The sequence below is a fragment of the Methylocaldum szegediense genome, from assembly GCF_949769195.1.
GTDB lineage: Bacteria > Pseudomonadota > Gammaproteobacteria > Methylococcales > Methylococcaceae > Methylocaldum > Methylocaldum szegediense.
Window position 1 is genome coordinate 3,562,800 of sequence record NZ_OX458333.1, and the last position, 57,671, is coordinate 3,620,470.

A 57,671-nucleotide genomic window follows, 5' to 3' on the forward strand; every position below is an offset into this window, starting at 1 on the left:
ATTCGGAGTTCTCTCTCTCATCCATCATGACGTACAACTGTTGGCCGAGGAAATCGTCGGCCATTTTTACCTCAATCCAGCCAGTCGATATCCGCGAATCTTTATCGATCTCGCTGGACAACTTACGGATACGAGGCTTTGGATCCTTGCCGGTTTCGCATTTGCCTACAGCGGTTTGCGGTTTATCGAGGCTTATGGATTATGGCGAAGACGGCGCTGGGCGGAATGGTTCGCAGTGGTGAGCGGCGCGCTTTATATTCCGATCGAGCTCTTTGAGCTGTTGGCCGGGCTCTCGTGGATTAAGGTTTTGACTTTCGCCGTCAATGTAGGGATTGTGTCTTATGTAGGCCTTACACTGTGGCGCTCGCAGAAGAACAATCTGAGTGTGCCGGCGTAGGCGGCTTGGACTGCGGAATAGCGAGTGGATGTTCAAGGATGCAGGATACGGATCGTGGAGCGGGTGATGGGAATCGAACCCACATTGCAGGCTTGGGAAGCCCGAGTTCTACCATTGAACTACACCCGCCCAATTCCGTCGGAGATGGACGCATTTCTCCCCGAAGGGATGCATCCATCCCCTCGGGGGTTAGTTGACAGACCTATCTCGCGATAGGCCACCACGCGGAAGTCTGCACCCTTTCGGGTCGGGGCGATCATTTCATCCCCTATCCGGTCCATTACAGACCGGTCTTCGCTTTTTCCGCGATCCTTTACCCACACAGGCATCAGCAGGCCTTACGGGCTGCTTAGTCCTGTTGCCAGGACGCCTGTATGGGCTTACCACGTTCCGTTAAAGTAGCAAGAGTCGTTAGGGTTCCGCCTTTCCGCCGGTGGTGTTGTTTGTCAGCGTGCCCTTACCAAGCAGAAGAGCAACCTCACCACATCCCATTTTGGGCAAGCCTGTCAGTCGCCTTTGGCTTGTTCAGCTTAACGACGTTTAACAGCGGTTCGCGTATGCTAACCCTTAGGCTCTGCCTAGCGCCTCAACCAGGTTGCGACTCCCAGTATCACACTAGACTCCTCACGGAGTTAGTGTACCCCGTAAGGTGGCTACGTTGTCAGTACGCTTAGCACGAGGTCGTTACCAACCCCGCACCGTAGTTAGGCTACCGGTGGCTGAACACCGGGTCTTGTCAAATCCTGTGATTTGCAAGACAACTACTTAAACGGCTTTCGCCGCGTTGTCGATAAAAGGCCTACTTCAGAACCAGAGACATCTTAAAGAACTCTTAAGTTGTGGCTCTGCCACCAGGATTGATTAGGCGTGCTGGTGGAACTTCGGCTGTTTCCCTCATTATAACGTTGTGAGGAGGCCAGCTACCGACGCGACTCGTGTCGCACGCTTGGGAAGCTGAGGTTCTACCATTGAACTACACCCGCGAATCGCCTCAATTTTACGCATTTTTACGAGTCTTGATCAATCTTTTTGGACCCTTTGGTGGTCTATAGAACGGAAAGTATGGTGCATGCGGGGGCCGGTTCGATTCTCTCGCATGCTGCGGTTAGATCACCAAAAATTTGGGACGGAACATGGGACAAGAGATAGCGAGAGCCCGGTTCTCCGATGCCGATTTCGATGTTTTTCGCCAGCGCTTGCTAGAGGAAACGGCGTTGCTCGATCGCTATGTCCGCAGGGGCATGTGTTCGTCACGGGGGCCGATCACCGGGTTCGAGCTGGAATCGTGGCTGGTCGATTCCGAGATGAATCCCGCGCCGGTCAACGCCGCGTTTCTGGAACGTTTCGGTGACGCGCAGGCCTGCCCGGAACTCGCTAAGTTCAATGTGGAATTTAACAGCGAGCCGCAGGTCCTTAGCGGGTCTGTACTTTCGTTGCTTCATCTCGAATTGGCCGACCTCTGGCGAAAGGCTAGTTCGGCAGCAGAATCTCTGGGCGTCGCTCTAGTGGCGATCGGAATACTGCCGACGGTGCCGGCGGCGGTACTCAATCTGAGCAATATTTCCGAACTGAACCGGTTTCGGGCGCTGAACGAGCAGATTTTATCGGCACGCCGTCAGGAGCCGTTGAAGCTCGACATTTCCGGCCATCAGCATCTCGCGGTCAAACACCAGGATGTGATGCTGGAATCGGCGGCGACATCGTTTCAGATTCACCTCCAGGTTCCGCTTGAGAGGGTCAGGGATTATTTCAATACCGCCGTTCTGGTTTCTGCACCGCTAGTGGCGGTTTCTGCCAATTCTCCCTTCCTGTTCGGAAAGGATCTCTGGGCCGAAACCCGAATACCCTTGTTCGAGCAAGCGGTCGATGTCGGGGGCTTCCGCGAGGCTAGTCAGGGGCCCTTGCATCGGGTCGGTTTCGGCAGCGGTTATGCCCGGCGTGTGATTACGGAGATCTTCGAGGAGAATTTCGAGCATTATCCGGTTTTATTGCCGATTCTGTCGGAAACACCGCCTGATCGATTCGCCCATTTGCGTCTGCACAACGGCACCATTTGGCGCTGGAATCGCCCCCTGGTGGGTTTCGATCCTGATGGCTGTCCGCACATTCGAGTCGAACATCGAGTCATTCCGGCAGGCCCTAGCATTGTGGATATGATCGCCAACGCGGCATTCTTTTACGGTCTGATGGAAGCGCTTGCGAACGAGCCCGGCGAGCCGTTGATTCCGTTCGCTCAAGCCAAGGATAATTTTTACCAGTCGGCTCGATACGGCTTGGGGGCGCATGTGGTTTGGCGTGGCGGGGTAAAGCTGCCGATCAAGTCATGGCTGCTATATGAACTGCTGCCAAAAGCGGAAACCGGCTTGAGACGATTGGCGTTGGCGGAAGCGGATATCGCTCGTTTCTTAAGTATTATTGAGCAGCGGATCGTGTCCGGCCAGACCGGCAGCGAATGGCAACGTCGCTTCATAGCGAAACATCCCGGGGAATTTTCGACCATGACTCGCGAGTATCTGACTTGCCAGAAGAGCGGGGAGCCGGTTCATCGGTGGCCGCTCTGATGGACGCTCCATTCTTGACCCAATTGGATCATGTTCCGCAAGGCTTGACCGAGATAAGTGCGGAGTCCCTGCATACGATACTGCCGGGATCCACGCTCATTCACCTTCCGGGCCGTCAGGAAAGACCCTTGTTCGTGTCCGTGTTGCTTCACGGCAACGAACCTACCGGCCTCTATGCATTGCAGAACCTGCTCCGAAGATATTCGAGCCAGGCTTTGCCGCGCGCGCTCTCAATTTTCGTCGGCAATGTCAGTGCCGCGCGGGAAGGCGTGCGGAGGCTGGAAGGACAGGTGGACTACAATCGCGTTTGGCCCGGAACCACGCATCCTGCCTGTCCGGAAACCGCCATGATGCAGGCTATAGTGGACGAAATGGACCGTCGATGCGTTTTTGCGAGTATCGATGTGCATAACAACACGGGAATAAACCCACATTACGCTTGCATCAACCGTCTGGATCATCGGTTTTTCCGGCTGGCTTCCATGTTCAGTCGGCTGGTGATCTATTTCACCTACCCCAAAGGCACCCAAACGTCAGCTTTCGCCCGGTTATGTCCGGCGGTCACCTTGGAGTGCGGCAAACCCGGCCAAAGACATGGCAGCGAACATGTATTCGAATATTTGGATGCCTGTCTGCATTTGACCGACATATCGGATCACCCGGTTGCACCGCAGGACCTGGATTTTTATCACACGGTCGTTCAAGTCACCGTGCGTGACGACGTGTCCTTCGATTTTGGTTCCCAGGATGCGGACCTGAGCCTGAACGAGGATTTGGATCATCTCAATTTCACGGAATTGAGCGGTGGTACGGCGTTGGGAACGATCAAAGACGGTTCGTCCGCATTTCCCCTTGTCGCTCGCGACGAATCCGGCGGGGATGTCACGGCGGACTATTTCGAAATTCGCGAGGGACGGTTGGTGCTGAAAAGGGCGGTGATGCCGTCTATGCTGACACTGGACAAGCGGGTGATCCGGCAGGACTGCCTGTGTTATTTGATGGAGCGAAAAACGCTCAGACCTCGATGGTGAACGGTCTCCGAATCTCTTGTATCGTACGCTGTTACGAGGTTGCCACCGTGTCGCAAAATATGTACGGCAGATACAGCTTCGTGATAACAGAGCGTAGTATCCGGCAAAAAAACATTACGACTACAGCAATAAGATTCGGAGGAGAGGCATAATGATAGGCGGTATCGTCGCGGTATTGATCGCATATTGGTTTTATCGCAGCGCGGAAGATCGGGGTCTTCCGGTTTTTCATTGGGCGTTCGCGGGGCTCTTGGCGTTCTATATTCCCAATTTCGCTTGGAGCCTGCTCGTCGCCAAGCCATGGGTGGCGTCACTCCACGCGCAGCAGCCCACGCTCACGACCGGCCTGATCAACCTCTCGTCAGTCATACTCGGTCTCTTGTGCGCGGTGTTGGTTCGGTATTTCGTTTTGCTCAAGGCAGCCAAGGCACAGCAATAGCCGGAAACAAAAACGCCCCGCAGGCTTGTGCCCGCGGGGCGTTTGGCATTTAAGCAGGAACTTCCGGGACTTACAGGTTGGCGGCGTTCTTGCTCAGATACTCGGCGACGCCGTCGGGGCTGGCACTCATGCCGGATTTGCCCTTGTTCCAGCCGGCCGGGCACACTTCACCGTGCTCTTCGAAGAACTGGAGCGCGTCGACCATGCGGATGAGTTCATCCATGTTCCGGCCCAGCGGCAAGTCGTTGATGACCTGGTGACGGACGATGCCGTTCCGGTCGATCAGGAAGGTACCGCGATAAGCCACGGCAGCGCCTTCCACTTCCACGTCATAGGCCTTGGCGATTGCGTGACTGACGTCCGCCACCAAGGTGTACCGTACCGGTCCGATGCCGCCTTTCTCCACCGGCGTGTTCCGCCAGGCGTTGTGGGTGAACTGGGAGTCGATGGAAACCGCGATGACTTCGACGCCCCGCTGTTTGAATTGGTCGATACGGTGGTCGAGCGCGATCAATTCGGTCGGGCAGACGAAAGTGAAATCCAGCGGATAAAAGACGATGGCGGCATACTTGCCTTTAGTTTCCTTCGAGAACCAGTAATTATCGACGATCGTACCATCGCCTAGAACAGCGGCCGCTTGAAAGTCCGGGGCGGGTTTACCGACTAATACGCTCATCAAACGTCTCCTTTAATAATCGTGTCAGGTTTAGATGGACTGGCCGTGAGCCACGGAACGCGGTTCAGTAGCTTCGACGGCTTCGGTCATCCGTTGAAATGACGGCCGAAAAACAAAAATCAAGAGCCACCGATTCTACACAAAACTAGTCAGAAATTCTTCTCGCGATTCGTGTTCAAGACAGTCGGAAAAGCCTTCACGCTTGGGCCGCCGCTTGTTGTTCAACAGGAGATACAGTGTTTGTTTGTTCGAAACAGCGGCCGGGATGCGGTCGGCGAGTCAGAAGAACAGTCCGGATTCGGGAGAGGACGCCGAGGCATAGCGGCGGCGCGGCATGCGGCCGGCGAGAAACGCTTCGCGACCAGCTTCCACGGCTTTTTTCATTGCTTCGGCCATTAATACGGGATTTTTCGCTTCAGCGATGGCGGTATTCATCAACACGCCGTCACAGCCGAGTTCCATGGCGACTGCGGCGTCCGAGGCCGTGCCCACGCCCGCATCCACCAGAATGGGAACCTTGGCGTTCTCGACGATGGTCAGAATGTTGTAAGGGTTGCGTATGCCGAGCCCGGAACCGATCGGCGCGGCGAGCGGCATCACGGCGACGCAGCCGAGTTCCTCGAGCCGTTTGGCCACTACCGGGTCGTCGTTGGTGTAAACCATGACCTGGAAACCCTCTTTGACCAGGATTTCGGCGGCAGCCAAGGTGCCGGTGACGTCCGGATACAGTGTCTTGGGATCGCCCAGGACTTCGAGCTTGACTAGGTTGTGGCCGTCTAAAAGCTCGCGTGCGAGCCGGCAGGTACGTACCGCGTCATCCACGGTGTAACAGCCAGCCGTGTTGGGCAGCAGGGTGTAGCGATCCGGCGGAACCGCATCGAGCAGATTCGGCTGACCGGGATCTTGTCCGATGTTACTGCGGCGTATCGCGATCGTGACGATCTCGGCTCCGGATGCTTCCACGCAGCGGCGGGTTTCGTCCAGATCCTTGTACTTCCCTGTCCCGATCAGGAGCCTTGAACGGTAGGTGCGGCCGGCGATGACCAGGGGATCGGCCTGTCCGCCGCCGATGGCGTGTACGATTTCTATTTTATCGTCCATAGCGAGTCGGTAATCTTCATAGTGTCCGTGGGGCACGATTTCGCGGTTCACTTCCACGGCGATGCGTTTGCCGGTCAGCTTCAACTCGGTAATGAGGTCGGCCAGCGTCGCTCCATCGGCTATGACACGCGGTTCGCCGTTGACAAAAATGCGCATGGGTCAAGCACTCGATCGGGTCAGTCCTGCGGTTGTCCTCTGGCGGCTATGCTGGCGCCGCCTGGCCACGCCTTGGGCCAGACGTTGCAGCAGAGACTTGCTGTCGTCCCAGCCGAGACAAGGATCGGTGATGCTCAGGCCGTATTCCAGAGGTTTGTGTGGTTCGAGTTTCTGATTACCGGCTTTCAAATGGCTTTCGATCATGACGCCAAAAATACGGTAATCCCCGGCCTCGAGCTGCGCCACCACATCCATGCCCACGCTCAATTGGCGCAAATAGTCCTTCATGCAGTTGGCATGACTGAAATCGATCATGATGTTGGGCGGCAAGCCTGCCTTTTCTAGGGCTTTAGCCGTGGCATCTACGCTTGCGGCATCGTAGTTCGGCTCCTTTCCCCCACGCAAGATGATGTGGCTGTCCTCGTTGCCGGTGGTCGAAAAAATGGCCGAATGGCCCGCCTTGGTCAGCGACAAAAAATGATGTGGACGTCTGGCCGCACCGATGGCGTCGATCGCGACTTTGATACCGCCGTCAGTGCCATTTTTGAAACCGACGGGGCAGGAAAGCCCTGAAGCCAATTCGCGGTGCACTTGGCTCTCTGTGGTACGCGCTCCGATGGCACCCCAGGCGATGAGGTCTGATACGTATTGCGGCGTGATGAGGTCGAGATATTCGGTCGCGGCCGGCATGCCCATCTGATTGAGATTGAGCAGCAGTTCACGGGCCAGTCGGAGCCCTTTATTGATATTGAAGCTCTCGTCCAGGCATGGGTCGTTGATCAAGCCTTTCCAGCCGATTGTCGTCCGAGGTTTCTCGAAATAGACCCGCATCACGATCACCAGGTCGTCGGCCAATTCCCGCTTCACTTCCAGCAAACGACTGGCGTACTCCAGGGCGGCTTTGGGGTCGTGAATCGAGCATGGGCCGATGACGACGAGCAGGCGGTCGTCCTCGCCGGCGAGAATACGGTGAATTTCCCGGCGCGCTTGCAAGGTCGTAAGCGCGGCATCCTGTGTAATGGGAAATTCTTCGTGGACTTGTATCGGCGGAATCACTTCCTTGATTTCGCAAATGCGTAGGTCATCCGTGTTGTATTCGTTGTGCATTCCCGCCATGATTTCCGAAAGCTTTTTCATCGCCTTGTCTTACCGCAGAAATCGTCTTGTTTGCCTGACATAGAAGCGCATTAAATAAAAAGTTAGGTATTGTACTCGTCCGAGTAGTGTGGTTCTACCCGATGAGGCGTTCTCCTTAAAAAAAGAAACAACCATCGATGCCGCGCAGGTTCAGTTCAACCGGGCAGAAAAACCGAGATTCTGCCCAAGAGAAGAGGGCCGTCGTTCGATTCCATCGATTCCACGGAAAAAGCGTACAGCAAGCCAGTTTCATTTCCGTGACGGATTTCCGCGCGAATGACGAGATCGGATTCGATTTCGTCCAGGCGATCGACGGCAAGTTCCAGTTCGCGGATGGACGCGAGATAGCCTGGCTTCGCCGGACCGTTTGGTGGTCCGGCCAAGAGACTTCCGTGGATCGCAACCGCCTGACCGGCGTATTCGACGCCGCACAGGGCGCTTAGCCCTTCATCGCGGCGCAGCGGATGATCCGGCCGCCGGTGGCTGGTTGCCAAAGCGACGATGCGGGTTTCGTCCCAGTCGAGCACACCGTCTAGTAGGCACATCGCTCCGGTATGCGGGAGCAAAGCCGTGAGTTCGCTTTGACTTAGGCGCATGGCGTCAGTTCGACCCGCAAGTGTCCAAAACTCAGCTTGACGGATTCGCAGCGGGCCAGGGCGGCCAATAGCGGCAGGCTTCGGGCCGCTGGATTGCCGAGGCGCAAGGCTTCGAGACCCGGATCTTGCATACGTGCGGCATCGTCCGAGTCGGCGTCCGCGAAATCGATTGCTAGTTCCGCAAGTTTGAGCTCCGATGGGGCAGGGGCAAGCAACAGCGACGCAGCGAACGGTGCCAGCAACGGACGAGCCCGGAGAATCGGCTGCAGCGGCGGAAAATCATAGGCAACCAGCAGGCCCCGGGTTCCTTCGATCAAAGTCTGTCCGGCCGTTTCCAAAAGTCCCATGGCGAAAGAGTCGTCGAAGCACGACAGGCTGGTGGATGCCTTCCGCGAGCCGGTCGCGATGCCCCAGTAGCCAGACGCCGCGTTGTGCACGGAGTTGTGGAACTGGGTTGGCGATATCAACCGTTCGGGGGTTGCCAGTTCTTCGAAAATCCGATGAATGGTTTCGACTTCGCCTCCGGAGGACGAAAAGACCGTCGCTACTTCAGTCGCGTTCATGTCTGGCGGAAGCGCTTGTTCCGCGGCGTCAATCGCAAGCCGCGTGACAGCGGTGCTCCTTCGGCGCTCCGCGGTAGGCAACCGTCTGGCTTGGAGCCGCGGCAGCTCGCCGCCCGTGTATGCTCGCCGCCCCGCCAAGATTTCGCGGCTTTCGTTCCAGCACGGCAGACCAGGGCCGATGATACCTACGCCTTCGACGAATACTCGAATCATGAGCGTTTCCCGAGAACTAGGCTGGCGTTGTTTCCGCCAAAACCGAAGGCGTTGCTGAGAACGGTTCGCACCTGCCGTCGCAGTTCCTCGGTCGCGATCCAGGAAGCGATTTCCGGATCGACCCGTTCGGTGTTCAGGCTGCGCGGCACGAAGCTTTCGCGCAGGCTCAGGCAACTCACGACGACGTTCACGATCCCCGCCGCTCCTAGCGTATGGCCGGTCCAGCCCTTGATTGAACTGCATGGGACTCTGGCGCCAAGAATGCGGAATACGGCCTTGTCCTCGGCGGTGTCGTTGGCCTTTGTGGCGGTGCCGTGCAGATTGATATAGTCGATCGCTTCGCGCTCCATGCCGGCGCGATCCATGGCTTGGGCCATGGCTTCGGCGGCACCGAGTCCGTCCGGATGCGGCGAAGACATGTGATAAGCATCGGTACTTTCGCCGTAGCCGAGCAGTGCGATGTCGCCGTCGCAGCGATCCGGCTTTTCCAGTAGGGCGAAGCCGGCCGCTTCCCCGATGGAAATGCCATTGCGTTCTGCATCGGCAGGCCGGCACGGAGTGGAGGAAACCAGTTCGAGTGCAGTGAAGCCATAAAGGGTGGTAAAGCAGAGACTGTCGACGCCTCCGACGACCGCCGCATCGCACAGCCCGGTTTGAATCAGGCGTGCGGCACTCGCGAAAACCTTACTACTGGATGAACAGGCTGTGGAGATGACGGAAGCAGGGCCATGCAAATCGAGATAGCGTCGGGTGAAATCGCCGACGGAAAAGGTGTTCTGGGTTTGCCGGTAGCGGAAATCGGGCGGCAGCGCGCCGGTTTCCGGATCGCGCCGGCGATAAGCGGATTCAGTTTCCAGGATACCGGACGTGCTGGTGCCTAGGATCACCGCGATTCTTTCCGGCCCGTATCGCCGACGGGCGCTTTTCACGGCGTCGATAAATCCGTCCTGTTCCAGGCCGATTCGGGCGAGGCGATTGTTGCGGCAATCATAATCGCTCAAGCGTCCTTTGATCGGTTCGTCCTCGATTCCCTCGACCCGTCCGATATAGGTATCCAGTTCGGCTCCCGGAAAATCGCAATAGCGGAGGCCGCTGCGCTGTTCCCGAAGCGCCGCTAAGGTCGCGGACAACCCTCTGCCCAGGCTGCTGGTCAGGGTGAACGCGGAAAGAATCAAAGGCTGCATCGAGTCGGTTTGGAGAAAGATAGCGTCAGATTGAGACGTGAGAATCAAATATTATGCCGAAGACAAATTCCGCCTGGCCAGCATTGCCGCGAAAAGAACCGAGAGAGCCGCACCCATGGCCACGGTGCTACCGATGGCCTTGAGGAGGCCGACCTTTGACGTGGCCAGAATGCCGAAGGCGGTTACTGCGCTGAAGCTGCAAATGAGCAACGACAGGAGGGTTCGGTTGCGCTCCTCAGGTGTTCGGCAGGGTTTGTTGAAGAACAAGGCCTGATCCATGCCCAGCCCCATCACCAGGAGCAAGGACACGAGGTGATAGAGCGACAGCCCGCCGTGGAGTCGCATCAACACGGCCGCGGTTACGAATGCCGCCGCGGCCATGGGGGTCAAGACCCGCAGCATGCCGCTTACGGAGCGAAGCCCCAAAGACAGCAAGATCACGATGGCAATGAGACTCGCACCGAGCAGGTGTACGGCTTCGCGCCGGTAATCCCGGAGCAGGCGGCTCGAAGCCTCGCGAAGATCGAGATAGATCAGGTTCCCGTCCCCCGCGATCGCCGCCTGCAGCGCCGCAGGATCGGTTACCCCGACGAGCGGAACCAGGGCAACCCAGAGCTCGCTGTGTCGGAAGAGAAGCGACTCGACTTTGAGTCGGAACGACGTCCCGGCAAAGCTCGTTTCGGTTAGCAGCGGCGCCTGTTTCGCCCGCGAGACATCCGCTAGAAAAGGTTCGAACGCATCGGGCTTGAAAGACGTCTTCCGCAGGGTTTCGTTTAGAGTCCGTCGCAGAGTCTCGGTTTCCGGCAAGGCTGACTGTCTCAAGCTTTGCGTTTCTCGGCTGGGCAGGTAGAGCGCCGCCATGTCGAAACCGGTCATCGTTCCGTTTTCGACCAACGGCTGCAGAATATCTCTCAGACGCTCGCTCCGGCGCAAGGCAGTCTCATCGGTGTCACCGGTCACGACGATGAGCTGGCGAAGATCCGGCGCGCCGAGATCGCGACGCAGAGCTTCATCCAACACTTTGCGCGACTCGGGCACTGGGCTTAGAGTCTCGATGTCGTCATTCCATAACGGCGTGCCAGAACTGGCGATCGAAGCGACCGCGGCCAGAATCAGCAAGGGTGGAACCAGACGGAACCGCCGCAGCTGATCGAGCAGTTCATCCGCATGCAGCCCTCTGACCACTCGCTCGGATAAATTGATGTGGTCGGGCATGAGCGCCGGCATAATCCAGCGGCAGGTCAGCCCGGCGGCCAATAGCCCTGTCGCCGCGAAAATGCCCAACTGGGAAAGACCCTCGAATCCGGAAAACAGCATCGCGCTAAAGCCGGCGACGTTCGTGAGTATCCCGAGCCGAAGCGTCGGCCAGATCAGCTGCACCGTCCGGCGGCTGCTCTCTCCGCGCCGAATGTGGGTGAACAGGTGATTGGGATAGTCGGCGGCGACGCCGATCAGGGTCGCGCCGAAACCCAGCGTAATGCCGTGTATCCCGCCGAACCATAGGCTTACCGTGCAGGTGCCGGCCAGCGCTCCGGTCGCCAACGGCACCAGCCCGAGCAGGATCGCTCGCAGCGAGCGGTAAATCGCAGCGAGCAGCAGCGTGATGGCCACGGAATTGAGCAGAGACAGCCGCACCGCGTCCTCCGTGATCATGGCGTTGGCTTCTACCGAAAATGCGCCCGGCCCGCTCAAGATCAGCTTGATCGGACGAGTTCCTTTGACCGCGGCGAAACTCTCCCGAATCGAGGCCACCGCCTTGGCTTGGGCATCCAGGTCGAAGGCGGGCGCCTTCGTCTCCGCGATGAGCAGCGCCCGGCGGCCGTCCGGCGAAAACCAGACGCTCCGGCGCAGCGGCGGGCCTGAGGATGTCATCCAGATCCGTAAGACTTCGAAGAATTCGCCGGTCGGGTCGCGAGGCAGGAATTCTTTTCCGAGCAAGCCGGCCGGCGATGCGAGTTCCGCGAGACGTGCGTCCAGCGCCTGTCTTAACCCTTCCGGGCTGAACCGCTGCTCGGTGACCTTGGGGCTCAAGAGATAGCGGTTTTCGAATAGAAAAGTCCGGTCGGTGGCCGAAAGCCCCTGGGTTCCGTTGTCGACCCGCACGAACGCGTCGTTCTGCCGCAGCCGCCCCGCCAATTGTTGGCTGACCTCTGCGAGATCGGATTCGTCGCTTCCTTCGAGAGCCATAAGTAAAAGGCGGGAAGCCACGCCATGACGTAGCTGCTCGATCAGAATCTGCTCCGCGGTTCCGGCCTTTTTCGGCAGAAAATGGGTGAGGTCGGTGGACACCGGCGTGCGGAACAACGCGACCCATGCGCCGACTCCCATGAGGACCAGCCAGACGACGACTGGGAGGCGCTCCCTCATGGCTGATGCTCGATGATCATGATGGAAATGTCGCCTCCGGTTTCCTCGATTTCGACGCGATCTATGCGGTCGCCGCTGCCTCGAACGCGAACGAACCGAACCAGCTTGGCCATGTCGGGCTCTATGGGCACCAGGGCAAGCAGCCAATTGCGTTCCGAGCCGCCGAAACTAACTTTGTAAAACCGGTTCAAGGTCTCGATGTCGCCCGCCAGCGGCGCTCGGATGCCTTCCACGAAAGCCCAGATGGCGGGCTGGGATGCGAGTGAAAGCGTTTGCTTGATGCCTTTGCCGGGATTTTCGATAGTGAGTGAATCGCCGTCCACCGTATAGCGCTCCTCGAACGGAGACAGCACGTGTTTTTCGAGAAATGCCGGCGCACGATAGCTCAGCGTGCCACTCAGACGCATGGGCTCTTTAAGGAGCGCTATAGTCTTGATTTCGATAAAACGCTTCTCGCCGCCTTCGACCTGGGATAGAGCGGCCATCAGCGCATCAACATCCCAGCGCTCGGCCGCGGTGGCTAGCGTGGTTGTGAAAAGCAAACCCCATAGAATTCCGAGCCATTGCAAGATTTGCCGTATACCGGAGGTCGGGCGGCAAGGCTCGTCCGTTGTCATTTTAGAAGTCATAGCATGCTTATCGCTTTGTGCGGGTAGACAGAAGTCGGCTAAATTTTGGCCGCGGCGAGATGGTTAAAAAAGTTACGGATAGCGTTATCGGTGATTGCTAAAGGCTGCAGAGGATATGCTGAAAGACGGCCGTTGTGTGATCCAATGTTCTGTCAAACGTCCACGTTAATGGAAAAGCTTCGGTCGGTATGGAATGGCATTTTGCGCGCGTCGGTAGCAGCCGATTCGTGTTCCGCCCCCTGCCTTTTATCGCCCTGGTCATCCGTAACCCGTCGCTCGGCCTTCTTGGCGCGGAAACGGATGCGATGTTCCTCCAAGATTTTGTTGAAAAAGTACAAGCAACGGTCTTGCTCGCTAACTGGCCTCTGGATAGCCTAAATCTCCATTGAGTCATGTTCGGTAAGGCGTTTTCTGATGACTGGGCATGCCATAATGATTCTTATCGTGTTGTGAACCATATTAATTAATGTTTAGCCGCTTAGGCGGTTCAAAATCTAAGCCACACCCGAACCGCCTTTGAACTTGGCGAAGAGAAAACCGCCGGTAAGGCAATTTGAGGTGCTCTAGCATTCCCGAGTTTCGCGTCGAGCGACGTCATTCCGATGCTCTTCAACTCCTACCCGTTTATCTTTTTGGTGCTTCCGATTTCTCTGTTCGGCTTTTTTGCCATCGGAAGCCGCGGGCACCACAGAGTTGCCATTACCTGGCTGATCGGTGTGTCGCTCTTTTTCTACGCGTGGTGGAATCCGGCCTACTTGGGGTTACTCCTAGCGTCGATATTGTTCAACTATGCACTAGGGGTTTCCCTCAGCAGTGAGGGCCATGCCTCCGCAAGAAAATGGCTACTGATATTCGGCGTCGCGGCCAACTTGTCACTCCTGGGATATTACAAGTACGCGAACTTCTTCATCGACAATATCAATTTCGTATTCGGCGATATTCTCGGCGTGGAGTCCATCATCCTGCCCCTCGGCATTTCCTTCGTCACGTTTCAGACCATCGCCTATCTCGTGGACGCCTACAAAGGGGAAACCAAGGAGTATAACTTTCTCCATTTCTGCCTTTTCATCACTTTTTTCCCCCAGTTGATCGCGGGGCCCATCGTGCATCACCGGGAAATGATGCCCCAATTCGCCCGGAACGACCTCTATCAACTGAGCGTCCGACGCCATGCCGTCGGCTTCACCATCTTCACCATCGGCCTGTTTAAGAAGGTGGTGCTGGCTGATGGCATCGCCGCATATGCCACGCCGGCATTCCACGCGGCCGATAGCGGCATCGCGCTGACGTTCTTCGAAGCTTGGGCGGGTGCCCTGGCCTACACCTTCCAACTCTATTTCGATTTTTCGGGTTATTCCGACATGGCCATCGGGTTAGCCAGAATGTTCGGCATTCGGCTGCCCCTCAACTTCAATTCGCCTTACAAGGCGACCAATATCATCGACTTTTGGCGGCGCTGGCACATGACACTCTCCCGTTTTATGCGGGATTACATCTACATTCCTCTCGGCGGCAACAGGAAGGGCCCGGTAAGGCGTCATGTCAACCTCATGATTGCGATGTTGCTCGGCGGCCTGTGGCACGGCGCGGGTTGGAATTTTGTCGTGTGGGGCGGCCTCCATGGCTGCTTTCTTATCATCAATCACGTCTGGCGAGCGCTGTTCAGCGGTCGCGCTGCCGCTAGCCGGACCGGCAAAGCATTCAGTTGGGCGCTGACATTCGTCGCGGTAGTCGCCGCTTGGGTGCCCTTCCGGGCGGAGACCATCACGGGGACCAAGAGTATATGGTTGGGAATGATCGGAGCCAACGGCGTGTCTTTGGAACCGGAGGCTCTCCGTGCCCTCGGTCACTTCGGCGAGTGGCTGCAGGGCATGGGAGTCAGTTTCGACGGGGTTTTCGCGCATGTCCCTGGTGCCAAGCCAGAGGTGGCGGGCGCATGGCTATTGGCATTGACGGTGTTTGTTCTGTTTCTGCCCAACACCCAGCAGCTCATGCGCAATTATCATCCAGCCTTCGAAACCTATAAGGGCGAGATTCAGCGTCTTCGTTGGAGATGGATAGAATGGCGGCCGACGGTACTCTGGGCCAACTTCACTATGTTGCTTTTCGTGTTCGATGTACTCAGTCTCACCAAAGTGAGCGAGTTTCTCTACTTTCAATTTTGAAAATTAGTGAATAACTCTGCCACAAAACCCAATTCGGCCTCATTATCCCGTACCCGATTTGCGGGGCCGGCCACGATTTCTTCCCGGCTCTTCGGCAAGGGACCCGTGACGCCGAGCGAACGCCTATTCGCTGCGTACCTCGATATTATCGGCATCGGTTCCGTTATTCTGTTAACGGTAATTATCCTGATGAATTATCTGGTAGATCCTTATTCCATTTTCGGTTCTCCGACTTGGGAAGGGATTAACGCCAATAAGCCCGAGTTATTCAAGCACCTCAGGCTGACCAAGGCGCACGCCGTTAAAGCACGAAAACCGGACGCACTGGTCATCGGCAGCTCCCGTACCGAGCATGGTCTCGATCCCGAGCATCCGGGGCTTTTCCCTGAGTTCAATACCTACAATCTGGCACTCAACGGCGCGACTATCTATGAAAATCTACGCTATTTTCAGCATGCGAATGCGGAACGGCGATTAAAGAAAGTCGTGCTGGCCATCGACTTTTTCCAATTCAATGCTTATAGACCCAATGCTCCGGATTTCAGTGAGGAAAGATTATCCTCGGATATTCAAGGGGATAAGCGAAATATCGCTGTGATAACGGATATGTTGGAAACCTTGGCGTCCGTTGACGCTACGACGGCGAGCCTCACGACTCTGTTGCAGCAGTCCAATCGCAAGAACGTTATTTTGCCGCGCGGGCAAGTGGAACAACCCAACAAAGAAGCCATTATGATGATGCGCGGCGGAAGACGCGAAGCGGCTCTTTTTAGCGAACTGAATTATGTGACGCACCTCTATTTCCCAAGGCCACACAAGAAATTCGATTTTGTTTCGGAAGACGGAACTATAAATACATTCGATTATTTCCGAAGGATTCTCGAAGAGGCTCATCGGAGCAAGATCGAATTTTATATTCTGATTTCACCGGCTCACGCACGGCAATGGGAACTCACGGCCAGCACGGGGCTTTGGGATAAATGGGAAGCATGGAAAAGAGAAGTTGTTCGGCTCAACGAAGAAGTTGCGCGGGAGCGCCGTCGGAAACCGTTTCCGTTATGGGATTTCTCCGGTTTCAATACCTATACTACCGAAGCCGTGCCGGCTTTAGGTGATAAGGAAACTATGATGCGGTGGTTTTGGGAATCTTCTCACTACCGAAAGGAACTGGGAGACCTGGTGCTCGATCGCGTCTTGAATTACTCCGATCCGGACCGCCAAATAGCTGACGATTTCGGCGTTATGCTGACTTCCGAGAATATTGAAAGATATTTGGAGAGTATTCGCGAGGCGCATCGGCATTATCGTCAATCTCGTCGAGACGAAGTAAAAGAGATCGAAGACCTGGTTAAGAAATATCAGACCCATTGAGCATTTTGGTCGGTGGCAACGCGACGATTCAGTACCGTGTCATGACGAGGCAAGTTTCGCGCCTCATATTCGGCCGAAGGCCGGCTAATGAGCGTTGGGCCGAGAGGAAGATCGACCCTGCGCCTGAGCTTACACTATTCGCCTGTATATTGAATCAGGAAACGTGTTCCGAGCGGAGAGAGCGAGGTCTGCGTACTGCTTTATAAGGGAACTTCGGGACGGGCATCGGATCAAAAAAACGACCTTGACTGAGAATTGGCGAGGTGGTAAACAGGTTATGCCTGTCACGGGCAGTCTGTCAGTATCATGATTAAATAATTATTTACTGATACCTAAAACGGAGGGAATCATGAAGAAGCTACTTGCTGCGGTGTGTCTCGTTCTTGCTACTATCGGCTTAACGGGATGTGGAAGTTCGCCAGATGGGGATTCTCAGAGATTATCCAATACTACCGTATCCCCACACCTATAACTAACACGTGATCCTCCTTTAAAAAGGCCTACTTTTAGTAGGCCTTTTTTTGTTGGCCGGGGCAGTCCGGAGGGACGAAAATCCCCGGCTTCGTCCAGTTTGCTGGAACGAGCGTTGACTGGCCGACCCCGTTCTGTTCGGTGTCCCGACCGCTGCCCCGTCAATCCTGAATCAATGGTAGAAGCGGCGGAGCATGGTCTAAGCGCCGTCCATGGCCGATACTCATCGGTTCGCCATGGCTGTTGCCAAGATGGTTTGCATAGCGTCAGCCGCGACCGGGCGGCTGAATAAATAGCCCTGGGCGACATCGCAGCCTTGGTGCTTGAGGAATGCGAGCTGGGCGTCGGTTTCAACGCCCTCGGCAAGCACCTCCAGTTTGAGGGTCTTCGCCATGGCGATGATGGCGGCTACGATCTCCATGTTGGAAGAATCCAGGGGAATGTCTCTTACGAAGCTCTGGTCGATTTTGAGCTTGTCGATGGGGAAGCGTTTCAGATAGGCCAGCGATGAATAGCCGGTGCCGAAGTCGTCGATAGCGATCCGGACGCCCAGATCCTTGAGAACCGCCAACTTGGTTTCGTTCTCCGGGCCATCTTCCATGAGAGCGGTCTCCGTGATTTCGAGTTCGAGATGCCGAGACATCAGGCCGGTTTCGGCCAGAATGGCTCGGATGCGCTCGTGCAGATCGCCCTGCTGGAACTGGCGCGGCGAGAGATTGACCGCCAGCATTTCGAGCGGCAGACCGGCGTCCAGCCAGGTTTTCATGCGCGCACAGGCCGTGCGCAGGACCCATTCGCCGAGCGGTACGATCAGGCCGGTTTCTTCCGCCAGGGGAATGAAGCGACTGGGGGAGAGGAGACCCACACCGGGGATTTGCCAACGTACCAGGGCTTCCACGCCGAATATCCGGCCGTCCGTCAGCGCCACCAAAGGCTGATAATGCAGGACGAATTCATCCTGCTCCAGCGCGTGGCGCAGCCGGGTTTCGAGGGCGAGCCGCTCGTTGGCGGATGTGGTCAGCGACTCGGTATAGAAGTGGTAGATGCCTCGACCGCTGCCTTTTGCCTGGTAGAGCGCAGCATCCGCGTACTGAATGAGCCGATCCGCGTCGTCGGCATCGTCGGGGAAAATGCTGATGCCGAGACTGGCGCCGATGTAGACCTCTTGTTCGCCGGACAGCACGAAAGGCGCGTCGAGCCGGTCGATCAGCTTTTGAGCTACGCTGGCGGCGTTCTCGGGATCGGGCAGATCCTCCAAGACCACGACGAACTCATCTCCGCCCAAGCGCGCCAGAGTATCGGTCTCGCACAGGCAGGCGCGCATGCGTTGGGAGGCGATTTGCAGCAGTTCGTCGCCCGTGCCGTGTCCCAGGCTTTCGTTGACGTTTTTGAAACGGTCCAGGTCGAGGAACAGCACGGCACCGCGGGTCTTGTCGCGTCGGGCGCGCTCCAGGGCGTGGTTCAGGCGGGAGAGGAGCAGAAGCCGGTTGGGAAGGCCGGTCAGCGGGTCGTAATGAGCCAAATATTCCAGCTGAGTTTCCGAGCGCTTGAGCTGGGTGATGTCGGTAAACACGCCCACGTAATTGACCGCTTGGCCTTGCTCGTTGCGCACCGTGCTGATGTTGAGCCATTGCGGATAAATTTCGCCGCCCTTGCGCCGGTTCCAGATTTCGCCCTGCCAGGAGCCGACGGTGACAATCGCGTGCCACATGGCATGAAAGAACGAACGGTCATGGCGGCCTGATTGCAGAAGGCGCGGATTCTTACCCAATACCTCGGCTTCGGTGTACTCGGTGATCGTGGTAAAAGCCGGGTTGACGGTGAGAATGTTGCCGTCGAGGTCGGTAATGAGCACGCCCTCCTGGGTGCTGGTGAATACCGTGGCTGCCTGGCGGAGCCGCTCCGCCGCCTGGCATCGCTCGGTGATGTCCGAAGCTACGCCCGAGGCGAGGACGACTTCGCCGGTCTCGTCGCGTAGCACGTATCCCCGATCGTTGATCCAGTGCAGCGTCCCATCGGGGTGGGCGATGCGGAATTGAATATCGAAACTCCGGCCTTGGGCCAAATCGTCCATGGCCCGCAATACTTTCGGAACATCGTCGACATGGATCGTTTCCAGCCAAAGCTTGGGGTCGGCATACAGCTCGGCGCAGGAGCGCCCCCACACATGCTCGAACGCGGGGCTGACATATAGAATGGACCCGAAATCGGGCGAACGTAGCCAGAACACTTCGCCGATCGTTTCCGCCATCTGGCGGAAGCGCAACTCACTTTCGCGCAGAGCCTTCTCGGCGGCGCGCCGCACCCGCCGTTCCTCCAAATCGCGCAAGCTGCGTTCTATGGCGGGCCCCAGACGGCCCGGGCGATCCTTTAGGACGAAATCCCAGACCCCCTGTCTGAGCAATTCAACCGCTCTTTCCTCGCCGATGCTGCCCGAGATCAGGATCACGGGTAAATCGGGCAGCCGATCCTGGATCAATCGCAGGCTATCGTCGAAATCCATACCGGGCACGGTATAGTCCGAAAGTACGACATTCCAGCCGCCTTCCGCCAGCGCCTCGTTCAGTTCCCGGCAACTCGCCACCCTCCGGCAGCGAGTATTCAGTCCGTGACGCCGCAATTGGCGCTCGATCAAGATGAAATCGGTCTCGCTGTCCTCGACGACCAGGACGTTGAGCGGTTCGGTCATGAATTCTTCTGTCCTATGGCGATACGTTGGTCGCCAACCAGTAGACGCCGAGCCGAGCCACCGTTTCGGCGAACTCGGTGAAGTCCAGCGGCTTACGGACAAAGCTGTTGGCTCCGTGCGCATAGCTGCCCAGACGATCGCGCTCTTCGTCAGAGGAGGTGAGAATGACCACCGGCACGAGATTGGTGCGCGGGTCGGCCCGCAGTCGCTCCAGTACGTCCAGACCTCCGACGCGCGGCAGATTGAGATCGAGCAGAACCACCGTGGGCAAGTCCGGACCTTCGCGTGTCGCGAACTCGCCCTCCCGGAACAGATAATCCAAGGCCTGCTGGCCGTCGCGCACCACGTCAACCCGGTTGGCCAGGTTGACCTTACGCAGCGCGCGGAGGGTCAGCATTTCGTCCTGGGCGTTGTCCTCCACCAGCAAGATCGTCTTGGCACTCATGTTCTCGATGGTCATCGCGTCTCCTCATTGCCGTATGCGGCTGGTAGTGAAAAACTGAACGTGGCGCCTTGGCCCGGGGTGGCAACAGCGCCAATCCTGCCGCCGTGACGGTGGATGATGCGCTGGACCGTGGCCAGGCCGATGCCGAGTCCCGGAAATTCCTCCTGACGGTGCAGCCGCTGAAAAGGCTGAAACAGCTTGCCGGAGTGGGTCATATCGAAACCGGCGCCATTGTCCGTCACATGAAAAAGCCGATAGCCGTTTTCCGATACCGGGTCGGCATATACCCGGATCTCCTGTGGGTCGGTGTTCGCGGTGTATTTCCACGCGTTACCGATGAGGTTTCTCAGGACGACCTCGATCATCCGTGGGTCTCCGTGGGCAGCGAGTCCTTGTTCCACATGCCAGTTCATCTGCCGGGTCGGTTCCAGCCGGGCGAATTCGGCGAGGATGCCCTCCGCAAGTGCGGAAATATCGACCGGGTCGCGCTGCAATTCGCCTCGGGTAATTCGCGAGAGCTGGAGTATACCGTCGATCAGCTCACCCATACGACGGCTGGCGAGCATGATCTGATCCAGGTAGACGCGGGCATCGCCTTTCAGAAGTTCGCCGTAATCTTCCAGTAAGGCCTGGCTGAATCCGCTCATTGCCCGAAGCGGCGCCCGGAGGTCGTGGGAAACGGCATAGGCGAAGCTTTCCAATTCCCGATTGGCGGCCTGGAGTTCTGCAGTACGCTCGTCTACCCGCCGCTCCAGGTCGATATTGAGACGGCGGATTTCCTCCTCGGCCCGCTTGCGCACGGTGATGTCGGCAAGCGTAACGATGATATGTAGCTCTCCGCCGATATTCACCGGTCCCAGGCTCACTTCGCAAGGAAACGCCTCCCCGTCAGCCCGAAGGGCGTGTAAATCGCGACCTTCACCCATGGCGCGCGTTTCCGGATGGCGGAAAAATTCGGAGGCAAGTCCCGCATGGCGGGCGCGAAAGTGTGCGGGTATGAGGTCTTCTACCGTGAGCCCGATCAGTTTTTCGGGCGGACAGCGGAATATCTCGCTCGCGCGCCTGTTCGCCTGAACGATCCGTCGGCGAGCATCGACGACGAGCATCGCCAACGGCGACGTGTCGAAGATCAAGGCGGCTCGCGCCTCGCTTTCCCGCAGCGCCGCCTCGGCTGCGTCCCTGGCCTGCGCGTAGCTTTCCGCTTCCATGTGCGCGGCACGTTCCCGTACCGATTCCGTGAGCCGGTCCTGCTCGATTTCCTGCGGTTCGAGCGGAATGACCTCGGTCAGGTCTTCCACACGGTGGACGACATAATCGACCTCGCCGTCTGTTCCCAGTACAGGGGAATTGAAGGATTTCCAGTAGCGCACGGTGAAGCCGCCGCCTTCTTTCTCGGGCAGCGGAATATCGTACCGCTGCACCGGCATGGTTTCGGCGGTACGGTTCCTGAGCACGCGCTGTAGGGAAGCTCTCAGATTGCGCATGCCGGTTGCATAGGGATCGCCGGGATTGTCGGGGAAGACTTCGAGAATACTGCGACCGATGATGTCGTTCCGTCGTGTCCTCGTTGCGTGCGTATATTCGTCGCTGACAGCCGCGATGCGGAGGTCGGGAGCTAGAACGAGATAAAGACCCGGCAAGGATTCGAACAGGCGCCGGAAATCGGGGTCTGGAATCGGTGCGCCGCGTGCGGCCCGCCTGGCGTCTGACCCGGACTTCATTTCTCTAATTCCGGATCGGCGGCGGCTTCCCTCGGTTGTCCGGCTCGGGAGCGGCATGAATTCGAGTTCCGCGCGCCAAAGCCCCGAACGGCGCCGTGGGCATAAGACCCGACCGTGCGGAGCCGGCGTCGTGCAGTCTTGATCCGCCGGATGTTGCCCCCCTCTGGCACAGTAGAACGTGACGGAATCATCTTCTTGTTATTTTTCATGGTCGTCTCTCACGCGGTCGGTGCCGCCTCGTTTCGAGGCGCCATCGACATTGAGAACTATATAAAAATAGTAGGAAATTTTGCGCAAGGTGAATTGTTTGCTTGACAAAATCTCCTTCGTGTGACCCTGGAATGGAGCACTAGATTATCCACGTAACCGATCCGCCGGTCTATCGTGCGCAGTTGGACTGTCCGTCCTATCCGCTCCTATCCCAAAAATCGTAGAAATTGAACCAATTGTAGGGGGCCTCGCGGCAGTAGTGCTCCAGTCGGTCGGCGTAATGCTGCATGCATTCCCGTATTTTTTCGTCACGCTCGTCACGGGAAAACGCCACGCGATCGGCCAGCAGTTCGAAATGAACATCGTAACGGGCGTCGCCTTTGTGGAGGCAGACGAACAGAATGACCGGAACCTTGAATAAATTCGCCAGCAATACGGGCGCCGCCGGGAACCAGGCATCCTCGCCGAGAAACCGGCATAGGACGCGTTTTTCGCCGTGCACGCTGCGGTCGCCCAGCAGGGCCACCACGCCGCCCCGCGCAACGTGTTCGTCCAGCCCGAGAAGGGCGTTTGCGCTGCCTACGGAGACGATGTCCTTGAATAAGTCCGGGTTCAGCGTTTTGAAAATGGCGTTGATCTTGGGCGAGTTCTCGCCGTAGACCAGCGCCTTGACCGGCAGTCCTTTGTGCCGAAGCCCAAGGCCGCGCAGGATTTCGAAGCTGCCGACGTGGGCTCCGACCAAGAGGAATCCTCGCTTGTCGGCGATCAGCTTCTCCAGAAGTTCGAATCCGTTTACCCGGATTTCGAAGAACTCGTCTCGGTCCGCGAACACGAACACCCGATCGAGCAGCGTTTCGGCGAACGTGTGGTAATGGCGGAAGATCTCCCGTGCGGTCGGCGCTCTGCCGAGGATGCGCGTGAGATACGCGATGGAAGCTTGCCGCGAGCGGTCCGCGAAGATCAGGAAATAAGCCGTGATGGGATAGAGCAGGGCGCGGGCAATCGGGCGGCCGAGGCGCAAGGCGATCCAGACGATCGTTCTCAACCAGAAGCCGGTGCTGCGCTCCTTTTGGGTAATCCAGCTACGACTCATGGCGCAACGGGCCGAACATCAGGCGCCCTTGGGCGATGCGCCTATCGCCCGAGAAGCAGTCGAAATTCACCGATTCTTGTGCAGCGGCGTCAAATCGTACCCGGCAGGTTTCGCCGGGACGGAGCACCGAAAGAAACTTGGCGGCGGGAATGGCGGTGAGGCGAAAGCCTGGATGGGCCTTCAACCAAAGCTGTACGATCTCGTCCAGAATGACCACGCCGGGAACGACCGGATTGCCGGGAAAATGGCCAGGCAGGGCGGAGTGGTCCGGAGAAATGGTAAGGTTTGCTTCCATCGGCTGGTCTCGCAGGCGTGCTACGGTGCGCGGCTGGTCAGATCTTGCTTGGCGGGATGACGCCCGAGCGGGCGACGGTCGCGATCAGCTGGAGGATGGACGGATGGCTGTGATGCCGATAGCGGATGCGCCGATAGATATACTCGATTACGAAAAAAGCGCCGACTAAGGCGTAATTTAGCGTATTGGAAAACAGCAAAAAGGTTTCCACGGGGGCGAACAGCGCCAGCAGGGCCGTTTCTAGGGCCAGCAGACAGAAAAAGACGGCCCAGCCCCAGGTAAGTTTGCGCGTGTAAATCCGCAACTCCTCAGGCAGCACGCCCCGCCGTTCCAACCGTGCGAAGCGGGTGATCAGCGGCTCCTGTCCCGGTGTGAGTGTCATCAGGAAGATGCACGAGAGGATCAGGCCGATGCCGATGGGCGAAAAGTAGATCATCATGTCCGGCCGCAGATAAAAGACCGTCAAGCAGAGGCTGATAGCCGCCGCAACAGGCCAAAAACGGCCCGCTTTCCTCGAGCCGCTACAGGCCGGTAAACGCGTCGCTGTTAGGATGACGGAGAAGAGCAGGAAGTCGACGAGCCCGAGCCAGGCCGGCGGCACATCCGAACGGATGGCGGCATAGGAAAGTATCGGAAACAGCACCGCCAGACAGAGGGTCAAGGCCGCTTTTATCTCCATGCCCCTTATTTCGTGCGCCGTTTCTCGATGGTATCGGCCAGTACCCGGAGCGACGAGAAAATATGGGTGACGTCCGGATCGTCCGATTTGATCTGAAATCCGTAGGTCTTGGAGATCATCAGCGAAAGCTCGAGCAGATCTATCGAATCGAGACCCAATCCCTCCCGGTAAAGCGGTTTGTCGGGATCGATGTCCTCGGGAACGGCTTCGAGGTTCAAGGATTCGACGATCATCCGTGCGGTTTCCAATTCCATCGGGGTCAGTTGCGAGGTCATAAGCTATCGATATTCCAGGATTGATTTCTGAAGCCGGTCAGCCTGGGTTACGAACAGGGCAGACGAATGACGCCTTCGATTTCCAGCAGCAGGTCTCTGCGGCAAATGTCACCCTGAAGGAAAATGACCGGGCTTAATGGATGCAAGGTTTCCGCGAGCGTTTTCTTAGCCAGGGAGAAATGTTTGCGATGACGCAGATAAATCTTCAGCGTGCAATCCGGTCCCAACTCGTCGAGCCTTGCTCGGGCATGGCTCGCTTCGTCTAGCACGGTCTGAACGTTGATCAATGTTTCCACAAGTTGTCCGGCTGCATCCTCGGGATGCAGAGTTTCGTGTCCAACGATGCTCGCGGTTCCGGATAGGTAAAGCTGTCGTACACCGCCGAATTCCATTAGCGTGGCGCGCGAAAAAGACGGGCTGCGCGGCCCGTATCGTAAGGGATAACGATAGGCGCTTACCTGGCGTGGGTTCTCGATCTGGCGTCCTGGCACCCGGGCCGCGATGAAATAGATCAGCAAGCCGTCCGTTCCGGCGCCGATCGCACTGGCAGCGGGGAGATCCCGATCAAACAGGTAGTCGGCTTCGGCAAAGGCTTGATGGCGCCCCAGACAAAACCGTTGGTAGTTTTCGAGCCCGAGGTACTCGTCGTTGATCCGGGGAAGATAGTTCCACATGCGAACCAAATGCTTGTACCCGGCGACGTGGATCAGATCCAGTATTCGACGATAGGCGCGATAGGTCCCGGTTTCCACCGCTTCCCGCTCATTCCCGCGTAGGTAGAGCACGCCGAATAGGACCTCCCCGTTACAGGCATAGCGGATGCCCTGGTTTTCGCCATGGCTTACCGGCCAAGGGCTTTGCCAAACTTCGCAGAGCTTTTGGTCGTCCAGGTGACTCATGGGCAGCGTTAGAACCGGGTAGGGTGCGTCCCCGGCCGATTCGGGAAGGTCACCGAAGCCGACGACACCGAGCACGGTGGCCTGCTCCGTGCTTGTCATGCCGTCCAAGGTTTCGGCAGGAAGGAGGCTGAGATAAACGGGGGCATCGAAAACGGACGATCGACTCTTACGAGCGCCCAGGCTCGCGTCGAAATAGCGCATACGTGCTGGCGCGTTCATGTCGGGCGTACGAAGCTGAGCTTCATGAAGCGATGTTTTGCCGTCTGCGCTTGAGGGCAGCGTAGCTGTTGAGCGGGTCAAACAGAGTTTTCAGATAGTAGATCAACTTAAACATGGCAAGCTTGGACGCAATCGGCGTATTCCGGTACAGATCGCCAGCCAGTAGCGAGATAACGCCTTCTTTGATTCGGAATCGGTTGTTTGGATAAATGATCAGATCCCGCATGGCCGGCGTGGTGACGCGATAGATGAACCATGAAAATGTTTTCAGTCCGTGGCGTGCGGATTTTTCATATTGAGCAAGACGTTTCTCGGCGGTTTCCGGTTCGCGCAGGATGCCGTCCACAGTTTCCGCGCCCGACACAGCACCGTGCAGGGCGAAATGGACGCCACTGGAGAACACCGGGTCGATAAAGGCAAAAGCATCGCCGATCAGCAAATAGTTCTTTCCCCGCATTCGCCGGGACATATAAGAATAGTTGCCGGTCGCGGTTACCGGCGACACCAGCCGGGCGTTTGCGAGGCGAGCCTGCACTAGAGGGCATAAGGCGATGGTGTCAAAAAAGAATTGTTCGACCGGCGTGCGGCGGCTTTTCAGGTAATAAGGCCAGCAGACCGCGCCCACACTCATCAGGTCTCCCTTGAGCGGTATCATCCAAAACCAGCCGTGATCGAACCAATAAATGCTGATATTGCCTTCGTCCAGACCGCTTCTGCGCTCAGCCCCTTCGAAATGGCCGAAGATCGCGGCGCTGCTGTGTCTTTTGTTGCGTTCCTTGATCCCGAGTCTATCGGCCAAAAAGGTGTCGCGGCCCGAGGCATCAACCAGGAAGCGCGGCTGCCACACACGTTCCGCGCCGTGTTCGTCGGTAGCTTTCACCGATACCACGCGATCGCCATTCAGTTCCACCGAGGTCACGCGGCAGCCCTCGTGTACCTCCACCCCCTTGCGCGCGGCATTTTTAAATAGGACGTGGTCGAATTCTGAGCGCTTGACTTCGAAGGCATAGGGATGGGACTTGTCCAGCGCCTCGCCGAACCGGAAGACAGAGCGCTTGCCATGATAGATGGAATCGAACTCGGCGGCGTATTTGCGCAGGCCAATCCTCTCGACCTCGTCCAGCACGCCTAGTCGCTCCAAATAAGGAAGGCTAAGCGGCAACAGCGATTCGCCGATATGAAAACGTGGGTGTCGGTCCTTTTCGGCCAGTACGACGCGCCAATTCTTTTCCGCCAGCAAGGCCGCAATGGACGATCCTGCCGGCCCTCCCCCTATGACCAACACATCGCATGACTCGCTCATAGTGATTGAATTCTTAATTGGTCTAGCCCCCGAAGCAAATAAGGATAATCCGCGAGCCTGGTGCTGCCAAGCCGCGTTTACGGCGAAGAGAAAGCGGCCCCGCGGGCTTGCCCGCGAGGCCTGGTTTGGCGAATCGGTGTCGCTTGCGCCATGCGCTACTTCAGCTCGCGATCAGGTAGTTCCGGGTGACTGGCACGGGGCCGTGCCGTTTCGCGAGCTGGAGCTGGAAAACCACCATGTCGCGCCAGCGAAAGGAAGCGTCACATACTGCGAGATAAAACTCCCACATGCGGGCGAAGCGTTCTCCCATCCGGTCCACAACCTCCGCCCTATGATTCTGGAACCGGCGGAACCATTCCCGAAGGGTATACGCATAATGCAGCCTTAGCACTTCGAGATCGGTCAGCATCAGCTGGGCACGCTGCATCGCCGGCGACAGATCGGAGAGCAATGGGATGTAACTGCCGGGAAAGATATAGCGGGTAATCCAAGGATTGGCGGGACCACTTCTATGACTGACGCCTATGGTGTGAAGCAGCGCGACGCCGTCCGGTTTTAACAGGTTCGCCAATTGACGGAAGAACGCCGGATAGTGGCGGAGGCCGACATGCTCGAACATCCCGACGCTGACGATACGGTCGTACAGGCCGGTGTGTTTCCGGTAATCTTCGAGGCGGAAGCGCACCCGGTCTTGGAGTCCCGCCCGTTCGGCTTCTGCTTGGGCGACACGGAGCTGTTCTTGGGAAAGCGTTATGCCGGTCACGTCGACGCCGGCCTGCTTTGCGAGATAAATCGCCAAACCGCCCCAGCCACTGCCGATATCGAGGACACGCATGCCAGGTTCAAGGCAGAGTTTTCGGGCGATCAACCGGCATTTCGCGAGCTGGGCCTGTTCCAGGGATTGCTCGGGTTCTTCGAAATAAGCACAGGAATAAAAAAGGCGTTCGTCTAGGAAGCGGCGGAAAAGCCACTCGTCGAGATCGTAATGGTGTTTCACATTCCGGTAGCTGCGGGCGATGGCGTTACCCTGTCGAATCAGTGCGTGCAAGCATCGACGGATACGCCCATAGATCGCGCGTTCAGGCGTGGAGAAATTGCGCATGATGACCTCGAGAAACGTCGGCAGCGTCTCGGGCGATCCGGTGTGCCAACCGCCCTCCACATAAGTTTCGCCAAGCTGGAATTCCGGGTCCAACATCAGGCGGCGCAGGACGGAGACGTCTTGAACGTTCCAGTGCACTTCGGGCTCTCCGTTTCCGAAGCGGCGGCTCGGACTACCCGGCATGTGAAGATGGAGGCAACCTTCCTGAATGCGCCGGGCCAACAGTCCGCTTGCAGTGTGGTAGAGCATTTTTTTTAACGGCATTTGTTTTTGACTCCTTTTCTACCGAAGTGTCGAAAAGCCTGTTCGAATTGCAAAGTGTAATGGCCTGTCTTACCGGTTTCGAATGGTACGTGCCCTAATTCGAGTCGTAGCCCAGTGTTGGCGCTTGTCACCGGTTCCGGTTTCCGCCTCGATTTACGGTTGATCCTGACTCGAGTATGGATCTCTGCCGCGTTGGGTTTTTCCGAGCACTCGTCATCGGATCGAAGCAAACGATTCAGTTCGGGGGTGTTCAGGTCGTTTCGGAAAAAGAGATCGCACGGGTTCAGTTCTCCGAGAGCCTGATTGGCCCGAAGTTGGAAGGGACGACCATAACCCCTAGCTGCCGGCATCGGAACGAAATACTCTGCGAGTGGAATTGCCATAGGCAGCTGAATTCTCCGGGGCAACGAAACAGAGATTTCGGATGGGAATTTTCTTGCGCCGAAGTTTTTCCGGCGCGCGTGTGCTCGAAAGCGTCATTCAAGACCCGGTTCCAACTACCGATGACGTTGTCTTTCAAGCAGGGAGAGATTGGTTTCGGGCGTCTCCGCACCAGTGTTTTCCCAGGCGAATTTCGGCAGGTTTTCCAAGGCGAGGATCAAGCCCTCGTTCCATTTCTCGGAAAGCTGCTTGGCGAAGGGGTCGTCCTCAGCGAGAAACAGCCGGCGGCCTTCAGTCAGGCTGTCTCGCTCGTAGATCAGCAGCTCCACCGGCGGGCCTACGGTCACGTTGCTGCGGATGGTGGAGTTCATGGAAACCAGGGCGCAGCGTGCGGCCCGGTCGAGGTCGATATTTCGTTTGATGATCCGGTCCAGAATGGGCTTCCCGTACTTGGTTTCGCCGATTTGCAGGAACGGATGCTCTTCCGATTCGTGAATGTAGTTGCCCTGCGGGTAGATCAGGAACGTCTCGGGCGGACTGTACCCGATTTGGCCTCCGAAGATGAAGGTGGCCTCGAAGTTGGTGTTGGCCGTATCGCGACTAGCCTGGTGGCGCTGCAATTGGGTGCTGATCATGCCGACGTAATCTGCGGCTTCGGACAGGCTGGTCGCCGTCATCAGATTGGGTACCCAGGCCTGCTCGACATCGCGATACATCTTTTTCACCACGGCCTGGGTGGTGGCGAGATTGCCGGCGGAGAGCAAAACAAAAACCCGCTCTCCCGGCCACACGAACGTGTGCATTTTCGAATAGGTGCCGATGCTGTCCATCCCTGCGTTGGTGCGGGAATCGGAGCAGAACACGAGGCCGCGTTCCACGTTGATCGAAAGACAGTAGGTCATGGCGATATAGGAATGGACTCGGGTTATGGGATTCGATCGATTCTATCGTCAGTCGTTTCAGGAGGAAATCATGGCAAAGCATCCGGTTATCGTTAGACCAGGTTAGTTCGGGGTAGGAAGCCCGGGGCGATGGCCGTAAAGACCAGGAGGGTGTTTACCGGCCTGATCCATTTCCTATGCAAGACGCGATAAGCCGTAGGGCACTTGCACCTCTATGGTGCGCATAAGGATACGGCCGTGCACCAGATTCGCTTTTTCGCAATGAAGGCATTCAGGGCCTAGGTTCAGATAGTCCGCTGCCCTCCCGCGTGCGCCGTCTCATTGGCACGGAGGATGCTTTTTCGAAAGTATCAAACCTATCGATCGCTCATGTATATCTCCCACGACTACCACGTCAGCGAAGCCTACGACGAACTGTTGGAACCGGGCGGCCGACCGCGTTTCGCCGCTCGTGCTCTGTTTCAATATCTTGACTCGCTTCGGCCGGGAGAGTTAGAGGCGCGCCGCCAAGCGGTGGATGCGGCCATCATGACCATGGGCATCACGTTCACCGTGTACAGCGAGGCGGGCAACATCGACCGGGCCTGGCCTTTCGACATCATTCCCCGGGTGATGGCAAAGCGGGAATGGATGCGTATAGAGGAAGGGCTGAAGCAACGTCTTACGGCTCTGAATCTGTTCATCAACGATCTGTACAACGAACAGCGCATTGTCAAGGATGGTGTCTTTCCGGCCGAGCTGATCGCCGGTTCGCGCAACTTCAGGCCGCAATGCCGAGAAATGACGCCCCGGTTTGGGGTGTGGGCACATATCTCCGGTACCGATTTGGTACGCGACAAGGACGGCACGGTTTACGTGCTGGAAGACAATCTGCGGGTGCCGTCGGGCGTGTCGTATATGTTGGAAAACCGACAACTGACGAAGCGCCTATTTCCGGAAGTTTTTCAGGCCTGCAACATTCTCCCGGTCGATGACTATCCGACCCAGCTTTACGACACGCTGGCAGCTCTTTCACCGAGGGGCGGCGAGCGGCCGGTGGTGGCCGTGCTCACGCCGGGGATTTTCAACTCGGCTTATTTCGAGCACAGCTATCTTGCCCAGCAAATGGGTGCGTTCTTGGTGGAAGGCTCGGATCTGATGGTGGACGCAGACGACCAAGTTTATATGAAGACGATATCGGGTCCCCGACGGGTCGATGTGATCTATCGCCGCATCGACGACGATTTTTTGGATCCCGAGGTGTTCCGCCCGGACTCGGTGCTCGGCGTCCCGGGGCTCATGCGCGCGTGGCGAAGCGGCAAGGTCGGAATCGCCAATGCACCCGGCTCGGGGGTCGCGGACGACAAGGTTGTATATACCTACGTGCCGAAAATCATTCGTTATTACCTCGATCAGGACCCGATCATTCCCAACGTACCGAGCTACTTGTGCATGGACGACAAGGAGCGATCCTATGTGCTCGCCAATCTGGACAAACTGGTGGTCAAACCGGCGAACGAATCCGGAGGTTACGGCATGCTCATCGGTCCGAGGGCCAGCGCCCAGGAGCGCGCGGCGTTCGCCGATCTGATTCGGGCCAATCCGCGCAATTATATGGCGCAGCCGACCCTGAGCATCTCCACCGCACCCACCCTGGTGGAGGACGGTTTCGCGCCTCGCCACCTGGATCTTCGACCTTTCGTTCTGCAATCCAGCCGTCTTTACGCTACCACCGGCGGTCTGACCCGAGTCGCCCTGAAGGCGGGTTCCCTGGTGGTGAACTCGTCGCAGGGCGGTGGTAGCAAAGACACTTGGATCGTCGATACGGACGACGCATGTTATCCCGCGTAGCCGAAAACCTCTATTGGACGGCTCGCTATCTGGAGCGGGCCGAGAACACCGCACGCCTGATCAACACGACGATGGACGTGCTGTTGGATCTCCCGAGGGGTTCCTCGTTCGGGTGGGACGTCCTGCTCAAGGTCGTCGGCCTGGACCAACTTTTCGAGGAGTGTTACCAGGAGGCGAACGAGTCCAACATTCTGCGTTTCCTGATCCAGGACGAGCGCAATCCTAGCGCTATCGTGTCCAGCATTCGGCGCGCCCGCGAGAACAGCCGAACGTTTCGCGAAACTCTCCCCAACGAATTCTGGGAGCGGGTGAACGGGCTGTACTTGTATGTCCAGAAATCGGCTTCTCTGGCGGTACAGAGCCGGACTCAGCGTTACGAGATTCTCAATCAGATCATCGAGCGCAATCAGTCGTTGGCCGGCCTCTTGATCGGCTGCATGAGCCGTGACTTGGCTTACGAATTCATTCGGCTGGGAAGAAACGTCGAACGTGCCGACATGACCACGCGTATCGCGGACATCAACGCGGCCGTGTTGCTTCCCCGACAGGGCGGTGCCTTGGAGCCTTTTCAGGAGCGGCTTTGGATGAGCGTGCTCAAGGCGTTGAGCGCTTACCAAATGTACCGTCGGCACGTCGACGTGCACGTGCGGGGAACGGCGGTGCTGCGCTATCTGCTCCTCGATCCCCATTTTCCGCGAACCGTCAGCCACTGTCTTTCGGAAATCGAGGAATCTCTAGCGACGCTGCCGAATCACCATGAGATCATGAAGCGGATACGCCGTACCTGGCGGCGGATCAGGGGGGTGCGTTGGGAAGGTCTGACGCCGGCCGTGTTGCACGAGTATCTGGATCAGGTTCAGTCTGACCTGGGCGCGATTCACCTGGCGCTATCCGAGCAGTATTTCTATTTCCATACGCAATCGCAGCACACCACCCCTCCGGCACGAGTGGTCAACGAATAGGGAGTGACAGACGCGGTGTTTTCGCCGAATTTTCCCGTTATGGTGACACGACCAGCTCGACGTTTTTCGAGGATTTCTTGTTCGGATGGTTGTAACACAACAGAGAGAGCGTGTAGGGGGAGTGATCCAATCCGTCAGATCGATGCGTTGAGGATCGTCTTCGAGCCGGGCTCTTTTGTCTGCGGTTATAAGCCGTTCCTATTTTCTTCTATCGATTCATGATCGATGCTTTGCGGTGCCGCGACAAGGAATGCCTGATCGACGTTATCGGCCCCCGTGAAGACAACTCAGGCAGATCGTCTCCTACGTTGTGCAATATTCCTCCTTGATCACGAAACACATGAAACATTTCGGCGATTGCCAGGGGCAGCAAGTTCAATGCCAGTGAATTGGCTCATGCGCTTAGCACCGAAGCGACCCTGCGCTCTGGAGGCAGAGAGCACTTCATAGTTGTTCAGGCATGCGGCCGGATGGAGGTTTCGCCTCGCCGGCAGACCGACTACCCGTGTGTTACAATCGGGCATTCACATTGAGTCCGATGTACTCGCACGTGCAGCCGGGACCGTCGTTCCGTCGATTCGCCGTCTAGTCAGCCTGAAGCCGATCAACCCGCACTCGCTACAGTTCCGTGAACACCCCTACGACTTGCCCCTGCGGCTCCGAGAAGCCCTTTGAGGTCTGTTGCGGCCCGTATTTGAAAAGACAATCGGTACCGCCCACCGCCGAAGCCCTGATGCGTTCGCGTTTTACTGCGTTCGAACTGCGCGACGCCGATTACCTCAGAGACAGCTGGGACCCAGGGCAGCGGCCGGCGTCTTTGAACTTTGAAGGCGACACCCGCACCTGGTCCCGTCTAGAGATTGTTGGAACTATAGGTGGCGGCGACAACGACGAGCGCGGTGTCGTCGAGTTCAAAGCCCAGTTTGAGCTGGGAGACGACACTTATTTGTTACATGAAGTCAGCCGGTTTCATCGGGTAGAAGGACGATGGGTTTATCTGGACGGCACCATCCAATATCACGGCAAAATCGCTCACAAGGGCGAGATTCTCCGCAACGCACCGTGTCCCTGCGGCAGCGGCAAAAAGTACAAGAAATGCTGCGGCGGTTCGGCAGGACGTTCGAAGAAGGCATAGCGTTCGTCGTGTATGAGCGACGCTAAAGCATCGAACTGATCGAATTTTTGGCCAAACTGAACGAAAAATTGCGGGCTGCCGCAATTCCGCTATCGTCCTGAAATTTCCGAAACGCTTTAACCATGGGCGTTTCGGCAAATCGCAACATTCGTTGCGCTATTAATGGCATATGAATTGCGATGTTTATTTCGGCGGCCGGTGAGTGAGAAGGCAGGACGCCACTAATTCCTATCCACTCATCGGACCGCACCAAACTCATCGTTTTCCCCCACCCTCCCTCCTTCCCCGACTCGGTGCCGCCGCAAATGGCGACACCGTTTTTTGTTTCGGCGGCTTTGCGCCATTCTCCGATCGTCTTCCGTTTCATGAAATTTCTTAGATGCATTGATAGCATCGGTGTCGCAGAGATTGAATCGAGCGGACGGAGGATCGGGAATGATCAAAGAGCTGGCTTTGTGGCTGACGATTTTTGGCCTTTGGTGGAGCGGTCCGGCGAGCGGCGAAGACGCGCGATACTTCAAAGTGTCGCGCCAGGATCCAAGAGAGTGCCTTGCACCAACATGCGACAGGGTTTTCGTGAAGGAAGTCAACAAACCGCGAACCCGCTGCGTGGACGGGATTTGGCGTCGAGAATGTTATGTCGGCATGCTCGACTTTTCCAAAGCGGGCGGTAGTCCGCAGCAAAACGAAGAGTTCAAGAACGAGTTCGTTTTGGGACGCGGCCTGGTGCGAGGAATGCTCGAAAGGCGTGCGACCGATGCCGGCATGGAAGACAGCGTTCTGGTTGTGCACGAGACATGGCGGGCGCAGGCACAAGCGGTTCCCTCGGGCGCTCTGTACCGGGTGAAGGATGTCGGCGGGCCCTGCTCGACCGAACCTTGCGAACACATCGAGGAAGTGCAGCTGAATACGCTCAGCAAGACGTTGATTGCCGAGGTTGACCTGCTCGCTTCCGCAGCCGATCCCGAGCGCGTCAATGCCGGATACCGGGCGCTCAAGCAAGGAAGCGTTCTGGTCGCCGGGAGTCACCAAGCTGTCACTGGCCCTGCGGGTACGAGCGAATCCCTGGTTGCGAGCGAATTCTATCTGCTGGAATCCCCGGCCCCGGCCACCGGCCAGGTCTGCGGCGGCAATACCGGAGCGGGATGCCCGCCCGGCCAATATTGTGAAGTCGCAACTCCCAACGCATGCAGCTCGACCAGCGCATTGGGAACCTGCGAGGTTCCGCCTGAAATCTGCACCACTGAACACAACCCCGTCTGCGGATGCGACGGCGAAACCTATAGCAACGATTGCGCGCGCCGCCGTGCCGGCGTTCAGCTCGATCACGCCGGCCCCTGTGCGAAGTCGGCTGTGGCGCCGATGCCGGGGCGTTGAGGAAACTTCGATGATACAGGTCCGCGGGAACTGCAGCTAAGCCCGAGCATCCAACCCAAAATTAACCAGCGGGTATTTCTTGCGGAAAACTGGCTTTTCGGGCCAGGGAAAGAATCCCAATCGGGCGCTGGGATGTCATGCAGTGCCCCGAACTTACCAGGTGAAAACCGGAGGCAAAGATGAAGGGAGTCGTTTTTCACGGAGTTGGCGACATTCGTTTGGAAGATATCGCCGAGCCTCGCATCGAAGAACCGACGGATGCGATCGTGCGGATCACCGCCAGCGCGATTTGCGGGACGGATCTGCACATGGTGCGCGGGACCCTAGGCGGACTGAAGCCCGGCACCGTTCTGGGGCATGAGGCTGTCGGCGTGGTTGAATCGCTAGGGTCGAACGTCCGGAATCTCAAGGAAGGCGATCGGGTGGTGGTGCCCTCGACCGTCGCCTGCGGCTACTGTTCATATTGTCGGGCGGGCTACTACGCGCAATGCGATTATGCCAACCCGAATGGCATTCTCGGTGGAACGACTTTTTTCGGAGGTCCCGCGATCGCCGGAGGTCTTAACGGATTGCAGGCAGAAAAAGCGCGTATACCGTTCGCCAATGTCGGGTTGGTCAAGCTGCCGGACGATGTTACCGACGATGAGGCTATAGTCCTCTCGGATATTTTGCCGACGGCTTATTTCGGCGTGGAATTGGCGGAGATCAAGTCCGGCGATACGGTGGCCGTTTTTGGCTGCGGTCCGGTCGGGCAGTTTTCCATCACCTGCGCCAAGCTGCAGGGTGCCGGTCGGGTACTGGCCGTGGACAACGAGCCCTCGCGTCTCGATATGGCGCGTAACCAAGGCGCCGAGGTCATCAATTTCGATCTCGAAGATCCGGTGCAGACGATTCGCGACCTGACCGGCGGCATCGGCGTGGATCGTGCCATCGACGCAGTGGGCGTGGACGCCGAACGTCCCCGTCACGGGCCAGCCGCGCAAAAGGCCGATGAGCAAAAAGCCCAGTTCGACCAGGAGTTGAGCGAAATCGCACCGGAAGCCCAGCAGCAAGGAGCCCAATGGCATCACGGCGATAGTCCATCCCTGGTTTTGACCTGGGCGGTCCAGGCTTTGGCCAAGGCCGGAACCTTGTCGGTCATCGGCGTTTACCCGCCGTCCGATCGCTTTTTCCCCATCGGCATGGCGATGAACAAGAATCTCACCGTAAAAATGGGGAACTGCAATCATCGCCAGTACATCCCCATGCTGATCGACCTGGTTCGAAGCGGAGTCATCGATCCGACCGAAGTTCTGACTCAGACCGAGCCTTTGACGTCGGTTATTGAAGCCTACCGTGCCTTCGACGAGCATCGCCCGGGGTGGCTGAAGGTCGAATTGGTGTGAGATTTAGCCCGGATATTTCGTCAGCTCCCATTCGCGGGGGGCAGGAGCAGGGTGGTGAGCTCAAAGGCGTGCGATAGGGGAGGTGATTGACCAATATTGAACGGATTTCTGCTCAATCGTCGCAATTTTTCCTTACCCCTTTATTTGTCGTCACGCCGGGGACGGCATTCGGGCCGGGTCAACTGGCCAAGAGGGGCAGGCGGCGGTGGAGAAGGTCTCACGCAGGGGAGGCTACGAGGCCAGTAGGAACGCAAATAGGACGCCTAGTGCGTGCCGTGAGGGACCTTTTGGGCCGTTTCGCCCGAATTGTGGCGGCGGTTGCCCGCACCAAACCGGTACCGGCGAGGGTAATCGCGCTTAGGCGCTGCATCCGCGTCTAAGTGGGGCAGCCACCATCGGGCGTAGCGCGTCGGCGAGGACGTTATGGCAACTGGCGCGGGGACCGAAGAAGTCCCGTTGCGTTTCCTCGATACGATTGTATTCGTCGCCACTTCGCGGCTCACCACCCTCCGGGCTTTCTGGGGCCTCGTGCCCATTCGATCCGCTCGACTGGATCCGCTTTCCCGCATAGGCAATGAGCCGGTTGGAGAGGACACCTGCTGGAAGGTCGAACTGGGTTACCGCGAAGCGGGGACTTGGGGCCTTGGAAACCCAACGCCAGCCGGGCGACGAGGTGCCGCTTCATTGCAAAAGGCCCTTCAGGGGCGGGGTCGGCTGGTGCTCCCAGTCAAGCCGCTTGCAGTGGTAAAGAGGGCGTTGGGTGACTTTGTGATCCTCTTCTGTCATCTGGTTATCCTCGATGAGCTAATGCGAGTTACATGTCGCGTCTCGTGTGATTATTTACCGAGAAGGAGTTATGCTCTGTTCGAAGCCCGGAGCCTTCTCCAGGAGATATTCGGTTCGTCCAAGTGAGGTTTCTCTCCATGCAGATTCGTCTTCATAAGAACGCCCGTACCACCCCGGCCGTTCGGCAGGCCATTCAAGCGTCCACGTTGAGCGAGCGCGCCTTGGCCCAAAAGCATGGCATTAGCCGAACGACCGTCCGCAAGTGGAAACACCGCTCCTCGGTCGAAGATGCCTCACACCGGCCCCACACCCTCAGAACCACGCTCACGCCCGCCCAGGAAGCCATCGTGGTCTACCTCCGCCAAGCTCTGCTCCTCCCCTTGGATGATCTCCTGGCCGTGACCCGGGAATTTCTCAATCCCGCCGTGTCCCGTTCCGGGCTAGACCGCTGCCTGCGCCGCCACGGGGTGGCGTCCCTCAAGACCCTGCTTCCGCCTACAGAGAAGGCGAAGGTCAAACCCTTCAAGGCCTATGAGCCCGGCTTCCTCCACCTGGATGTTAAGTACTTGCCCGCCATCGACGGCGAACCCCGCCGATACCTGTTCGTCGCCATCGACCGCGCCACCCGCTGGGGCTATGTCGCCCTCAAGCCCAACCGCACCGCCTTAAGCGCAAAGGACTTCCTCAAAGCGGTGATTCAGGCCGCGCCTTTCCGCATCCAGAAATGCCTGACCGACAACGGCTCGGAGTTTACCGACCGTTTCCTGATCCGAACTCGGCAGCCCTCGGGGACGCATGAGTTTGACCGCCTCTGTACTGAACAAGGCATCGAACATCGCCTGATTCCGCCGGGCCGGCCCCAAACGAATGGCCTGGTGGAACGCTTCAATGGCCGCATCGAGGAGGTGTTGCAAACCCATCACTTCGATTCAACCGCCGATCTGGACACCACCCTGCACCGCTATGTCGAGCTGTACAATCATCACATTCCCCAAAAGGCCTTAGGCCATCTCACCCCAATTCAGACTCTCAAAAACTGGCAACTGTCCCATCCTCATCTTTTTCGAAAGAGGGTTTACAATCGTGCGGGACTTGACAGTTACACAGTAAACTTGATACCCCTCTCTTGCCATTCCTACCCGATCCAATACTCTCATCGTTCGTGAACCGAATTATGTGGCGCAAGTTTTTGACGCTTTTCCATCCGGCACCTTCGCCTCATCGTTTTGAAATGCCGGGGCCACGTTCTTTGCAATTCAAGATGCGCGAATCAATTCCTCATAGCTGGGTAAATTGATTCCCTCCGCGAGTCCGTTTTCATACTCTTGGCGGAGGGTGTCGAGAATAGTCGTATATTGCTCTATGCACTCTTGTAGTTCATAGCATTCGTTGATTTGATCATCGCTCAATTCGCCGCTATTCTCCTCCAGCGCTCGTAATTCTTCGGTCATTTCCCGGATTTTGTTGAATAACAAGGGAATAATCACGGCTAAGTCTTTTTCGCTTATGCTTCGCATTGTCAGTCACTCATGATGTCGGATCTAAGAGAAATACAGAGATGCACGTTTCAACTCAGTCGCTTTTGCGATTGCGGCTCTTGCCAAGTTATTGAGAGCTCCCTCGTAAGCATCCTTTCTCATCAGGTTCTTGCATCGTATCGCGTAGTGGCTTTGATCGGTACCCGTTTGGACCACGTCCAGAGAATCGGGGACGGGCGTTCCTTCGGGTAGCAGAAAATAAAACCAGAACTTGTATCCGAATTTACCAGGGGTTGTGCTTAACGAAACACCTTCATTCCGGCTGACGTAATGCCTCCCGGTTCTCGGATCGGTATCGTTAACGCCTCTTATCCATTCAGTGCCTGTGTCATCGGTGAAGGTCGTTACATCCGGTGCCCTAAAGGTATTATCTTTTCTCCAAAAACCCGTATAGTCAGGATATAAGAAGCCGGTACCGTGATCGCTATTAAAGTTTTGTTTTATGTCTAAGGTTTTACGTTTATTTCGTTTGCAAGCTCGATACAAATCAAGTGTCAAGTCAGCCATAAATTCCCCCTAAAATAAGATACGCATTGATAGATCGGAACGGTAAACCGCCAGTACTAGTTGATGCCTAGCGGGTAGTTAAACAGCCATTTTCTATACACTCGGCTTTTCGGAGTCGAATCGATGCACAAGTTATCTATGTCCTTGGAGTCTTTTTCAGCCGGTTAGCTGTGGACGAAACGACTTTGTTGTGCGGCAAGTCCTTGGTATTTGAGATTCTTGAACCGGAAATTCGAGGAATACGACCGCAGTTGAGTTTAGCACCATATTGTATTTCTCGCCTGGCCGGTGCCACGACGGCAGTTTCGAATGGTGTGTCGTTTTTCGCTCGTAGGTTTGTAATTCCGCTTGCCTGTTTCCCAGGAATTCGAAGGGCTTGTTTTCGATATGAAACGTTCCCTGCTATGAATCGAAAAAATGTTGCCGCCTGATCGAGTTTGGCACGAGGATTGGATCTGGAGGGCCGACTCGCGCGGAATCAGTGGCGGATTGGGCTGTCTGAGAGATAGGGCTAACTCACGGGACGGTCTGCATGAACACCTTTGTGCTGGCGTTTGCGCTTATCGTGGCCGTTTTGTCGGCTGGGCGCGTTTTTGCACTAATCCACGGAGAGCCGTTGCCGATCGGCCGGCAAGCGACCTTGCCGTTGACGATCGAACTGCGTCACTGGGACGCGTATCAGAAGGTTTGGAAAAACGCGAGCGGCGTTTGCAGTTCCACGGTGCTCGGCACGCGCCCGCTGACTTTAATCACGGCTGCCCATTGTATGCGCGATGTACGCCTGGAGGGGCCGCTCAAACTACCGGCAGTGCGCTTTCGGGCCGCTCCCTCTGCGGCGGTGTTGAATGCCCAGCTGCGCGCGGCAGTGTATCCGAGTTTCGACGTCGTGCAGGAAAACATCGCCGAGGATATCGCTATTCTGGTGTTTGACGCAGATGTCGGGGATGAGTTGCGGCCTTTGCCTATTGCGACCGGCCATACTCCCGACAAAGCTCTGATTTGTGGCTTCGGTTACGGTTACCGGGAAACGGAAATCGACAGTCCCCGTTGTGCCGAAAAGCGCGTTTTCGATTTACCGAGCAGCTTCTATCAGTTCGTGCCGAAACAATACGAGGATCTGGATCCCATACTGCATTTGCAATTCCGGGTGCAGTTTGAATCCAAGGAGTCATTCGTGTCCTCGCTTTCCGCCCTGCTGGCGGTCAACCGGCTGGACGCTCAGGGAGCTTATTCGGTTGACGAGCCCATGCCCACCCGCGGTGATTCCGGCGGTCCGTGGATTGCTAAGGATTCGCAGGGGAATGTTTCGCTCCTGGCCATTACCAGTTTCGTGGAAACCTTCTACCGCAAGAACAAGCAATGGCCGTTTTTCAACGGGAGCCACGCGCCGTTGTCCGACCTTGCTTACGTGGCGTACGGTGTGCGCTTGGATACCCGTGAGGCGAGGGCGCGCATCGAAGAGGCGCGCCGCCTGCATGCGGACATCCGAGAAATACCGGTGGCAGGGCGGCCACAAGGCTTGGCTGGGAGCGGAACCACGGAAACCCGATAGAGCGATGGCGGTTTGGCTGTATTTGTCACCTTGCGCATTTCCGTTCGGTCCAGGCGAAAGGATACACGTGTGAGCGCCGCTTGCGGCTCCGCACAGGGAAGGTGCGGAGTGATTGGGATGGGCTTAGGGCATTGACAGGTATTTTCTTTTTGATTCCTGTATCCCAACGTTCATGCCGGGCATTCCCTGCCCGGTCCCCTGCGGGCGGCTTCGCCGCGCCCTTCAACAGCCCCTTTTTCAGGTCTCCCAGAGAAGGAACGAGGCGAAGACGCTCTATTGGAGCGTGTGGCCTCGGTAAAAGATTCCGCCCTGCGGGGTGCTGTGCGATTGCGGTGCTCGTCTCTTTGAAGGCTCGGTCAAGCCGCTTCGGCTCCTGTCCTCATGCGTTCCATGACGACAGCTACTGCGGCGGCGCGGGTACCGACGCCAAGTTTCTCGAAGATGTGTTCCAGATGCTTGTTGACCGTTCGGGGACTGCTGCCGAGGATGGTCCCGACCTCGCGGTTGGTTTTGCCTCGGGCGATCCACATGAGGATTTCCGCTTCGCGGAACGTGAGTCCTAGGTTTTCCCGCAAGGATTCTAGATTCCAGCCACCGGTCAATTCCTGCAGGAGCAGTAGGTACTCGCGCCCATTTTCGCAGGGAGCGAGCTTGGCGGTGAATTTCTTGCCGTCGCGATGCAGCGTAAACAGCTCATTTTCCGACGTTCCGTCCGAAGCGATGCGTTTAAGTGCCCAGTCGCGAAGAGTCGTTGGCAGATGCGGAGGCGCGTTTTCAAAATCAAGAACCTGGGTTCCGGAAAATGCCGCCAGCCAACGGACAGCCGAGGAAGTCAGCCACACGATTCGCCCCGTGGCGTCGATACTGATCGTGGCGAAGCCGCTACGTTCCAAGGCTTCTTCCGCACGGTACACCATCCGCGACTGGGCCAGATGGGCTTCGACCCGGGCTAGCACCTCCTCATGGCGGATCGGCTTGACCAGATAGTCCACCGCGCCTTCGCGAAAACCGCGGAGCAGATCGTCCAGCTCGCCCAGCCCGGTCATAAAGATGATTGGAATCGCGCGGGTCGCCGGATTCGCTTTCAATTGCCGGCAGGTTTCGAAACCGTCCATGCCCGGCATGACGGCATCCATCAGGATGACATCGGGGGCCACAAAACGGAGTTGCTCTAAGGCCGATGCGCCGTCGGTCGCGACCAGCACGCGGTAGCCCGCTTCTGCCAAGGCGTCGGAGATTAGAGCGAGATTGGCCGGCGCGTCGTCCACGATCATGACCGTGCCCTCGCGGTATTGGCGTTTCAAATTCATTGTTGAACCTCGCTGAGTGTTTTCTTGATATCGCCGAGACGGAACTCGCGCGAAAGCGCCTGAAGATGCGCTGCGAACGGGATGTAGCCGGCATCGCTTTCGACCAGTGCTTCGAGCCTATCCTGTAATCCCCGGAGATCGCCGATGCGCGCGAACGCAGCCAGTTCGTCGAGACAGTCGGTTGGCGGTCTTACCATCGGCCGCAGGGGTTCGGGGGCGGCTTCGATCTGCCCCGTGTCATCTCCTCGGTAAAGCCAATCCAGGCTCAAGTGCAGCTTGAGCTTGCGCAGGAGTTCGTCGATCTGGAGCGGTTTGGTCAGAAAGTCGTCGCAACCGGCGGAGCTGGCCGCACGCCGGTCGCTTTGGTAGGCATTGGCGCTAACCACGACGATAGGGGTCTTACAGCCAGTTCGACGCAGGTGCTCTGCAGCCTCGATACCGGTCATTCCGGCCATAATGATGTCCAGCAGGATCAGGTCCGGGCGCCATTGTCTTACCTTTGTCAGGCATTCTTCGCCGGAGCCTGCTTCCTCGATGACGAACCCGAGGGGAGTCAGGGCCGAGGTCAGGATGCCGCGATGCTCGGGTTGATCGTCGACCACCAGAATCTTTCGGCGCGGACCGCGGTAACCCACGATCTCCCGCTCATCCCGCACATCTTCCGCGCCCCGCAGGCTGGGAAGGAACAGCCGGACGGCAAACGTGGAACCTTTCTGAGGCTCGCTCTCCACCGTGAGTTCGCCGCCCATGATCTGGGTGAGCATCTTGCTGATAGTGAGTCCCAGGCCGCTGCCCGGAACGGCGTTGCCGCTAGGTCTAGGCAGGCGTCGAAACGGCTGGAAGATGGTATCGATTTGGTCGCGTGCTATGCCTTCGCCGGTGTCGATAACCTGGAAGCGTGCGATTTCTCCGCTGTACCCTACCTGGAAAACGATTCCGCCTTCCTGGGTGAACTTCACCGCGTTGTTCAGCAGATTGATGAGAATCTGACCCAACCGTTTTTCATCACCACGAATTCGGCGTGGTAGCACGTCGGTGATCTGGCAGCGGAAGGTCAATCCCTTCGTTTCAGCCTGAGGCTTGAACATCCGCACCAATTGTTCGACGAACGCGGGGAAATCGATGGCGTTTCGCCGCAGCTCGATCTTGCGGGCCTCGATGCGGGCGATATCGAGAATGTCTTCGATCAGAGATGAAAGATGTTCGCTGCAGCGCTGAATGATCTCCACCGCCTCTCGGCGATGGGGCGGTATGCTCGGGTCTTTTCTCAAGATCTGGGCATAGCCGAGTATGCTGTTCAGCGGCGTGCGGATCTCGTGGCTCATGTCGCTCACGAAGCGACTCTTGGCTTGGTTGGCGCGATCCGCGGCTTCCCGGGTTTCCTGCAGCATCCTGTCGGTTTTCTTGTGCTCCTCGATTTCCTTGAGCAGTAGAGCGGTCTGTTTTCCGGATTCTTCCTGCGCCATCCGGCGGCTCTCGTTGTTAAGCACGACCCACCAGGCGGCGAGCCCGAGGAAAACCAGGAGCGCCGAATAGACTTTGAGGAAATTGGCGAACAACGCTTGCGATAAGGATTCATTCCCGGCGGCGGTTACAAGAATGTCCTGATAATAGATCACGCCCACGAAGACGCCGGTGAGCGCGGCGAGCAGCAGGTAAACGAGCGCGAACTGAATCAGGCGCAGCCGGAGTTGTGGTGACAGGCAGGCCGGCAGCCAGCGGTTTGCGGCCCGTTCCAGCTGGTCCTTGAGCCGCGCGTTCGGTTTGCAAGCGTCCAGACAACGGGCATCCAGAGTGCAGCAGAGCGAGCAGATCGTATCCTGGTAGACCGGACAATAGGCTTTGTCCTCCGGCTCGAAATCGTTTTCGCAGATGCAGCATTTGGCCTGGGGCGCGGCCGGACCCCAGTCGTCGCGGTTTCTCGCGAGATAATGGCGACCGCAGGTGACTCGGGCAATGACCGGTGCCAGTACGAAGGCGGTCGCTAGGGCGATGAAGGCTGAAAACGCTTGCGGCAGCGGCCCGAAAAGACCCGCGTAGGATGCGATGGAAACGATCGAGGCCGCTAGGGTGGACATCACGCCCACCGGGTTGATGTCCGGCAGGTAGGCACGCTTGAATTCAACGAAGGGCGGACTAAGTCCCAGAGGCTTGTTGACAACCAGATCGGCCACCAGGGCGCCGATCCAGGCGATGGCGACGTTCGAAAATAAGCCGAGAACCCGCTCGAGTGCTCCAAAAACGCCGAGCTCCATGAGGAGCAGGGCGATTAGTACATTGAAGATCAGCCAGACGACCCGACCGGGATGGCTATGGGTCAGCCGCGAGAAGAAATTCGACCAGGCTAGCGAACCCGCGTAGGCATTGGTGACATTGATTTTGATCTGGGAGATGACCACGAACAGCGCTGTTGCCGCCAGCGCTAGCTGGCCATCGTCGAACAGATAGCCGTAGGCCACTCGATACATCTGAGTGGGCTCGTGTGCTCGGTCCTCAGCGATGCCGTGCTTGAGCGCCAGAAAGGCAAGGAACGCGCCGCCCAGTTGTCGGGCCATGCCCATGACAATCCATCCGGGACCAGCAATGATAGCGGCCGCCCACCAGCGGTATCGGTTTTCACGGTTCTTTTCCGGCAAGAACCGTAAGAAATCCACTTGCTCACCGATTTGAGCCACCATGGAAAAGGCCATGGTTGCCGCCGCTCCGAAAAGCATCCAGTCGAACTGTGCGCCGCGATTCTCGTGTCCGGGGAACAGGGGGAGTTCGGCCAGTGCCTGAGGTTCCTGCCAGATGACGGCCACGTAGGGTGTGACAAGCAGTGCGATCCACAGCGGTTGGGTCCAGAGCTGGAGCCGGCTGATGGTGGTGACGCCGAAGGTGACGAGCGGAATGACCACCAGGGCGCTGACGACATGGGCGGCGGCGATGGGGATGTCGAAGTACAGTTCCAGCGCCAGCGACATGATGGACGCTTCCAGCGCGAATAGGGTGAAGGTGAAGGAAGCGTAGATCAGCGAGGTTAGAGTCGAGCCGATATAGCCGAACCCGGCGCCGCGGGTCAGCAGGTCCATGTCGATGTTGTACTTGGCGGCGTAGTAGCTGATCGGGAGCCCAGTGAGGAAAACCACGAGGCCAACGGCGAGGATGGCCCAGCAGGCGTTGACGAATCCATAGTTGATCGTGAGAAAGCCGCCGATGGCTTCGAGTACCAGAAACGAAATCGAGCCGAAGGCAGTGTTTCCCACCCGGAACTCGGACCATTTTCGAAATGACCGCGGTGCGAAACGAAGCGCATAGTCTTCCAGGGTCTCGTTCGCGACCCAGGCGTTATAGTCGCGCCGCTCCTTTACGATGGCCTGGCGGCTCAGTATGTCCACGGCTATGTGTTTTCCCCTGGTCTATTCTATTTTTGTCTTATGCCGCGAGCGTTTCACGTTTGTCGCCCCGATTCAGCACAGGCAGCAAATCCTGTGCCGCCGAGGCGGGCAGGGGAAAAGGCAGGGGAAAAACGGCGGGCGTCAGCTGTACTTGCCCCGTTTTGGGGCAAGTACAGAGGCGTTGCACATCAAGGAAGCAATCGACCCCGTATTTATTTCCTTTCGAAACCGAAGTCGAGGATCACCGGATTGCCGCGATTGTGAATGATGATTCGCTTGCGGTCTTCTTGCGTATCGCTGCCGGTTTCGGTTACGACCGGCGGCTCCTCGGGCGGGCTCGAAGAGTGGTCTTCTGAAATCGGAGTTTCCAAGATCGTATGCCTATCCGTTCCCACCGGACGGACCGGAAGCGCGCCGGTCGAGCTCCTGCTTTCGGCCTTCGCCGGTTTTTCGGTGACTTCGATGCGTATCTCGGGCATCCAGGTACTGGCAGCGTCCGCCGAGACTGGTTTCTTTCTCGGCACCTTCAGCTTGTCGAGCAGGTTGAAGCAGACCGTTCCGATGTGATTTTCGAATATGTTCAGCGATGCCGGATCGTTCCGGGCGCGGCCCGGATCTTTGATCTTCTTGTCGGCGATGAAATCCATGAACAGGCTTACGGTTTCGGACGAATGCGCAGTGGATTTAAGCGTACAAGTAACCGGCAGTACATCCGCCTTCTGAAAACCGAGCGCGCGCGGGTCGGAATTGCCAATGCTGAACGAGAACCCGGTAGGCGTGCCTTTATGCTCGATGCTGCCGACCCGCGCCAGCATCTCGTGAGTCACCTCAGTTTCAATGTCTTGGGTTCGCTCTGTTTCGACCGGATAGCCCCAGGACCGTAGGTTACTGCTGATTCGTTCGGCCATGCCCGCAGTTTGCGTCTCGTCCAGATTCTCGGGGGCCACGCGGAACAGAATCTTGCCCACCGACTCAGGCCGGAGAGGAGTGCCTTGCGGCTTCAAGCCGACCGTACAGCCGGCAAGCAAGCTCATGGAAACGATCAGAAACGGAATACGCATGCTGTCTTCGTAAGATCAAGTGGGCTCTCGGTGTCGGCGGCCCATCCGGATCGAATTCTCCGAGAGCCCAGTATCTGACATTGGCAAAGGATTGCCGACCGACGACCATGTCACCCCTTTGGTCCGGAATCCCTTTCTGGTCTCGACATTCCGGATTGCTCGCAACGCGGCACGCAAACCGAGTCGCCTGTAACCGGCCACGAGAGCGCCGACAAGACTCTAAGCCGTGATCGTTCTTTCCGGGATACGTCATTTGACTGATTGTGACACATACCCCCCGGAAATCTAATTACCCCCGAACCGACAAGGAGTTACGCGCGGCGGTCGATTCGAGCCCAGGGAGATTTGCTACGTCCGAAACGACTGCTGGTGCGGAACGCTCGTAAACCGATTTTTTAGGGGGGTCACTCATGAACAATCGAAAGACTAGCGCAACGCAAGCAGACCGCCGAGGCTTGCAGACTGCGCTTTTTGGCGCCGGTTTGGCGGCGCTGACGGCGGTATATGCACCAGTGTCGCTTGGGGGGGCGACCTTCAAGATCGACGATACCAAGTGGGTGAGCATAGGTGTGGGCCTCAGAACGAGCTTCACCGCTACCGAGGAGGCCGCCAACGCCGGCAAATGGTCCAACGATTTCAACTTGGACAATATTCGTCTCTACCTGAACGGCCAGATCCACGAGTATTTCAAGTTCGAGTTCAACACGGACTGCCAGACCTGCGGCGACGGCGGCGAGATGCGCATACTCGACGCCATCGGCAAATTCGAATTCCATCCCATGTTCAATATCTGGATGGGGCGCATGCTGGTTCCAGCCGAGCGGCGGGAGATGAACGGCCCATTTTTCAGCGCCGTGTACAACATCTTCGGCGCCGGCACGCCTTTTGAACCGGCGGATTTCAATACCACGATCCGATCCGACGGCACCTCCGCCGGCTCTTTCGGTCGTGACGACGGCGCCACGATCTGGGGTTCTTTCTTCGACGGACGCTTGCAATACGCCGTCGGCTTTTTCCGCGGGCTCCGCAACGGTGCCAACGCTGACGACAACCTGCTCTACGCCCAGCGCTTCGCCTACAACTTCCTCGACGTGGAAAAAAACCCCGGTTACTACACCAGCGGGACCTATTACGGTAAGGGCGGCGACATTCTTACCGTGGGCGTTTCCAACCAGTATCAGGAAGACGGCGCCGGGACCCGCAACGATCCGGGCAATTTCCGCGGCACCGCGGTCGACCTCCTGTTCGAAAAGCCCTTGGGCAATATGGGCGTCGTGACCATTAACGGCGAATACAAGAACTACGGCATCAAGGGCTATAGCATGGCGTCCAGGTTAGCAGGCGGTGGGTTCGCCATGTTCGAGGGCGACGCCTACGACGTGAGCGCCATGTATCTGTTCCCGCAAAAAGTGTGGATCGGCCAATTTCAGCCGTACGTACGCTACGTCAATGTCGATCCGATCAAGAGCGCCAGCCGCGAGGTTTATGAGGCCGGCATCAATTACATCATCGACGGCCACAACGCCAAGATCATGCTGATGTACGAGTACGGCGACCTGCTCACCAAGGGACTGGATTACCGATCCACGGCTTCGGGCGACCACGTCAGTTCGATCAAGCTGGGCCTTCAGTTACAGATCTGATCACTTCCTGACACTTCATCAACCAGAGAGGTACGTATTCATGCCTGACTACACGAAACTCTTACGGCACTTGGGATTGGCGCTGTCTGCGGCTGCGCTCCTTTTTGGTGCAGAGGCGCGCGCGGAAGACACCATAAAGGTGGGCATCCTGCACTCGCTCTCCGGCACCATGGCAATCAGCGAAACCACGCTGAAAGACACTATGCTGATGCTGATCGACGAACAGAACAAAAAAGGGGGACTCCTCGGCAAACCGCTGGAGCCCGTAGTGGTCGATCCCGCTTCGAACTGGCCTCTGTTCGCCGAAAAAGCGAGAGAACTCCTGACCAAGGACAAGGTCGCCGCCATCTTCGGCTGCTGGACCTCGGTTTCGCGGAAATCGGTGTTGCCGGTCGTGGAAGAGCTGAACGGCCTTCTGTTCTATCCGGTGCAGTACGAGGGTGAGGAATCGTCGAAGAACGTGTTCTATACCGGCGCCGCCCCTAATCAACAGGCTATTCCGGCCGTCGACTACCTGATGAAGGAGTTGAAGGTCAAGCGTTGGGTGCTCGCCGGCACGGATTATGTATATCCGAGAACGACGAACAAGATTCTGGAGGCGTATTTGAAATCGAAAGGCGTAAAGGATAAGGACATCATGATCAATTACACGCCGTTCGGCCATTCGGATTGGCAGAGCATCGTCGCGGAGATTAAGAAGTTCGGTTCTGCAGGCAAGAAGACGGCAGTGGTGTCCACCATCAACGGCGACGCCAATGTGCCTTTCTATAAAGAGCTGGCCAACCAGGGCATTTCAGCCGAGTCGATTCCGGTCGTCGCGTTCTCGGTCGGCGAAGAAGAGCTTTCTGGTATCGACACCAAGCCGCTGGTCGGCCACCTCGCTGCCTGGAACTATTTCATGAGCGTCGATACGCCCGAGAACGCCGCGTTCATTACCAAATGGCATCAGTTCACCAAGGATCGGAAGCGGGTGACGAACGATCCGATGGAGGCTCATTACATCGGCTTCAACATGTGGGTCAAGGCGGTAGAGAAAGCCGGTACGACCGACCCGGATGCGGTGAGCAAGGCGATCATCGGAATCGAGGTGCCGAACCTTACCGGCGGGATGGCGAAAATGCTTCCGAATCACCACATTACCAAGCCGGTGCTGATCGGCGAGATTCAGGAGGACGGTCAGTTCCAGACAGTCTGGCAGACTAAGACGTTGGTCGAGGGCGACGCCTGGTCGGATTACCTGCCGGAAAGCAAGTCGATCATCGCCCAGTGGACGCCGCCGATCAACTGCGGCAACTACAACACTAAGACCAAGAAGTGCTCGGGGCAGAAGTATTGATCGATGGGGTTCCTCCTGGGGAAGACCGACGCAAGGCCTCTCCCTACGGGAGCGGTCTGGGGTGAGGGGGATAAAAGCAACGCCTCGTTTTAAAACCCCTCACCCTACGGCGGACATATCGGCAATCAGATTGCGTAAGGAATTCGGGAGACGAGATGAGACCTTTAATCTTCGGCATGGGCAGATGGTGTATCGCCATGCTGATCATGATGATGCCGGGCTTTTGCCAAGCGGTGGCGGATTCGGGGGAATCGTTCGCCGAGGCATTGGTCCGGCTCAAGGAGGCTCCTCTGACTGAATTGGGCGAAGCCGTCGACCGGCTCGCCGAAACCAAGGATCCGAGGGTGGTGCCCGTGTTGCGGGCGCTGCTCGACGGGCGGCTCTATTACCGCAAGGACGACGGTCACGTCGTTTTCGGCGACCCGGCCGAAGACGGCCTGGCCATCGTGGACGTCCTCGATGAACAAGCTTTGGGCATCGTTAGCAAATTCGAGCTTAAGAAGATCGGTATCAATAATGCGCTGCGCACGCATTTGCGCGAAACCCTGGGGCGACTCGAACTCGCGGTCGAGGATCCGGCGCAGCGGCTCAAGGCGGTCGAGGCCATGAGTAAGTCGCTGGACGACGAAAACCTCGAACTGCTGCGCGCCCGTCTCGATGTGGAAACCGATGCCAAAGTGTCGGAAGCGATCAAAACGGCTTTGGCTCTAGCGGATATCTCCAACGATGAGAAGGCCGTGCGCATCGCCGCCATCAATGCCTTGCGCGGCAGCCTCAATCCGGACGCACTCAACCGCCTGCGTCAATTGCTGGAAAAGGACGAGGCGGGCAATTATCTGGAGCCCGATTCGGATGTTCGAAACTCGGCGCAGGTCGCCGTCAAATCCATCGAATCCAAGCTGGCACTCTACGGTGCGGTCGAGACCGTGTTTTTCGGCTTGAGCCTGGGCGCGGTGCTGGTGCTAGCGTCTATCGGTCTCGCGATCACCTTCGGTGTCATGGGCGTCATCAACATGGCCCACGGCGAATTGATGATGTTGGGCGCCTATACCACCTACGTGGTACAGCAGTTGATGCCGGGACACCTAGATATTTCTCTGTTCGTGGCTATCCCGGCGGCATTTCTGCTGTCCGCGCTAGTCGGTATCGCCATCGAGCGCGGCATCATTCGATTTCTGTACGGACGGCCGCTCGAAACCCTGCTGGCGACTTTCGGGGTGAGCCTGTTTCTTCAACAGCTGGTCCGCACGATTTTCTCGCCCTTAAATCGTAGCGTCGCGACGCCGTCCTGGATGAGCGGCTCGCTGGAGATCAACGGCGCGTTGTCCTTGACCTTGAACCGGTTTTACATCCTGTTGTTCTGTCTGCTGGTCTTCGCCGCCTTGCTTCAGGTTTTAAAGCGCAGCCGGATCGGGCTCGAAGTGCGGGCGGTTGCGCAAAACCGCGCCATGGCCAAAGCCATGGGCATTCCGACCGAACGGGTGGATGCGCTGACTTTCGGCCTCGGTTCGGGCATCGCCGGCGTTGCGGGAGTGGCGCTCAGCCAGCTCACCAATGTGGGGCCGAATCTGGGGCAGTCGTACATCGTGGATTCGTTCATGGTGGTGGTGTTCGGTGGGGTCGGTAACTTGTGGGGCACCTTAATCGGCGGATTTTCGCTGGGGATCGCCAACAAGCTGCTGGAACCGTACGCCGGTGCGGTGCTGGCGAAAATCCTGATGCTCGTGTTCATCATTCTGTTCATCCAGAAACGCCCACGCGGACTGTTCCCGCAGAAGGGCCGGGCAGCGGAGGCTTGATACATGTCGTTCAGTTTATTGCGGAAATCGGCGGTCGATATTCCGTTTCTAGCGGTGCTGGCGGCTATCACCCTGCTCGTTCCGCTGGCCAACCTAGCCTTGCCGGAATCCTCGCCCTTGCACCTTTCGACTTATACCGTGACCTTGATGGGTAAGTACTTAACCTACGCACTACTGGCGCTGGCCGTGGACCTGGTTTGGGGCTATTGCGGCATCCTGAGCCTGGGCCATGGCGCTTTTTTTGCCTTGGGCGGGTATGCGATGGGCATGTATCTGATGCGGCAGATCGGCGACCGCGGCGTGTACGGCCATCCGGTACTGCCGGATTTCATGGTCTTTCTCAATTGGAAAGAATTGCCCTGGTATTGGTACGGCTTCGATCATTTCTGGTTCTCTCTCCTCGTGGTGGCCTTGGCGCCGGGCCTGCTGGCTTACGTTTTCGGTTGGTTTGCGTTTCGCTCGCGGGTTACCGGCGTCTATCTTTCTATCATCACGCAGGCGCTGACCTACGCCCTGATGCTGGCCTTCTTCCGCAACGAAATGGGCTTCGGCGGCAATAACGGTCTGACCGATTTCAAAGACATTCTGGGTTTCAATCTTCAGTCCGACGGCACGCGCGCGGCGCTGTTCGTGGCGTCGGCGCTCGCGTTGATAGGCGCTTACGCGGCCAGCCGACTGGTGGTCGAATCCAAGCTCGGTCGTGTGATTGCGGCGATCCGTGATGCTGAAAACCGAGTCCGTTTCCTGGGCTATCGGGTCGAGCAGTTCAAGCTTTGGATCTTTGTCTACTCAGCGGTTTTGGCAGGCATCGCTGGAGCTTTGTACGTGCCCCAGGTGGGCATCATCAATCCCAGCGAATTCTCGCCGTTAAATTCGCTCGAGATTGTCATCTGGGTCGCGGTGGGTGGTCGCGGAACGCTTTACGGTGCAGTGGTAGGCGCGATTCTGGTGAATTTCGCTAAGACCGTGTTCACCGGCGTGCTGCCGGAAATGTGGCTGTTTGCTCTGGGGGCGATCTTCATACTGGTCACTTTATTGTTACCCCAAGGCTTGACCGGCCTTTGGCGCCGAAAGGAGCAAGCCGCATGATCGCCGCGAAGGCCGCGGAGGCCGAAATTCCAGGCATTCCGATACGTGATGGATCTGTCGCCGAACACAGGATTGAGCCGGCGCATAAGCCGATCCTTTATTTGGAAGATGTCACGGTTAGCTTCGATGGCTTCCGGGCGCTGAACGCGCTGACCCTGTACATCGACGAGGGTGAGTTGCGCTGCATCATCGGGCCGAACGGTGCCGGCAAGAGCACGATGATGGACGTTATCACCGGAAGGACTCGGCCGGACAAGGGCACGATCTACTTCGGCCAGACCGTGGATCTTTTGACGCTGGACGAGCCGGCTATCGCTGAGGCCGGCATCTGCCGGAAATTTCAGAAACCCAGCGTGTTCGAGGCGCAAACCGTGTTCGAGAACTTGGAACTGGCCATGCGCACCGACAAGCGGGTTTGGTCGACCCTGTTTGCGCGATTGACCGGAGAACAGCTGGACGCGATCCACGAAGTGCTGGAGACCATCGGCCTGACCGCCTACCGCAACCGGAGGGCCGGTGAGTTGTCCCACGGTCAGAAGCAATGGCTGGAGATCGGCATGCTCTTGATGCAGAGACCCAAGGTGCTCTTGGTGGACGAACCAGTGGCGGGCATGACCCACCAGGAGACCGAACGGACCGCCGAGCTGCTGTTATCGCTGGAAGGCAAGCATTCGGTCGTGGTCGTGGAGCACGACATGGACTTTGTGCGTTCCATCGCCCGTAGGGTCACCGTCCTGCACGAAGGCTCGGTCTTGACCGAAGGCCGCATGGACGAGGTGCAGAACGATCCGCGCGTCATCGAAGTCTATCTGGGGGCCTGATGCTGAGCGTAGCCGCACTCAACCAATACTACGGCGAAAGCCATACCCTCTGGGACCTGAGCCTCGATATTCCGGTCGGAGCCAGCGTGGCCCTGATGGGGCGGAACGGCGTCGGCAAGACCACGCTGCTCAAATGCATCATGGGGCTATTGCCCGTGCGTTCGGGCGAGATTCGCTACGAGGACCGTTCGCTGACCGCGCTCCGGGCGGAACAGCGCGCGGAACTCGGAATCGGGTACGTTCCACAGGGCCGCGAAATCTTTCCTATGCTGACGGTAGAGGAAAATCTCAAGACGGGGCTTCGTGCGCGCGGCGATAAGTCGAAGGGCATCCCTGAGGAAATCTTCGAGATTTTCCCGGTGCTCAAAACCATGCTGCGCCGGCGCGGCGGCGATCTGTCAGGTGGCCAGCAGCAGCAACTCGCCATCGGGCGAGCGCTGGTGCTGAGACCCAAGCTGCTTATCCTGGATGAGCCCATCGAAGGCATACAGCCTAACATCGTCAGTGAGATCGGCGACGTGATCATCCGCCTGAACCGGGCCCGCGGCAAGGAAGTCCATTTCGAGAAACGCGAATCTTCGGTGACGGACGAGATCCGCGATGCCATCGTTCGTGTCAACCGGGAAATGGGGGTAACGGTTCTCCTGGTGGAACAGAAACAGCATTTCGTAAAGCGCGTGGCCGACCGTTTTCTGATCATGGACAAAGGGCGTATCGTAGCCGGCGGCACCATGGCGGAATTGACAGAAGATTTGGTACGGCGTTATCTGACTGTGTAGCTCACTCAGAAGCCTATCTCTGTGGCCCGCTCCCTGAGCTCTAGATTCAGGGCCGACCGGTTGAAGGGGTTAGGGATAGGCTCAGAGCGGGAGCCGGTACTGATTTCGAGCTTGAGGGGATTTTATGAGCAAACAGTTTTTCCAGAGCCTGGCGGTTGTCATGAGCTTGGGCATGCTGCCCGAAGCCGTATTCGCCCACACCGGGGTAGGTGCCGTACACGGTTTCGGCGCCGGATTCGAACATCCTTTCATGGGACTGGACCATCTGCTCACCATGCTCGCAGTCGGCGTTTGGGCTGCTGCTTTGGGCGGGCGCGCTTTGTGGTTCGTACCGCTCTCTTTCGTGACTGTAATGGCGGCTGGGGCGGGTTTACAGGGGTTCGGTTGGGTCTTGCCCTCGGCCGAGGTGACGGTGGCGCTTTCAGTCGCTGTGATGGGGCTCATTCTCGTCGTCAACTGGCGCGTAGGTTACGGTTTCGCGGGCGCTTTGGCGGCGGCGTTCGCACTTTTCCACGGTTATGTGCATGCCGAGGAGATCGGTCGGGACATGGGCGCGTTTCACTATGCGGCAGGTTTTCTGATCGCGACCGCGGTCTTGCACGGGCTGGGCATGCTGCTCGGCGCATCCGTCGGCAGGCTGGATTTGCTGCGTCGGGCACTCGGAGCGTTTTGCGCCGGCGTAGGGGCCTACCTCCTGGTGGGAAGCTAGGCGGCTCGGCTTGTTGGCAGATGAGGGGGCAGGTCGCGGTTGGGCGGCCGAACTTAAGCTCCGTTTCGGATCCCGAGGGGAGAGGACCATCCTGGCCGAGCGGCGCCACTATGGCCCACTGGCGGTGCAAAGGCCGTTCTATCCGGAAGGCGAGGTTTGCCACGTGTATCTTCTCCACCCCCCAGGCGGCGTCGTTGGGGGCGATCGGCTGGACATTCGGGCGACTGCCGGAGAGGAGAGCAAAGGTCTGATCACTACGCCCGCCGCGGGGAAGTTCTATCGGTGTGAGGGGGTGCCGGCAAGGCAGACGGTCAATCTGACGGTAGGCCGGAGCGCGGCACTCGAATGGCTTCCGCAGGAATCGATTTTCTATCGCGGGGCGAGCGTCGTTTCCGAAGTGGACGTCGACTTGGTGGAAACGGCACGGTTCATAGGTTGGGAAAGTTTTTGCTTTGGGCGGCCAGCCAGCGGCGAAGTGTTCGACCAGGGAAGGGCAGTGTTCCGCTGGTCAATTCGGGTGAGCGGAAAGCCGCTGTTGATCGAGCGGTTCGAGGTGGACGACCAGGTCTTGAAGGCTGTATGGGGCTTACGCGGACAGCCATTCGGCGCCAGCTTGTTCGCCTATCCCGCTCTTCCGAAAGATCTGGAGTCGGTGAGAACCGTCGCGGGCGATCGAGCCGGCTTTGGAGCCACGCTGGTCGATGGTTTGTTGGTGTGCCGGGCGCTCGACAGTCAAATCGAACCACTGCGCCGGCTGTTGGTCGAGCTGTGGCGAGCCGTTCGTCCGAACGTCATCGGCCGAGAGGCGTGTTTGCCCAGGATTTGGGCGACTTGAGACTAACAGGCGACCATATCATGGTTAGCTTTTCTAGGTTGTTGATTTTTTAGACACCCTTCGACTTCGCTATCGGTACGCTCAGGGCGAACGGCGTACTGGGATCGACATAAGGTCTCGTGTAAGTCGAGGTAGGGTATCCGTACTCGTCTACTACGGAGTTATTGGATCAACAAAGGCTTCGATATGAGCTTTTGGGTTTATATCCTCCGCTGCCGCGATAGTTCGTACTACACGGGACATACCGACAATCTCGAGAAACGCCTTGCCGAGCACCAGGCCGGCTTGTGTGGGGGGGTACACGGCAAGCCGGCTGCCTGTCGAACTGGTGTTTAGCCAAGAATTCGCGTCGCGCGTGGAGGCCATGGGCATGGAGCAGCGAATTAAGGGTTGGAGTCGCAGGAAGAAGGAAGCGATGATGTGCGGAGATTGGAATGAGGTAAACCGGGCTTCTCGAGGTAAGCACCGGCATGAGAGATAGGCGGCAGCCGTATTCCTTTGAGTGTCGAGACCAAGGTTTGTAATCTGTCTTCCTTATCATCGAGATATTGCATCAACCTGAGCAGTACAGATGATTTTGCGCCGTTCGCCCTGAGCGTAGCGCCAGCGGAGTCGAAGGGCGTCAAGCCGAGATATAGACATAGCTTGTCAACTCTTGACCACCTTTTACTGATGATTTCGGAAACCTGTAGCAATCCACTATGGAATTGACCCCACGAGAAAAAGACAAACTACTCCTCTTCACCGCCGCGCTACTCGCCGAGCGGCGCAAAGCCAAGGGATTGAAGCTCAATTATCCGGAAGCTGTGGCTTATCTCAGTGCCGCTATTATGGAAGGCGCGAGGGAAGGGCGCAGCGTTGCAGAACTGATGGAATACGGCCGGACTCTGCTGAGCCGGGAGGACGTCATGGAAGGTGTCGCGGAGATGATTCCGGAGGTGCAGGTGGAGGCGACCTTTCCGGACGGCACCAAACTGGTGACCGTTCACAATCCGATTCTGTAGGGGGATTCGATGATACCGGGAGAAATCCTCGTCGAAGACGGCGAGATCGAGTTGAATGCGGGACGCGAGGCCATCACCGTGCTCGTCGCGAATACCGGCGACAGACCGATACAGGTGGGCTCGCATTACCATTTCTCCGAAACCAATCCGGCTTTGCGCTTCGATCGGGACCTCACGCGCGGCTATCGGCTTGACATCCCGGCGGGTACGGCTGTGCGCTTCGAGCCGGGCCAGGCCCGCGAGGTTCGACTGGTGCCGTTCGCGGGCGAGCGCCGCGTTTACGGGTTTCAACAGAAGATCATGGGGGCTTTATGAGCCGTATCGGAAGGCGAGCCTATGCCGAAATGTTCGGCCCGACTACGGGAGATCGCGTACGGTTGGCGGACACCGAGCTTTTCATACAGGTGGAGGAAGATCGCACGATTTACGGCGATGAAGTGAAGTTCGGCGGTGGCAAGGTGATCCGCGACGGCATGGGACAGAGCCAATGTACGTCGGAAACCGCGGTGGATACGGTCATCACCAACGCGCTGATCGTGGACCATTGGGGCATCGTCAAAGCCGACGTCGGCATCAAGAACGGACGCATTGCCGGGATCGGTAAGGCGGGCAATCCGGATACTCAGGCCGGGGTTGACATCGTCATAGGGCCCGGCACCGAGGTCATCGCGGGGGAAGGGCAGATCCTCACGGCGGGCGGCATCGATGCGCATATCCATTTCATCTGTCCGCAACAGGTCGAAGAAGCCCTGATGTCCGGCATCACCACGATGATCGGCGGAGGTACCGGTCCCGCGACCGGCACCAATGCGACCACCTGTACGCCGGGGCCTTGGAATATCGAGCGTATGCTCCAATCCGTGGACGGCTTACCGATGAATTTTGGGTTTTTAGGAAAAGGCAATGCCAGCTTGCCGGAGGCCTTGGAAGAGCAGCTTCGGGCCGGGGCAATGGGACTTAAGTTGCACGAGGATTGGGGCACTACCCCGGCCGCGATCGATTGTTGCCTCTCGGTAGCCGATCGTTTCGACGTGCAGGTGGCGATCCACACCGATACCTTGAACGAATCCGGTTTCGTGGAAGATACGATCGCTGCATTCAAGGGGCGGACCATTCACACCTATCACACCGAAGGTGCGGGCGGCGGCCATGCTCCAGACATCATCCGGGCCTGCGGCGAAGCCAACGTATTGCCTTCGTCCACCAATCCTACCCGACCTTATACCGTCAACACGGTGGACGAACATCTCGATATGCTGATGGTCTGCCATCACCTCGACCCTTCGATTCCCGAAGACGTCG

Annotated in this window: 50 protein-coding genes, 1 tRNA gene and 1 pseudogene (2 of these 52 cut by a window edge); 26 read left to right on the forward strand and 26 right to left on the reverse strand. The window is 57.7% G+C overall.

The features are described from left to right. Positions 1–397, forward strand: partial view of a DUF2127 domain-containing protein gene (locus QEN43_RS15410; protein WP_051331438.1) — the 3' portion only. 119 nt of this gene lie to the left of the window's left edge; the window shows 397 of its 516 coding nt (coding positions 120–516); its start codon lies off the left edge, out of view; its stop codon occupies positions 395–397. A 55-nt stretch (positions 398–452) separates the two neighbouring features. On the opposite strand, the gene QEN43_RS15415 is transcribed toward QEN43_RS15410, so the two are convergent. Beyond that, positions 453–526: transfer RNA gene (locus tag QEN43_RS15415), tRNA-Gly, on the reverse strand. A 1,004-nt stretch (positions 527–1,530) separates the two neighbouring features. Here QEN43_RS15415 and QEN43_RS15420 point away from each other — a divergent pair. The 3 genes from QEN43_RS15420 (at position 1,531) to QEN43_RS15430 (ending at position 4,428) form a co-directional block, all read left to right on the forward strand. Further along, complete coding sequence (locus tag QEN43_RS15420) at positions 1,531–2,958, forward strand: glutamate--cysteine ligase family protein (protein ID WP_026609252.1); 1,428 nt, start codon at positions 1,531–1,533, stop codon at positions 2,956–2,958. Then, positions 2,958–3,989 carry a M14 family metallopeptidase gene (locus tag QEN43_RS15425; protein ID WP_317963385.1) on the forward strand — a complete coding sequence of 344 codons (1,032 nt, stop codon included), beginning with the start codon at positions 2,958–2,960 and terminating at the stop codon, positions 3,987–3,989. Before QEN43_RS15420 ends, QEN43_RS15425 begins: the two co-directional genes overlap by 1 nt. 151 nt (positions 3,990–4,140) lie before the next feature. Beyond that, the gene (locus QEN43_RS15430; RefSeq protein ID WP_036267828.1) at positions 4,141–4,428 is read left to right on the forward strand and encodes a hypothetical protein; all 288 of its coding nucleotides are present in this window, start codon (positions 4,141–4,143) and stop codon (positions 4,426–4,428) included. Between the two features lie 70 nt (positions 4,429–4,498). Here QEN43_RS15430 and QEN43_RS15435 read toward each other — a convergent pair whose 3' ends face one another. From QEN43_RS15435 to QEN43_RS15470, 8 genes are all read right to left on the reverse strand, one after another. After that, positions 4,499–5,104 (reverse strand): peroxiredoxin, encoded by a 606-nt coding sequence (locus tag QEN43_RS15435; RefSeq protein WP_026609254.1) that lies wholly within the window; start codon positions 5,102–5,104, stop codon positions 4,499–4,501. A 279-nt stretch (positions 5,105–5,383) separates the two neighbouring features. Further along, positions 5,384–6,361 carry a sulfur carrier protein ThiS gene (thiS, locus tag QEN43_RS15440; RefSeq protein ID WP_026609255.1) on the reverse strand — a complete coding sequence of 326 codons (978 nt, stop codon included), beginning with the start codon at positions 6,359–6,361 and terminating at the stop codon, positions 5,384–5,386. A 3-nt stretch (positions 6,362–6,364) separates the two neighbouring features. Beyond that, a complete protein-coding gene (gene aroG / locus QEN43_RS15445; RefSeq protein ID WP_026609256.1) occupies positions 6,365–7,468 on the reverse strand; it encodes a 3-deoxy-7-phosphoheptulonate synthase AroG in 1,104 nt (367 codons plus the stop codon). A 185-nt stretch (positions 7,469–7,653) separates the two neighbouring features. Next, positions 7,654–8,094: a hypothetical protein gene (locus tag QEN43_RS15450; RefSeq protein ID WP_026609257.1), complete on the reverse strand. Its 441-nt coding sequence runs from the start codon at positions 8,092–8,094 to the stop codon at positions 7,654–7,656. Continuing rightward, positions 8,085–8,870, reverse strand: a complete 786-nt coding sequence (locus tag QEN43_RS15455; RefSeq protein ID WP_026609258.1) for a beta-ketoacyl synthase chain length factor — start codon at positions 8,868–8,870, stop codon at positions 8,085–8,087. The genes QEN43_RS15450 and QEN43_RS15455 overlap by 10 nt, the downstream gene beginning before the upstream one ends. After that, positions 8,867–10,054 (reverse strand): beta-ketoacyl-[acyl-carrier-protein] synthase family protein, encoded by a 1,188-nt coding sequence (locus QEN43_RS15460; RefSeq protein ID WP_026609259.1) that lies wholly within the window; start codon positions 10,052–10,054, stop codon positions 8,867–8,869. Before QEN43_RS15460 ends, QEN43_RS15455 begins: the two co-directional genes overlap by 4 nt. A 51-nt stretch (positions 10,055–10,105) precedes the next feature. Next, a complete protein-coding gene (locus tag QEN43_RS15465) occupies positions 10,106–12,421 on the reverse strand; it encodes an MMPL family transporter (protein ID WP_036267830.1) in 2,316 nt (771 codons plus the stop codon). Next, positions 12,418–13,038, reverse strand: a complete 621-nt coding sequence (locus tag QEN43_RS15470) for a LolA-related protein (RefSeq protein WP_051331439.1) — start codon at positions 13,036–13,038, stop codon at positions 12,418–12,420. The genes QEN43_RS15465 and QEN43_RS15470 overlap by 4 nt, the downstream gene beginning before the upstream one ends. Positions 13,039–13,238: 200 nt before the next feature. Here QEN43_RS15470 and QEN43_RS15475 point away from each other — a divergent pair, with 200 nt between their 5' ends. From QEN43_RS15475 to QEN43_RS15485, 3 genes are all read left to right on the forward strand, one after another. Beyond that, complete coding sequence (locus QEN43_RS15475) at positions 13,239–13,439, forward strand: hypothetical protein (protein ID WP_156912645.1); 201 nt, start codon at positions 13,239–13,241, stop codon at positions 13,437–13,439. A gap of 213 nt (positions 13,440–13,652) precedes the next feature. Continuing rightward, the gene (locus QEN43_RS15480) at positions 13,653–15,215 is read left to right on the forward strand and encodes an MBOAT family O-acyltransferase (protein ID WP_026609261.1); all 1,563 of its coding nucleotides are present in this window, start codon (positions 13,653–13,655) and stop codon (positions 15,213–15,215) included. A gap of 105 nt (positions 15,216–15,320) precedes the next feature. Continuing rightward, positions 15,321–16,586, forward strand: a complete 1,266-nt coding sequence (locus QEN43_RS15485) for a hypothetical protein (RefSeq protein WP_026609262.1) — start codon at positions 15,321–15,323, stop codon at positions 16,584–16,586. A 694-nt stretch (positions 16,587–17,280) separates the two neighbouring features. Here the strand turns inward: QEN43_RS15485 and QEN43_RS15490 are convergent. The 11 genes from QEN43_RS15490 to QEN43_RS15540 form a co-directional block, all read right to left on the reverse strand. Continuing rightward, a complete protein-coding gene (locus QEN43_RS15490) occupies positions 17,281–19,746 on the reverse strand; it encodes an EAL domain-containing protein (protein ID WP_051331440.1) in 2,466 nt (821 codons plus the stop codon). A 13-nt stretch (positions 19,747–19,759) separates the two neighbouring features. Next, on the reverse strand, positions 19,760–20,191 hold the full coding sequence (locus tag QEN43_RS15495) for a response regulator (RefSeq protein WP_026609263.1): 432 nt from the start codon (positions 20,189–20,191) through the stop codon (positions 19,760–19,762). Positions 20,192–20,202: 11 nt separating this feature from the next. After that, positions 20,203–21,912, reverse strand: coding sequence for a PAS domain S-box protein (locus tag QEN43_RS15500; RefSeq protein WP_051331441.1), 1,710 nt, complete (start codon positions 21,910–21,912; stop codon positions 20,203–20,205). Positions 21,913–22,318: 406 nt separating this feature from the next. Beyond that, the gene (locus QEN43_RS15505; protein WP_026609264.1) at positions 22,319–23,215 is read right to left on the reverse strand and encodes an LpxL/LpxP family acyltransferase; all 897 of its coding nucleotides are present in this window, start codon (positions 23,213–23,215) and stop codon (positions 22,319–22,321) included. After that, complete coding sequence (locus tag QEN43_RS15510; RefSeq protein WP_036267834.1) at positions 23,205–23,510, reverse strand: hypothetical protein; 306 nt, start codon at positions 23,508–23,510, stop codon at positions 23,205–23,207. The genes QEN43_RS15505 and QEN43_RS15510 overlap by 11 nt, the downstream gene beginning before the upstream one ends. Before the next feature lie 37 nt (positions 23,511–23,547). Then, entirely contained in the window at positions 23,548–24,189 is a 642-nt protein-coding gene (locus tag QEN43_RS15515; protein WP_026609266.1) for a COG4648 family protein, read from the reverse strand. Between the two features lie 5 nt (positions 24,190–24,194). After that, the gene (locus QEN43_RS15520; protein WP_202901078.1) at positions 24,195–24,464 is read right to left on the reverse strand and encodes a phosphopantetheine-binding protein; all 270 of its coding nucleotides are present in this window, start codon (positions 24,462–24,464) and stop codon (positions 24,195–24,197) included. 47 nt (positions 24,465–24,511) lie between these two features. Beyond that, positions 24,512–25,582, reverse strand: coding sequence for a chorismate transformation enzyme, FkbO/Hyg5 family (locus tag QEN43_RS15525; protein WP_156912647.1), 1,071 nt, complete (start codon positions 25,580–25,582; stop codon positions 24,512–24,514). A 22-nt stretch (positions 25,583–25,604) separates the two neighbouring features. Further along, positions 25,605–26,885 carry an NAD(P)/FAD-dependent oxidoreductase gene (locus QEN43_RS15530; RefSeq protein ID WP_317963386.1) on the reverse strand — a complete coding sequence of 427 codons (1,281 nt, stop codon included), beginning with the start codon at positions 26,883–26,885 and terminating at the stop codon, positions 25,605–25,607. Between the two features lie 160 nt (positions 26,886–27,045). Then, a complete protein-coding gene (locus tag QEN43_RS15535) occupies positions 27,046–28,251 on the reverse strand; it encodes an SAM-dependent methyltransferase (RefSeq protein ID WP_202901079.1) in 1,206 nt (401 codons plus the stop codon). A gap of 497 nt (positions 28,252–28,748) precedes the next feature. After that, complete coding sequence (locus QEN43_RS15540) at positions 28,749–29,534, reverse strand: peptidase (protein ID WP_026609271.1); 786 nt, start codon at positions 29,532–29,534, stop codon at positions 28,749–28,751. Positions 29,535–29,903: 369 nt separating this feature from the next. Here QEN43_RS15540 and QEN43_RS15545 point away from each other — a divergent pair, with 369 nt between their 5' ends. The 3 genes from QEN43_RS15545 (at position 29,904) to QEN43_RS15555 (ending at position 33,461) form a co-directional block, all read left to right on the forward strand. Continuing rightward, on the forward strand, positions 29,904–31,364 hold the full coding sequence (locus QEN43_RS15545; RefSeq protein ID WP_026609272.1) for a circularly permuted type 2 ATP-grasp protein: 1,461 nt from the start codon (positions 29,904–29,906) through the stop codon (positions 31,362–31,364). Continuing rightward, positions 31,349–32,326 carry an alpha-E domain-containing protein gene (locus QEN43_RS15550; RefSeq protein ID WP_051331443.1) on the forward strand — a complete coding sequence of 326 codons (978 nt, stop codon included), beginning with the start codon at positions 31,349–31,351 and terminating at the stop codon, positions 32,324–32,326. Before QEN43_RS15545 ends, QEN43_RS15550 begins: the two co-directional genes overlap by 16 nt. 628 nt (positions 32,327–32,954) lie before the next feature. Further along, positions 32,955–33,461 (forward strand): YchJ family protein, encoded by a 507-nt coding sequence (locus QEN43_RS15555; RefSeq protein ID WP_036267839.1) that lies wholly within the window; start codon positions 32,955–32,957, stop codon positions 33,459–33,461. Between the two features lie 22 nt (positions 33,462–33,483). On the opposite strand, the gene QEN43_RS15560 is transcribed toward QEN43_RS15555, so the two are convergent. Next, complete coding sequence (locus tag QEN43_RS15560; protein WP_156912648.1) at positions 33,484–33,828, reverse strand: hypothetical protein; 345 nt, start codon at positions 33,826–33,828, stop codon at positions 33,484–33,486. A 68-nt stretch (positions 33,829–33,896) separates the two neighbouring features. On the opposite strand from QEN43_RS15560, the gene QEN43_RS15565 reads away from it, so the two are divergent. The 3 genes and pseudogenes from QEN43_RS15565 to QEN43_RS15575 all read left to right on the forward strand — a co-directional run. Next, the gene (locus QEN43_RS15565) at positions 33,897–34,838 is read left to right on the forward strand and encodes a Kazal-type serine protease inhibitor family protein (RefSeq protein WP_051331444.1); all 942 of its coding nucleotides are present in this window, start codon (positions 33,897–33,899) and stop codon (positions 34,836–34,838) included. A 179-nt stretch (positions 34,839–35,017) separates the two neighbouring features. Next, the gene (locus tag QEN43_RS15570; protein WP_026609274.1) at positions 35,018–36,223 is read left to right on the forward strand and encodes a zinc-dependent alcohol dehydrogenase; all 1,206 of its coding nucleotides are present in this window, start codon (positions 35,018–35,020) and stop codon (positions 36,221–36,223) included. Between the two features lie 923 nt (positions 36,224–37,146). After that, positions 37,147–38,106, forward strand: a pseudogene (locus QEN43_RS15575) (IS481 family transposase); the annotation flags it as partial. Positions 38,107–38,265: 159 nt separating this feature from the next. Here the strand turns inward: QEN43_RS15575 and QEN43_RS15580 are convergent. Both QEN43_RS15580 and QEN43_RS15585 read right to left on the reverse strand, forming a co-directional pair. After that, positions 38,266–38,526 carry a hypothetical protein gene (locus QEN43_RS15580; RefSeq protein ID WP_026609277.1) on the reverse strand — a complete coding sequence of 87 codons (261 nt, stop codon included), beginning with the start codon at positions 38,524–38,526 and terminating at the stop codon, positions 38,266–38,268. A 24-nt stretch (positions 38,527–38,550) separates the two neighbouring features. Beyond that, a complete protein-coding gene (locus QEN43_RS15585; protein WP_026609276.1) occupies positions 38,551–39,054 on the reverse strand; it encodes a Tse2 family ADP-ribosyltransferase toxin in 504 nt (167 codons plus the stop codon). Between the two features lie 532 nt (positions 39,055–39,586). On the opposite strand from QEN43_RS15585, the gene QEN43_RS15590 reads away from it, so the two are divergent. Continuing rightward, positions 39,587–40,606, forward strand: a complete 1,020-nt coding sequence (locus tag QEN43_RS15590) for a trypsin-like serine protease (protein WP_317963387.1) — start codon at positions 39,587–39,589, stop codon at positions 40,604–40,606. A gap of 356 nt (positions 40,607–40,962) precedes the next feature. Here QEN43_RS15590 and QEN43_RS15595 read toward each other — a convergent pair whose 3' ends face one another. The 3 genes from QEN43_RS15595 to QEN43_RS15605 form a co-directional block, all read right to left on the reverse strand. After that, positions 40,963–41,916 (reverse strand): response regulator transcription factor, encoded by a 954-nt coding sequence (locus QEN43_RS15595; RefSeq protein ID WP_317963388.1) that lies wholly within the window; start codon positions 41,914–41,916, stop codon positions 40,963–40,965. After that, positions 41,913–45,293 carry a hybrid sensor histidine kinase/response regulator gene (locus QEN43_RS15600; RefSeq protein WP_317963389.1) on the reverse strand — a complete coding sequence of 1,127 codons (3,381 nt, stop codon included), beginning with the start codon at positions 45,291–45,293 and terminating at the stop codon, positions 41,913–41,915. Before QEN43_RS15600 ends, QEN43_RS15595 begins: the two co-directional genes overlap by 4 nt. A 212-nt stretch (positions 45,294–45,505) precedes the next feature. After that, positions 45,506–46,354: a hypothetical protein gene (locus tag QEN43_RS15605; RefSeq protein ID WP_026609279.1), complete on the reverse strand. Its 849-nt coding sequence runs from the start codon at positions 46,352–46,354 to the stop codon at positions 45,506–45,508. 410 nt (positions 46,355–46,764) lie between these two features. On the opposite strand from QEN43_RS15605, the gene QEN43_RS15610 reads away from it, so the two are divergent. From QEN43_RS15610 to ureC, 12 genes are all read left to right on the forward strand, one after another. Next, positions 46,765–47,997 (forward strand): hypothetical protein, encoded by a 1,233-nt coding sequence (locus tag QEN43_RS15610; RefSeq protein ID WP_026609280.1) that lies wholly within the window; start codon positions 46,765–46,767, stop codon positions 47,995–47,997. 40 nt (positions 47,998–48,037) lie between these two features. After that, positions 48,038–49,333, forward strand: a complete 1,296-nt coding sequence (urtA, locus tag QEN43_RS15615) for an urea ABC transporter substrate-binding protein (protein ID WP_026609281.1) — start codon at positions 48,038–48,040, stop codon at positions 49,331–49,333. Between the two features lie 155 nt (positions 49,334–49,488). After that, positions 49,489–51,132: an urea ABC transporter permease subunit UrtB gene (gene urtB / locus QEN43_RS15620; RefSeq protein WP_084161635.1), complete on the forward strand. Its 1,644-nt coding sequence runs from the start codon at positions 49,489–49,491 to the stop codon at positions 51,130–51,132. Between the two features lie 3 nt (positions 51,133–51,135). Next, entirely contained in the window at positions 51,136–52,221 is a 1,086-nt protein-coding gene (gene urtC, locus QEN43_RS15625) for an urea ABC transporter permease subunit UrtC (RefSeq protein ID WP_026609283.1), read from the forward strand. Continuing rightward, the gene (urtD, locus tag QEN43_RS15630) at positions 52,218–53,042 is read left to right on the forward strand and encodes an urea ABC transporter ATP-binding protein UrtD (protein ID WP_084161636.1); all 825 of its coding nucleotides are present in this window, start codon (positions 52,218–52,220) and stop codon (positions 53,040–53,042) included. The genes urtC and urtD overlap by 4 nt, the downstream gene beginning before the upstream one ends. Continuing rightward, complete coding sequence (locus QEN43_RS15635; RefSeq protein ID WP_026609285.1) at positions 53,042–53,821, forward strand: ABC transporter ATP-binding protein; 780 nt, start codon at positions 53,042–53,044, stop codon at positions 53,819–53,821. Before urtD ends, QEN43_RS15635 begins: the two co-directional genes overlap by 1 nt. 124 nt (positions 53,822–53,945) lie before the next feature. Further along, positions 53,946–54,530 carry a HupE/UreJ family protein gene (locus tag QEN43_RS15640; RefSeq protein ID WP_026609286.1) on the forward strand — a complete coding sequence of 195 codons (585 nt, stop codon included), beginning with the start codon at positions 53,946–53,948 and terminating at the stop codon, positions 54,528–54,530. 10 nt (positions 54,531–54,540) lie between these two features. Then, on the forward strand, positions 54,541–55,365 hold the full coding sequence (locus QEN43_RS15645; protein ID WP_026609287.1) for an urease accessory protein UreD: 825 nt from the start codon (positions 54,541–54,543) through the stop codon (positions 55,363–55,365). A gap of 186 nt (positions 55,366–55,551) precedes the next feature. Beyond that, positions 55,552–55,701: a GIY-YIG nuclease family protein gene (locus tag QEN43_RS21825; protein ID WP_202901080.1), complete on the forward strand. Its 150-nt coding sequence runs from the start codon at positions 55,552–55,554 to the stop codon at positions 55,699–55,701. A gap of 365 nt (positions 55,702–56,066) precedes the next feature. Further along, positions 56,067–56,369, forward strand: coding sequence for an urease subunit gamma (ureA, locus tag QEN43_RS15650; protein ID WP_026609288.1), 303 nt, complete (start codon positions 56,067–56,069; stop codon positions 56,367–56,369). A 9-nt stretch (positions 56,370–56,378) separates the two neighbouring features. Then, positions 56,379–56,684 carry an urease subunit beta gene (locus QEN43_RS15655; RefSeq protein WP_026609289.1) on the forward strand — a complete coding sequence of 102 codons (306 nt, stop codon included), beginning with the start codon at positions 56,379–56,381 and terminating at the stop codon, positions 56,682–56,684. Next, positions 56,681–57,671 carry the 5' portion of an urease subunit alpha gene (ureC, locus tag QEN43_RS15660; protein ID WP_026609290.1) on the forward strand. It continues 734 nt past the right edge of the window, so the window shows 991 of its 1,725 coding nt (coding positions 1–991); its start codon is at positions 56,681–56,683; its stop codon lies off the right edge, out of view. Before QEN43_RS15655 ends, ureC begins: the two co-directional genes overlap by 4 nt.

Coding starts and splice junctions, on each gene's coding strand:
- thiS (WP_026609255.1), bottom strand. CDS start 6,361: ATGCGCATTTTTGTCAACGGCGAACCGCGTGTCATAGCCGATGGAGCG.
- QEN43_RS15475 (WP_156912645.1), top strand. CDS start 13,239: ATGGAATGGCATTTTGCGCGCGTCGGTAGCAGCCGATTCGTGTTCCGC.
- QEN43_RS15480 (WP_026609261.1), top strand. CDS start 13,653: ATGCTCTTCAACTCCTACCCGTTTATCTTTTTGGTGCTTCCGATTTCT.
- aroG (WP_026609256.1), bottom strand. CDS start 7,468: ATGCACAACGAATACAACACGGATGACCTACGCATTTGCGAAATCAAG.
- QEN43_RS15430 (WP_036267828.1), top strand. CDS start 4,141: ATGATAGGCGGTATCGTCGCGGTATTGATCGCATATTGGTTTTATCGC.
- QEN43_RS15570 (WP_026609274.1), top strand. CDS start 35,018: ATGAAGGGAGTCGTTTTTCACGGAGTTGGCGACATTCGTTTGGAAGAT.
- QEN43_RS15605 (WP_026609279.1), bottom strand. CDS start 46,354: ATGCGTATTCCGTTTCTGATCGTTTCCATGAGCTTGCTTGCCGGCTGT.
- urtC (WP_026609283.1), top strand. CDS start 51,136: ATGTCGTTCAGTTTATTGCGGAAATCGGCGGTCGATATTCCGTTTCTA.
- QEN43_RS15505 (WP_026609264.1), bottom strand. CDS start 23,215: ATGAGTCGTAGCTGGATTACCCAAAAGGAGCGCAGCACCGGCTTCTGG.
- QEN43_RS15560 (WP_156912648.1), bottom strand. CDS start 33,828: ATGAAACGGAAGACGATCGGAGAATGGCGCAAAGCCGCCGAAACAAAA.
- QEN43_RS15510 (WP_036267834.1), bottom strand. CDS start 23,510: ATGGAAGCAAACCTTACCATTTCTCCGGACCACTCCGCCCTGCCTGGC.
- urtB (WP_084161635.1), top strand. CDS start 49,489: ATGAGACCTTTAATCTTCGGCATGGGCAGATGGTGTATCGCCATGCTG.
- QEN43_RS15610 (WP_026609280.1), top strand. CDS start 46,765: ATGAACAATCGAAAGACTAGCGCAACGCAAGCAGACCGCCGAGGCTTG.
- QEN43_RS15565 (WP_051331444.1), top strand. CDS start 33,897: ATGATCAAAGAGCTGGCTTTGTGGCTGACGATTTTTGGCCTTTGGTGG.
- urtA (WP_026609281.1), top strand. CDS start 48,038: ATGCCTGACTACACGAAACTCTTACGGCACTTGGGATTGGCGCTGTCT.
- QEN43_RS15580 (WP_026609277.1), bottom strand. CDS start 38,526: ATGCGAAGCATAAGCGAAAAAGACTTAGCCGTGATTATTCCCTTGTTA.
- QEN43_RS15500 (WP_051331441.1), bottom strand. CDS start 21,912: ATGAAGTCCGGGTCAGACGCCAGGCGGGCCGCACGCGGCGCACCGATT.
- QEN43_RS15495 (WP_026609263.1), bottom strand. CDS start 20,191: ATGAGTGCCAAGACGATCTTGCTGGTGGAGGACAACGCCCAGGACGAA.
- QEN43_RS15520 (WP_202901078.1), bottom strand. CDS start 24,464: ATGACCTCGCAACTGACCCCGATGGAATTGGAAACCGCACGGATGATC.
- QEN43_RS15460 (WP_026609259.1), bottom strand. CDS start 10,054: ATGCAGCCTTTGATTCTTTCCGCGTTCACCCTGACCAGCAGCCTGGGC.
- QEN43_RS15425 (WP_317963385.1), top strand. CDS start 2,958: ATGGACGCTCCATTCTTGACCCAATTGGATCATGTTCCGCAAGGCTTG.
- QEN43_RS15515 (WP_026609266.1), bottom strand. CDS start 24,189: ATGGAGATAAAAGCGGCCTTGACCCTCTGTCTGGCGGTGCTGTTTCCG.
- QEN43_RS15550 (WP_051331443.1), top strand. CDS start 31,349: ATGTTATCCCGCGTAGCCGAAAACCTCTATTGGACGGCTCGCTATCTG.
- QEN43_RS15525 (WP_156912647.1), bottom strand. CDS start 25,582: ATGAACGCGCCAGCACGTATGCGCTATTTCGACGCGAGCCTGGGCGCT.
- QEN43_RS15435 (WP_026609254.1), bottom strand. CDS start 5,104: ATGAGCGTATTAGTCGGTAAACCCGCCCCGGACTTTCAAGCGGCCGCT.
- QEN43_RS15530 (WP_317963386.1), bottom strand. CDS start 26,885: ATGAGCGAGTCATGCGATGTGTTGGTCATAGGGGGAGGGCCGGCAGGA.
- QEN43_RS15455 (WP_026609258.1), bottom strand. CDS start 8,870: ATGATTCGAGTATTCGTCGAAGGCGTAGGTATCATCGGCCCTGGTCTG.
- ureA (WP_026609288.1), top strand. CDS start 56,067: ATGGAATTGACCCCACGAGAAAAAGACAAACTACTCCTCTTCACCGCC.
- urtD (WP_084161636.1), top strand. CDS start 52,218: ATGATCGCCGCGAAGGCCGCGGAGGCCGAAATTCCAGGCATTCCGATA.
- QEN43_RS15640 (WP_026609286.1), top strand. CDS start 53,946: ATGAGCAAACAGTTTTTCCAGAGCCTGGCGGTTGTCATGAGCTTGGGC.
- QEN43_RS15490 (WP_051331440.1), bottom strand. CDS start 19,746: ATGACCGAACCGCTCAACGTCCTGGTCGTCGAGGACAGCGAGACCGAT.
- QEN43_RS15545 (WP_026609272.1), top strand. CDS start 29,904: ATGTATATCTCCCACGACTACCACGTCAGCGAAGCCTACGACGAACTG.
- QEN43_RS15420 (WP_026609252.1), top strand. CDS start 1,531: ATGGGACAAGAGATAGCGAGAGCCCGGTTCTCCGATGCCGATTTCGAT.
- QEN43_RS21825 (WP_202901080.1), top strand. CDS start 55,552: ATGAGCTTTTGGGTTTATATCCTCCGCTGCCGCGATAGTTCGTACTAC.
- QEN43_RS15540 (WP_026609271.1), bottom strand. CDS start 29,534: ATGACCTACTGTCTTTCGATCAACGTGGAACGCGGCCTCGTGTTCTGC.
- QEN43_RS15595 (WP_317963388.1), bottom strand. CDS start 41,916: ATGAATTTGAAACGCCAATACCGCGAGGGCACGGTCATGATCGTGGAC.
- QEN43_RS15590 (WP_317963387.1), top strand. CDS start 39,587: ATGAACACCTTTGTGCTGGCGTTTGCGCTTATCGTGGCCGTTTTGTCG.
- QEN43_RS15470 (WP_051331439.1), bottom strand. CDS start 13,038: ATGACAACGGACGAGCCTTGCCGCCCGACCTCCGGTATACGGCAAATC.
- QEN43_RS15535 (WP_202901079.1), bottom strand. CDS start 28,251: ATGCCGTTAAAAAAAATGCTCTACCACACTGCAAGCGGACTGTTGGCC.
- QEN43_RS15585 (WP_026609276.1), bottom strand. CDS start 39,054: ATGGCTGACTTGACACTTGATTTGTATCGAGCTTGCAAACGAAATAAA.
- QEN43_RS15450 (WP_026609257.1), bottom strand. CDS start 8,094: ATGCGCCTAAGTCAAAGCGAACTCACGGCTTTGCTCCCGCATACCGGA.
- QEN43_RS15635 (WP_026609285.1), top strand. CDS start 53,042: ATGCTGAGCGTAGCCGCACTCAACCAATACTACGGCGAAAGCCATACC.
- QEN43_RS15655 (WP_026609289.1), top strand. CDS start 56,379: ATGATACCGGGAGAAATCCTCGTCGAAGACGGCGAGATCGAGTTGAAT.
- QEN43_RS15465 (WP_036267830.1), bottom strand. CDS start 12,421: ATGAGGGAGCGCCTCCCAGTCGTCGTCTGGCTGGTCCTCATGGGAGTC.